Here is a 43,534-nt window from a genome sequence, read left to right as displayed (position 1 = left end):
CGGTCCGCTGGGACGGCACCGCGCTGCGGCTGGAGCAGCGGCACTGCGCGGTGAACCGGCTGAACGCCGCAGCCGGGCTGCTGCTGGTGCCCTCGTCGAAGCAGCAGCCCCCGGCGACGTTGCGCACCCGGGCGTGCCCGGCGTGTGCCTCGACGATGCCGCGCACGATGGCCAGCCCGAGCCCGGCGCCGCTGCCCCCGAGCCCGGCGCCCCCGGCCTCGGTGCGCTCCCCTGGCACTCCCGGGCTCCCCCGGTCCGCCGAGCGCGGCGTGCGGGCGGTGCTTCCGCGCCACCCGGTCTCGAACACCCGGGGCAGGTCCGGCTCCGGGATGCCGCCGCAGCCGTCGGTGACGGCGAGCACCACCTCGTCCGCCTCCCGACGGGCGGAGACCGCCACCACGCCGTCCTCGGGGGTCGAGCGGATCGCGTTGACCAGCAGGTTGCCGAGGACCCGGGTGATCTCCCCGGAGTCCACCTCGACGGGTTCGGCGGCCACCGGCCCGCCCTCCAGCCGGACCCCGCGCTGGCGGGCCAGCGGGTGGGCCCCGGCGAGCGCCTCGTCGACCAGGTCGTACACCGACACCCGGGACACCGACAGGGCGAGCGCGCCCGCCTGGATCCGGGACAGCTCGAAGAGGTCGTCGACCATCCCGGTGAGCCGTTCGACCTCGGTGCGCATCCGCCGCAGGTAGTCCTGGGGGTGCTCGGCGACGCCGTCCTCCAAGGCCTCCGCCATGGCGCGCAGGCCGGCCAGCGGGGTGCGCAGGTCGTGCGAGATCCAGGCGATCAGCTCCCGGCGGGAGGTGTCCAGGGCCTGCGAACGGGCCCTGGCCTCGGCGAGCCGGGCGCTGGTGGCGGCCAACTCGGCGCCGAGCTGGGCCAGTTCCAGGCCCAGCGGGCGCTCGGGCGCGGCGAACCCGGCGTCGCTGCCGACCGTCCGGGCGGCCGCGGTCAGCGCCCTGCTCCCGGCCACCACCTGGCGGCCGAGCAGCGCGGCGGTGGCCAGCGAGACCACGGCGGCCATCGCCAGCACGGTGATCACCACGCCGAGGTCGTGCCGGGACAGGAACATCGCCTGGGCGACCGCGAAGGTCCCGGAGGTGACCGCCAGCACGGTGACGGCGGCGACGCAGAACAGCGACAGCGCGAGCGAGCGGCGGCGCAGCAGCCGGACGGCCGCCCAGCCGAGCAGGCCCGCCCCGCCCGCGCCGAGCGCGGCGAACAGGGCGATCAGCAGCAGGTCCTTCACGCCGGGCCGCCCTTCCCGCCCGCGGCCGGCCCACTGCCCGCAGCCGTCGGACCCCCGGCCGTCGGGCCCTCGCCCGCGGCCGGGTCGTACCGGTAGCCGACGCCCCAGACCGTGGAGATCAGCCTCGGTGCCGCCGGATCGTCCTCGATCTTCTCGCGCAGCCGGCGCACGTGGACGGTGACCGTGGAGAGGTCGCCGAAGTCCCAGCCCCACACCCGCTCCATCAGCTCCTGCCGGGGGAACACCGTGTGCGGATGCCGGAGCAGGAACGCCAGCAGGTCGAACTCCCTTAGTGTCAGGGCCAGTTCGCGCCCGTCGCGGTGGGCCCGGCGGGCCTGCGGGTCGAGCGCGATGTCCCCCGAGACGAGCCGCCCGCCGGCCGGGCCGGACGGCGCGCCCGCGCGGGAGCGGCGCAGCACCGACTGGACCCGCAGGACCAGCTCGCGCGGGCTGAACGGCTTGGTGACGTAGTCGTCCGCGCCCAGTTCGAGCCCGAGGATGCGGTCGGTCTCGTCGCCCTTGGCGGTGAGCAGCACGACCGGCAGCTCGGCGCCGTCCGCGTCGGCGCGCAGCCGGCGGAGGATCTCCAGGCCGTCCATGCCCGGGAGCATGAGGTCCAGGACCAGCAGGTCCGGTCGGACGCTGCGGGCCAGGGCGAGCCCCTGGGGGCCGTCGGCGGCGCGGTCGACGTGGTGACCGGCACGGGTGAGGTAGCCGGCCACGACCTCGGCCACGGTCGGGTCGTCGTCGACCACCAGGATCCGGCCGGGCTGTGCCGGTCCGGCGGTGGTGGGGCTCTCGTTCACCCCGCCGAGGATACGAGCCGGCGGCGGCCGGGGGCGGCCACCCGGGTGCCCCGTCCGAGTTCCGTAAGATCCAGCGCCAGGATCCCGCGCCCGTGCGCGCGGCGGCTCCCCCGGCCCCGCCGGGACCCGGCATCCCCCGAACGGGGCGCGCCGCCCCGGACGTCGTACTTCCGTAAGGGCGCGGCTCGGCTCCGGCGGTGCCGGCCGCGGTTAGCGTGACCGGCGTGACTCCTCCCCTTCCCCCTTCCCCGGCCGTCGACGTCATCCTGCCCTGTCTGGACGAGGCCGCCGCCCTGCCGTGGGTGCTCGCCCGCATCCCGGCCGGCTGGCGGGCCGTCGTGGTGGACAACGGTTCGCGCGACGGCTCCGCCGAGCTGGCCCGCTCGCTCGGCGCGACCGTGGTCGAGGAACCCCGGCGCGGCTTCGGCGCCGCCTGCCACGCCGGGCTGCGCGCCGCCACCGCCGAGCTGGTCTGCTTCATGGACTGCGACGGCTCGCTCGACCCCGCCCAGCTCCCCCGGGTCACCGGCCCGGTGCTGGCCGGCGCCGCCGACCTGGTGCTCGGCCGCCGCCGGCCGGCCTCTGTCGGCGCCTGGCCGGTGCACGCCCGGCTCGCCAACGCCGTCCTGGCCCGGCGGCTGCGGGCCCGCACCGGCGCCCCGCTGCACGACCTCGGTCCGATGCGGGCCGCCCGCCGCGAGCGGCTGCTGGCCCTGGGGCTCGGCGACCGGCGCTCGGGCTATCCGCTGGAGATGGTGCTCGCGGCCTCGGCCGCCGGGCTGCGGATCGCCGAGACCTCCGTCGACTACCTCCCCCGCGCGGGCCGGTCCAAGGTGACCGGCACCCTGCGCGGCACCCGGCAGGCCGTCCGCGACATGCGGGCGGTGCTGGCCGCACCGCCGCCGACCCTGCTGGTGATCGCCAAGGCGCCGGTGCCCGGCCGGGTGAAGACCCGGCTCACCCCGCCGTACACCCCCGCGCAGGCGGCGGGCCTGGCCGAGGCGGCGCTGACCGACACCCTGCACGCCCTGGCCGCGATGCCCGCCGGGCGGCGGCTGCTGGTCCTGGACGGCGAGCCGGGCGGCTGGCTGCCGCCGGGCTGGGAGGTCGTCCCACAGTGCGCCGGCGGCTTGGACCGCCGACTCGCCGCCGCCTTCGCGCACGCCGCCAGGCTGGCCCCGGAGGCCCCGGCCCTGCTGGTCGGCATGGACACCCCGCAGCTGGACCCCGCCGCGCTGGCCGAGCCGCTGGCCGCGGCCCGGCGGCCGGGCCTGGACGCCTGGTACGGCCCGGCGGCCGACGGCGGGTTCTGGGCGCTCGGCCTGGCCCGGCCGGGCGGGCCGGCGGCGGCGCGACTGCTGCACGGGGTGCCGATGTCCACCCCAGACACCGGCGCGGCCCTGCTGCGCCGGCTGGCGGAGGCGGGCCTGACCGTCCACCGGCTGCCCCGGCTGACCGACGTGGACACCGCCGAGGACGCCCGGCTGGTCGCCGAGCAGGCCCCGGACAGCCGCTTCGCCGCCCGGCTGCGCGCCCTCGACTCCGTTCCGGAGGTGGCGAGTTGACGGTCGCCGCACCCTGGGTGGACGACCCCTTCGCGGAGGCCGTCCGCACCGGCTACGGCCCGCTCTGGCTGCGCCGCGAGGACGGCCGGCGGCTGCACCTGGACATCGAGCGCTGGTGCGCCCCGGCGGCCGGGGCCGACCACAGCCTGCTGCGGCGCTGCGCCCGGACGGCCGCGCCCGTCCTGGACCTCGGCTGCGGCCCCGGCCGGTTGGTCGCCGAGCTGCTCGCCCTCGGGGTGCCCGCGCTCGGCGTGGACGTGACCAGGGCGGCGGTCGCCCGTACGGTCGGCCTCGGCGGCGCGGCGCTCTGCCGCTCGGTGTTCGACCGGCTGCCGGCCGAGGGCCGCTGGGGCGCCGCGCTGCTCGCGGACGGCAACCTGGGCATCGGCGGCGACCCGGACGCCCTGCTCCGCCGGAGCACCGAGCTCCTCGCCCCGGACGGGCTGTTGCTGGTGGAGGTGGAGCCCGAGGAGGTGGACGAGCGGACCGTCGTCCGGGTGGAGGGGCCGGACGGCCGACTCGGGCCGGCCTTCCCCTGGGCCCGTCTCGGCACGGCCGCCACCCTGCGGCGCTCCCGCGCCGTGGGCCTGGTCGAGGCGGAGCGCTGGACCTCGCACGGCCGCCGCTTCCTCGCCCTGCGCAAGGGCTGAGCCGCCCGGCCCGGACCATGCGTCACACTGGTGCGCGCCGTCCGACAGACCGGACGGCCGGGCACCGGAGGGGGCAGCAGTGGGCAGCGACATCGTCGGGGAGTTGGCGGCGGCGCTCGGGTGCGGTGAAACGGCGGCGGAGCGGGTCGACCGCGACCACCACCGGCTCACCGTCCCGGTCGAGCACGGGGACCGGATCACCGTCGACGTCCTCGGCGACCCGCGCACCGCGCACCGGGTGGTCCACCTGCTGCCCGGCGGCGGGCTCAACGTCGCCGCCAACTACTGCACCGCACAGGGCCGCAGCCTCGCCCGCTTCCTCGCCGACCACGGCTGCCTGGTGCTCGGCACCACCCCGCGCGAGGACGCGCTCACCCCCGACCGGATCGGCCCCCGGTGCGCCGACTGGGGCCTGGCCGGGCAACTGGCCGACCTCGAACGGGTCGTCACCGCCGCCCGCTCCGCCACCGGCCTGCCGTACGAGCTGCTCGGCCACTCGGCCGGGGCCGCACTCGCCCTGACCGCCGCCGCCCGGCTCGGCGGCGAGGGCCCGCAACGGGTGCTGGTGCTCGACACCACCGGCCCCTACGACCCGCAGCGGGAGCCGGAACTGGCGGCCCGCGCCGAGGAGTTGCACGGCCTGCTCGAAGAGCGGCTGGCGACGGGCGACTGGACCGTCGACCCCGGGCTCAAGAGCCTGTTCGCCCGCGCGGCCACCGACCCGGACGCCCCGAGCGGGCTGCCCCGGCCGGTGGACGGCGCGGCACCGTTCAGCAACCTCGGGCTGCTGCACTACGCCCTGACCCGCACCCGCGACCTGCCCGGCCCGACCAACTGGATCCACCACCGCGGCCACAGCACCGGCGGCTACACCTTCGGCGCGGCCCCCGCCGACGACCGCTTCACCCTGGCCCACTCCCCGCTCCCGGTCTGGCAGCAGGCGGTCGCCAGGCTCGGCAGCGGGCTCCAGCCCACCGCACTGCTGCGCGACCTGGCGGCGGTCTGGGCCGGCCGGGCCGGCCCCGACCTGATCGACTGGGAGGCGGTCCGGGCCGAAGTGGTCTGGCTGAACGCCGAGTTCGGCCGCGGCGACCACGACCTCGGCGCCCGCCTGATCGACCGGGGCGGCGCCAAGGTCGACTACCTGGTGATCCCGGACTACGGCCACGGCGACGTCGTCTGGTCCGCCACGGCCGAGCGCGATGTGTGGGGCCTGCTGCTGCCCCTGCCGCGACCGGGACTGCGAGCGGGACGGCGACCGGGACGGCACTGAGGACAGCACTGAGGACAGCACTGAGGGCGGCTACTCCACCGCCTCGTCGGCACCGGTCCGCACCGGTTCCCGCCGCCCGGTGCGCCAGTGCGGGTGCTCGCGCTCGGCCCAGGTGCGGTCGACCAGGCCGGTGCGCATCCCGAGGCGTGACTCGCGGTCCCGCAGGGCCATCCGGACGTGGCCGGCGATCACCACGGCGATGGCGGCGGCCAGCCAGTCGTGGACGAAGGTCGCGCCGGTGCGCCAGGTCGGCGGGGCGAGGTGGGTGAGCCACATCAGCAGGCCGGTGCCGATGATCACCAGCATCGAGCCGAGCGTCCACTGGGCGTACAGCTTCTGCCCGGCGTTGAACTTGCCGGCCGGGCGGTGCCCGGCGCGGGCGCGGAGGGCCCGCAGCCACTGCCGGTCGGCGGGGGTGAAGCGGCTGAGCCGGGAGAAGTCGGCGCGCAGCGCCCGGGAGGCGAGCCCGAGCAGCAGCGGGACCGGCAGTGCCAGGCCGCACCAGACGTGCACGGTGACCACCAGCGGCCGGTTGCCGACCAGGACGGCCAGCGGCCCGAGGTAGAGGCAGGCGGCCGTGGCCAGGCAGACGCCCATCAGCGCGGCGGTGGTGCGGTGCACCCAGCGCTCGGCCCGGGTGAAGCGCAGGACCAGTTCAGCTCGTCGGTGCATCGTCCCGCCCGTTCGACCGGCCGACCCAGGCGTCGACGTCGTATCCGTTGCCCTCCCAGTACCCCGGCTGGACGGAGTCCGTGACGGTGATCCCGGAGAGCCATTTCGCTGACTTGTAGAAGTACATCGGCGCGACGTACAGCCGCACCGGTCCGCCGTGGTCGTGGGTGATCGGCTTGTCCTGGAGGCGCAACGCGACCAGTACGTCGTCGCGCCGGGCCTGTTCGAGGGTGAGGCTCTCGCTGTACGCGCCGTCGAAGCAGTCGAAGCGCACGGCCTTGGCGCCCGGCCGCACCCCGGCGGCGTCCAGCAGGTGGGCCAGTGGCACCCCCTCGAACGGGGTGTCCGGCACCCGCCAGCCGGTGACGCACTGGACGTCCTTGACCAGCCGGCGCTGCGGCATGGCCTGGAGGTCGGCGAGCCGGTGGGCGGCGGGGCGCTCGACCAGTCCGCCGACCGTGAGGGTGTAGTCCGCCGCGGTCCGCTCGGGGACGGAGGTGACCACCGAGTAGTAGCGGAACCCGGCATTCCCGGGCAGCAGCCCGGACAGGCCGCTCGGGTCGCGCTCCGCCAGCCCGGATTCCACCCGCTGGAGGAACGGCCCGGCGGCGACGCCGAGCGCGCCGAGGCCGAGCAGCCCGAGCACCACCCGGCGCCCGACCGGGGTGCCCCGGCCCTCTTCGTCTGTACTGTCCACGCGACTGTCCACGCGAGGATTCGACCAGGTCGGACCGGTCCGGGGCCAGTGGCGGGGGCGTTCCGTCAGACTTTCGTCATCTCCGGCCCGCCCCCGCGCACCGGGCGCGGCACCAGCGCCCCGGCCAGGGCGCGCAGCGCCGGCACCACCAGCACGCAGGCCAACGCGGCGCCGTACGCGGTGCGTTGGGCGTCCTCGCCGCCCACCAGGTAGAGCACCTGCCCGGCCGCCGGGACGGCCAGCCACTCCCACCGCCCGTCCAGCCCCACCAGGGCCACCACCAGCAGCCCGTACCAGGGGTAGCTGGGCGCGACCAGCAGCAGGGCCGTCCCGGTCACCAGCAGCGCGCCCTGCCAGGGGCGGGCGGGGTCGCCGCGGCGCAGCACCCACAGCACCACGCCCGCCAGCACCAGCGCGGCCGCCCACGGCGCCCACCGGTCCGGCAGCACCGCCCGCACCAGACCGAAGCGCTCCAGGTGGCCCTGCTCGTATCCCTCCTCCCGCAGGTACCCGGGCAGGTATCCGAGGACGCCGAGGCCGGAGGCCGCGACGTACGGGAGGTAGACGGCCGCGAAGGTGCCGAGGGCCGAGGCGAGCAGCACCAGGTCACGCTTGGCGGGCCGCCGGGCCAGCAAGCCCGAGAACGCCCCAGGCAGGGCGAGGGCGGGCAGCAGCTTGGTCGCGACCGCCGCTCCGAGCAGGGCGCCGCCGGCGCCGGCCCGGTGGCGGGCCGCGCAGCCGAGCCCGGCCACCATGAGCAGCGCGCCGAGGGTGTCGACGTGGGCGTCGTTGACGGCCCACACCGTCACGCCCGGGCACCAGCCCCACAGCGCGGCCCGCCGACCGCGCCGTACCAGCAGGGCGGTGGTGGCGACCGCCAGCAGGGCGCCGCCGACCTGCACCCCGCGCACCCCGCCGCCGAAGGGGTGCTCGGCGAGGAACCACGCCTCGGCGACGGGCGGATAGATGGTGTGCACGGCGGGCCGGTTGATCCGGGTGCAGTCCCCGGCCGCCGTCCGGTGTTCGTCCCAGGACGTGCAGCCGTCCCCGGTGGGGAACAGACCGGGGTCGCGCAGCCGGAGCAGGGCGGGGTCGTCCGGGGTGTGGGCGTACGGGGAGATCCCGGCCGTCTGGACCCGCCCGTCCCACACGTAGCGGTAGGCGTCGTCGCTGGTGCGCGGCGGTGCCAGCAGTCCGACCGCGGCGACCAGGACGCTCCCGGCCAGCACGACCGGCACCACCCTGCGCTCCTCCACCCGCCGCAGCAGGAGCAGGGCGAGGGCGAACAGGGCGGCGTCCAGGGCGTACCAGTCGTGCAGCGGCGCCCGGTCGGCGAGCGAGCCGCCGCCGGTCACGGTCAGCGCGAGGGCCACCACCAGGGCGGCGAGGGCAGCGGCGCAGGGCAGGGTCCGGGTGAGCACCGGCCGGTCAGTCACCGGGGACACCGGGGACACCGGGGACACCGGGCAGTCCGGTGGCCAGGCCGTCCAGGGCGTGCGAGCAGACGCAGTCCCGCTCGACGGGCAGGGCCTCCAGGGCCTTGAACAGGACGCTGCGCAGCCGATCGACGTTGGCGGCGAAGGCCCGGAGGACTTCGGCGTGGGTGACGCCGTCGCCGTGCTCGACTCCGGCGTCGTGGTCGGTGACCAGCGCCAAGGAGGCGTAGCAGAGGCCGAGTTCGCGGGCGAGGACGGCTTCGGGGTGGCCGGTCATACCGACCGCGGACCAGCCGTTGGCCGCGAACCAGCGGGACTCGGCACGGGTGGAGAAGCGCGGGCCCTCGATCACCACCAGCGTGCCGCCGTCCACCGGCTCCCAGCCCGCCGAGCGGGCCGCCGCCAGCACCGCCGAGCGCCCGGCCGGGCAGTACGGGTCCGCCATCGACACGTGCACCACCCCCGGCACCGTTCCGTCGGGCAGCGCCCGCCCGTCGTAGAAGGTCTGCACCCGCCCCGAGGTCCGGTCCACGAACTGGTCCGGCACCAGCAGCGTGCCCGGCCCGAACTCCGCCCGCAGCCCGCCCACCGCGCACGGCCCCAGCACCTGCCGCACCCCCAGCGAACGCAGCGCCCACAGGTTCGCCCGGTAGTTGATCCCGTGCGGCGGCAGCCCGTGCCCCCGCCCGTGCCGCGGCAGGAACGCCACCCGACGCCCCGCCACCTCCCCCACGAACAGCGCATCGCTCGGCGGCCCGTACGGGGTCTCCACCCGCACCTCCACCACCTCGTCCAGCAGCGCGTACAGCCCCGAACCGCCGATCACCCCCAGCTCGGCCCGGGGCCCGTCCGCATGTTCCTGACGTACCGTCATCTGTTGTACCTCTCCTCGGAAGTCCGGCCCGACCACTGTAGGAGCGGACCGGGACGGACCGGGCGGAACGCCTCCTTACGAATCCCGAACACCGCGGGCGGCGCCCCGACGGCGGCCGCCGGTCGCCCGGCCGCCGCTCCGCCGGGCGCGGCGCAGCTTGACCGCCAGGGCGAGGGCGGCGGCGCCGAACAGCACGGCGGTGATCGCGAGCCAGCGGCCGAGGTAGACCCCCTCCGACAGTCCGGTGGCCCCCGGGTAGGGCTCGGACAGGTCGAGGATCAGCGGGAACCAGACGAGCAGCAGCAACCCGGACAGGAACACCGGGACCCGCAGGTAGTTGATCCAGCCCACGGCCGGGGTCCGCTCCGCGCGGTGGCGCAGCACGGACCGGGTCGAGAGGTCCGCCAGCGAGTACAGCGGGAGCAGGACCAGGTCGTGGGCGACGGCCGCGCCGACGAACCAGACCGCCACCGCGAGCGGCCGTTCCGTCACCAGGCGCTCGACCGCGTAGCCGGTCAGGGCGAGGGAGGCGAGGAGCACCAGCAGGTGCAGCGGTCCGGCGCCGTACCAGCCGTACCAGCGGGCGAGGGAGGCGCGTCGTCGCATCGTGTCGGTCACGTCGGTGAAGTCCTGAAGGTGAGGCGCCCGACCCATTTGGTGTTGTTCACACCGGGGTTGGCCGGGACGATGATCCGCGCGGGGTAGCCGTGGTCGAGCGAGAGGTCGGCCCCGTTGACGCGCAGGGCGAGCAGCGAGTGGGGGTCGCGGATCTGGTTGCCGCGCAGCACCACGGAGGTGTACGGGCCGGGTGGCTGGACCGAGTCCACCAGGACGTTCGCGGCGTCCGGCAGCCCGGCCAGGGCGGCGAGGTCGGCGAGCGGAAGGCCGCTCCAGTGCTGGTCGGCGGTGGACCAGCCCTCCACGCAGGCGATCGGCAGCCGGGCCGAGCGCTGCGGCAGGGCGAGCAGCTGCTCCCGGGTGAACACCCGGACGGGCCCGGCGCCGTGCAGTTCCAGCCGCCAGTCCGGTCCGACCATCGCGGCCGAGACGCCGACGGCGGCTGCGGTCTTGTTGACCTGGAAGCCGTTCGGCCCGGATTCCGGGTCCCGGTTGTGGGGTGCGAGCAGGGCGGTGCCGCGCAGCCGGCCGCCGACGCTCTGCCCGGCGGTGACCACCAGCAGGGCCAGCGATCCCGCGCCGACCAGGGCGAGCGCCCCGCGGCGGGCGATCGTCGGCGGGGCGGGCTCGGGCGCCACCAGGCCGTCGGCGTCCGGGGGTTCGGGCCGGGTGCCGGTCGGGCCGGTGCGCAGCTCCACCAGCAGCGAGCGCGACCGCAGGGCGCGGACCATCCGGCCCAGCCGGAGGGCGACGTGGACGGTGAACGCGGCGATGAACACCCACGCGCCGTAGAAGTGCAGGGTGTAGAAGGAGCCCGGGAAGACGTAGTGGAGCTGGATGTTGAGGATGCCGGTGGCGAACTCGAAGACGGCGCCGCCGACCAGCATCAGCAGCGACAGCCGCTCCAGCGCGTGGGCGGCGCTGCGCACCGGCGGCCACTCGAACAGCTTGGGGATCACCGACCACAGCTTGGCCAGCAGGACCGGCACCAGGACGACGCCGAGGGTCACGTGCACGCCCTGGGTGAGCCGGTACAGCCAGGAAGGGCTGGTGGGCCAGTCGAAGAGGTAGAAGCCCAGCACGCCCTTGTCCGGCGTCTGGTCGTTGAGCGGGCCGAGGTCGGGGTTGTAGGCGGCGTACGACAGGGCGCCGGTCACGAAGAGCACCGGGATCCCGAGCAGCAGCACCAGCCCGAACACCGAGGTCAGCCACGGCCCGCGGATCGGGCTGCGCCAGAACCGGGGCCGGAACGGTCCGGGCGGCGCGGGCAGTTGCCCGAGCCGCCCGGCGAGCGCCGCCGCCGTCCCCGCGAGCGCCGACAGCCGGGCGGTGACCACGGCGCGCGCTCGCCCGACCGCCTGCCCGAGGCCGCCCGGCGCGCCGGCGCGCCGCCGGGTTCGCCGGGGCCGCTTTCCCGGCGAGCCGTCGTCGTTCTGCGCCGTGTCCACCGACCACCTCCGAAGTCCGCCGGACAGCCAACCATCCGGGGGAAGTGCTCCCGGCGAAACCGCCCGGAACCACCCGGAACCGGCGGAGCTATCACCCGGACGGCCCCGCCGGCGCGGCGGCGGTCAGGCCCTGCGGCGGTCCGGCCCGGCGGGCCCCTGGAGCGCCCGGAACCCCTGCGGAGGTCAGCGCCGCCCCGCTTCCGCCGCCCTCGCCGGTCATGTCATCATATGAAGACATCAGGCGATGACATCGGCTGACGACATCCCGAGGCCATGCGTGCCCCGGAATGCCCGGGGACCGGCATCCCGCTCCCCGGTCCGGACTCTCGATCTGTGACAAGGGAGGGCGCGTCCATGGAGACCCCGACGGGCCTGTCGACGCGACGTGAGCGGGCCCTGGTGCCCGTCCTGGTGTTCCTCAGCGCCGTGGTGGCGGTGATCAGCAGCCTCGGCGCCCCGATGATCCCGACCATCGCCACCGTCGACCACGTCTCGCTCGCCGAGGCCCAGTGGTCGCTGACCATCACCATGCTGGTCGGCGCGATCGCCACCCCGGTGCTCGGCCGGCTCGGCGACGGCCCGGACCGGCGCAAGGTCACCCTGGCGGCCGCCGCCGTGGTCGTGCTCGGCAGCGTGCTGGCCGCGCTGCCGCTCGGCTTCTGGTGGCTGATCGCCGGCCGGGCGCTCCAGGGCGTCGGCGTCGGCCTCACCTCGCTGGCCATCGCCACCGCCCGGGACGCCCTGCCCGCCGCGGCCTCCCGTTCGGCGGTCGCACTGCTGTCCGTCACCACTGTCGCCGGCGTCGGCCTGGGCTACCCCGTCACCGGCCTGATCGCCCAGTCCTTCGGCATCCACGCGGCCTTCTGGTTCGGCGCCGTGATCAGCGCCCTCGCGCTGCTGCTCGCCGTCCTGGTGCTGCCCGAGGCGGAGCACCGTGAACGGCGGCCCCTCGACGTGCTCGGCACCGTCCTGCTCAGCCTCGCCCTGGTCGGGCTGCTGCTGGCGCTCAGCGAGGGCGAGAACTGGGGCTGGGCCTCCGGCCGGCTGTGGACGGTGGCCGCGCTGTCGGTGCTGCTGCTCGCCGCCTGGATCCGGCACGAGCTGCGCAGCGCCCACCCGCTGGTCGACCTGCGCAGCCTCCGCAACCCCGTGGTGCTGACCGCCGACGTGGCCGGCCTGGTCGCCGGCGTCGGGATGTACCTGCTGACCTCGCTGGTGATCCGCTTCGTCCAGACCCCCACCAGCACCGGCTACGGCCTGGGCGCCTCCGTCGTGGTCGCCGGACTGGTGCTGCTGCCCTTCTCCGCGACCAGCCTGATGTCCAGCAAGATGGTGCCCGTCCTCACCCGGCGCACCTCCTCCGCCCTCGTCCTGCCGATCGGCTGCGCCGTCTCGCTCGCCTCGGTGCTGGCCTTCCTCTTCGCCCGCGACCAGCTGTGGGAGCTGCTGGTGGTGATGGGGATCGCCGGGCTCGGGGTCGGCTGCACCTTCGCCGTGATGCCGGGGCTGATCGTCGCCGCCGTGCCCGCCGACGAGGTCGGCAGCGCGGTCAGCTTCAACCAGCTGCTGCGCACCATCGGCTACTCCACCGGCAGCGCCCTGTGCGGCGCCGTGCTCCAGGCCCACACCGCGCCGGGCCGGCTGCTGCCCGCCGACAGCGGCTACCGGGACGCCGCGCTGATCGGCTGCGCGGTGTGGGTGGTGATCGGTCTGGCTACGATCGTCCTGCCGCGGCTCAGTGCGGCGGCGGCCGCCCGGAACGGCGTGCGAGTGGACGAGGAGCTGATGGTGGAAGAGAGCATCGCCGACGCGGTGGCCGGCGAGAGCGAGGTACCCGTGCTGCGGGCGGGGGCCGACCGGTGACCGCGCCGCCCGGCGGCTCCGACGGAACGGACAGGCGCACCGAACCCGCACCGCCCGCACCGTCGCCAGCTCCCGCACCGCCCGCACCGCCCCGGCGCCGGGACGCCGCCCGCAGCCGCGAACTGCTGGTGCGGGCGGCCCTGGAGCTCTTCGCCGAACGCGGCTACGACCGCACCACCACCCGGGAGATCGGCGAACGGGCCGGTGTCGACCCGGCGTTGATCGCCCGGTACTTCGGCGGCAAGACCCAGCTCTACCTGGCCACCGTCCGGCTCGAACTCGGCGACGAGGCCCCGGCCGACCTGCTGGCGGAGGAGCGGCTGCGCACCCTGCTGGTACGGCTCACCCAGCGCGGCCCCGGGCCGTCCTTCCAGGCCGCGGTGATGCCCGGGGACAACACCGAGGTGCAGCAGGCCTCCCGCAGCTACCTCTACGAGCGGATGGTGCACCCGCTGCACGAGCGCTTCACCGCCGAGCGGGTGGACCGCCCGCAGCTGCGGGCCGAGCTGGCCGCGGCCGCCTTCGCCGGGGTGGTCCTGGCCCGCTCCAGCGGGGCGTTCAGCGAGCTCGCGGCGGCCGACCCCGAGGAACTGCTGCCGCTGCTGCACGAGCTGCTGGCGGCGAGCCGGCCGCACTGAGACCGGTTCCGCACGGACACCGTCCGCGTCCACCCGCGACGGATCATCACCTGGAACCTGGAGAAGCCCGGCAGCACCGCCCGCGACGTCCGATGGCCCTGGGGCCTGTCGTCGGGGGCGGGGCTCGCCGAGGTCAGAGCCTGAACATCGCCGTGTACGGCTGGGGGATGCGCTCCTGCCGCGATCCGAAGTCGACGAGCACCGCGATGTCTCCGTCACCCTCGACGCCGATGACCCGGCCGAGGCCGAACCCGTCATGAGTGACCCGGTCCCCGACGGCGAAGTGCTTGCGCGGCGACTCCGTCCGGGGCTTGAAAGGGCTGGTGGGCAGGGGGCGGCGACCTGCTGAGAAATTTGTCATTTCATTCAGTATGCGCTGGGCAGCACGGGTACGGCACATTTCGACGCAACGATTTCGACACCGATCCGAAAAATCTCGGCCACGGGCCGGGCGCGCCGCCGCCGAGGCGGCCCGCTCCCGCACCCAAGTCCCCGGCGTTCCAGGCGCGTTCACGGCCCTCCCGGACCGGGACGACCGCGCGTGCGCCCGCCCCGCGCAAACCCACGGGCGGAACTACCCTCCATGACGGGCGGCGGCCTGCTACAGTCGACCTAGTTGCAGTAGTGGTTCCCATGAACTTTGTGTGCGCCTGCTGATCTTGCAGGCGCATTTTTTGTTCCCCGGCTCTTCCCCGGTGGGCACTTCATGCGGTGACTCGAGGCCCGCACCGTGCGCGCTTCGGACAGTCCCTTGAAGGAGATTTTTTAATGGCTAATGGCACTGTGAAGTGGTTCAACTCGGAGAAGGGCTTCGGCTTCATCGAGCAGGAGGGTGGCGGCCCCGACGTCTTCGCCCACTACTCGAACATCAACGCCAATGGCTTCCGTGAGCTGCTTGAGGGCCAGAAGGTCGAGTTCGACGTGACGCAGGGCCAGAAGGGCCCGCAGGCCGAGAACATTCGCCCGCTGTAGTTCACCCGCCACGGCACCCGCCTGGTGGTGAGGGGCCCGCACCGCGCACACGCCCGGTGCGGGCCCCTCGGCGTCGCGCCACGGCGCACCGCGCCCCTGCGCGTTCCCGGGCAGTTCGTGCCCCCTGGTTCCGCCACCGGTTTCCGCCACCGACCGCCGTTCCCACGCGAGACGCCCAGCGCCGCGTCCGAGCCGGTGCCCCGAACCGGCGCCCGAACCGGTGCCCCGCCGTGACCGCCCACGGTTTCGAGGTTCCTCGCGCCCAGCCTCCACGGTGGGCGCCGACTGCGGCGACGTACCGCACGGTCCGACCGTCCACGCTCCGCCCGTCACACTTCCGGCCCGTTCCCTGCGGTCTCCCCCGGCGCCCCGCGTCATCGGAGCCTTCCTCGTGACGTGCCGCCCTGAGGAAGGTTCCCGCATGACCCATTCCGGTCGCTCCTCGTACCGAGACGCAGACTTCCGCTCCACCTCCGGCTCCCGTTCCACCTCCGGCGGCGGCTCCCGTTCCGGTGACCGGCCCTACCGGGGCCGTCGCCCGGCCGACCGGAGCACGCCTCAAGGCTCCAGCGCTCAGGGCGAGTTCGCAGCTCCGGCGAACACCACCCCGGCGCTGCCGGCCGTCGAGTCCTTCGCCGAGCTGGACATGCCGGAGGCGCTGCTGTCGGTGCTGACCCGGGAGGGCGTCACGGCGCCGTTCCCGATCCAGGGTGCGACGCTGCCGAACTCGCTGGTCGGCCGCGACGTCCTCGGCCGGGGCCGTACCGGCTCCGGCAAGACCCTCGCCTACGGCCTCGCCACGCTCGCCCGCACCGCCGGACGCAGGGCCGAGCCGCGCTGCCCGCTGGCCCTGGTGCTGGTCCCCACCCGCGAGCTCGCGCAGCAGGTGACCGAGGCCCTCACCCCCTACGCCCGGGCCGTACGGCTGCGGACCGCGACCGTGGTCGGCGGGACGTCGCTCAGCCGCCAGGCGTGGATGCTGAACCGGGGGGCGGAGATCGTGGTGGCCACCCCGGGCCGGCTCAAGGACCTGCTCCTGCGCGGCGACTGCCGGCTGGACCAGGTCGCCGTCACCGTGCTCGACGAGGCCGACCAGATGGCCGACATGGGCTTCCTGCCGCAGGTCACCGAGATCCTGGCGCAGGTCGACCGGGCCGGCCAGACGATGCTGTTCTCCGCCACCCTGGACCGCGGCGTCGAGGGCCTGGTGCGGCGCTTCCTGAAGGACCCGGTCACCCACTCGGTGGACCCGTCCGCGGGAGCGGTCAGCACCATGGAGCACCACGTGCTGCACGTGCAGAACTTCGACAAGAGCGCCACGATCGCCCACATCGCCTCCCGCGAGGGACGGGTGATCATGTTCACCGAGACCAAGCACGGCGCGGACCGCCTGGTGGAGGAGCTGCTGGCGAACGGGGTACGGGCCGCGGCCCTGCACGGCGGCAAGCTCCAGCCGCAGCGCACCCGCACCCTGGAGCAGTTCCGGGCCGGCCAGGTGACCGCGCTGATCGCGACCAACGTCGCCGCCCGGGGCATCCACATCGACGGCCTCGACCTCGTCGTCAACCTGGACCCGCCGGGCGACCACAAGGACTACCTGCACCGGGGCGGGCGCACGGCCCGGGCCGGGGAGTCCGGCACCGTCGTCACGCTGGTGCTGCCCAACCAGCGCCGCGGGATGGCCCGGATGATGAACACCGCCGGGATCACGCCCGTCACCACCAGGGTCACCTCCGGCGACGAGGAGCTGGTCCGGATCACCGGGGCCCGGGTGCCCACCGGCGTGCCCGTCACCGTCCCCGACCCCGTCGTCGAACGCCCCCGCCGCAGCGCGGCCACGAGCCGCGGCCATCGCGGCCGCCCCTCCCGGACCGCAGGCGACTCCCGGGCCGGCACCGAGCGTGACGGCCAGGGCTCGTCCGGCCGCCACCGGGCGGCCCGGCGGCCGGTACGCGCCGAGTAGTACTGCCGGGTAGTACTACTGGCGGGCCGCGCCGCTCACGGTGCGGCCCCCCGGCTGCTCACCCCGCCTCCGGGAGCGCGGTCAGGACGCGCTGACGGTGTTCGCGGGGCGAGAGCCCGTACGCGGCACGGAAGGCGCGGCTGAAGTCGTCCGCACGGGGGATGCCCCAGCGGGTGGCGACGGCGTGCACCGGGGTGGCGCGCTGGGCGGGGTCGGCGAGATCGCGCCGGGCCCGCTCCAGGCGTTGGGCGCGGATCCAGGCGGCGAGGGTGGTGCCGTCCTCGGAGTGCCGGGTGAAGACCCGGTGGAGGTGGCTGACGGAGACGTGGTGGGCGGCGGCGATCACCGCCGGGGTCAGGTCCGGGTCGTGGAGGTTGCGCCGGACGAAGGCGCGGACGGCCTCGACGAGGGCGCGTTGGCGGGTGTCGTCGGGGACGGCGGCCTCGGCGTCCAGCTCCCGGGCGACCCAGGAGGCGACCAGGTCGACCGCGATCGTCCCCAGCCGGGCCGCCTCGGCCGGTCCCAGGGTCACGGCCTGCCGGTCCAGCCCCACCAGGAACTGCGACAGCAGGGCCGCCGAGCCCTCCCGGGCCGAGAACGCGCGGCCGAGCAGGGCGCGCAGCCGGTGCGGCGGCAGCGGCAGCAGGGCGGCCGGGAAGTCCATGCCCACCCCGGAGAGCCGGGGTTGCGTCCCTCCGGCGGTCGGGGTGCCGAAGGCCCGCAGGTCGTACGGGTGCGAGCTGTCGACCAGGTGCAGGTCGCCCGGCCTGAGCGTCTCCGTCCGGCCGGACCCGCGGGTCAGCGCCATGGCGCCCTCCTGGAGGAACGACAGGTGGTAGATCCCCTCGTCGGCCCGCCGCACCATCCGCTCCGTCCGCCGGAACCGGACCGACGGGAACGACGTCCCGAACAGGACCACCTCCCCCAGCTCGGCTCGGCGCAGCTCCGCCCGGAAGTCGTCCGCGTGGGCGCTCGTCGCCTCGCAGGCCCTGGTCCGTTCCAGCAACTCCCGCCAGCAGTCGAAGCGTTCTCGCGCGGGCAGGTCCTCACCACGGAACACGGTTCCGGTCACTGCGGTCACGTCCGCCCTCTCAGGCTGCTCCCCCACCGTCGTCCGAACGCCGTCCGTCGGCCGGATCATCCCGCCGGGCCGGGCTCGGGGGCAGGTCCGCCCGGGGCTGCGGTGGGCGGGGGCTCGGCGGGCGGGGCCTTGCTGAGGGACACCTCCGCCGGGTGCCCCTGCCCCTCCGGCTGCTCGGGGAGCCCCGGGCGCTCCGGGTGCTCCGGGTGCCCCTGCCCCTCCGGCTGCTCGGGGAGCCCCGGGTGCTCCGGGTGCTCCGGGTGCTCCGGGTGCTCCGGGTCGCTCTGCTCGATCCGGCTCAGCAGTCGGGCGACGGCGTCGGTGCGCTCGCGGAGCACCGCGATGTGCTCCGTCCGATCGGCCTCCACCGCGGCCTCGGCGGGCCGTACCGGGATGCCCCGCTGCCGGGCGGTCGCGATCAGGCTCTCTCCGGCCTGCCCGACGATGACCAGCGTGGCGGCGGCGAAGCAGCCCGCGTCCAGGGTGTGCGTCCGGCCGAACAGACCGCGGTGGACGATCTGGGCCGGCACGGTCAGCTCGTCCAGCCGCTGGTCGACCGAGCCGCGTTCGAGGGCCGCGAGGACGACGGTGGCCAGTGCCTCGCCCGCCTTGGTGACGGCCCACTTGCGACCCGGCACCGGCGGGAGGAACTCGCGGATCCGGTCCACGTCCTGCTCCAGGGCGCTGGTGGTGAGCACCTCGAAGGCGTTGCGGGTGCGGATCTCGACGACCTTGTCCCACTCGACCTCGGCACCGTCGAAGCCGACCTTCACCGGCCCCAGGTGCACGGCGCCGTAGCCGTCGAGCAGGCCGAGCAGCTTGTGCGCGACGGCCGGGGTGCGGGGGTGACGGCCGATCAGAGTGCCCAGCGACAGCTTCCACGGCTCGACCGCCGGAACCGGCGGCGGGGCCACGGAGCCCAGGGCCGCCAGCGCCCAGCGCCCGCCCGCCGCGGACCGCCCGCCGCGCAGCACCGCCTGCCGACCGGCCTCCCCCCACTCGGCCGCCGCCCCCACCAGCCGCCCCAGCCCGCCCGCCCACTCGACCCTGGCCACCCGCCCGCCCTCTCCGCTCCCCGACGAAACCCACAGGTCGGACATGGTACGGCGGCTCCCCGGCCCGCTTCCGGGCACCTCCCCCCCCCGCCGATTCACCGCCGTTTCCGGGGCCACCGATGCGGGACGGTTGCGGCCGTCCGGGTGGCCGGCCGGCGTGGCTGCCACCGCGCCTGCGGCCGCCTGCGGCCCCTGCCCGGGCTCACCGAACCGCCAGCCCGTCGAACGGGCCGTGCCGTCGAGCCGGGGACACCGTTGCCGTCGCGGCTCCCTGACGTTCCCTGACGGCGGGGCACCGATCGCCCACCCGACGGGATCCCTCGCACACCGCCTGTACGATGTAATGCATGACAAGCATGAATGACCCTTACGAGCTGCGCCCGGGCGTCCCCACCGTCGAGGTCTTCCGCCGGCTGCGCACCGACGCGGGCCTGTCCGACCGGGCCCCCGAGGACGTCGCGCTCGGCCTGCCCAACACCTGGTACGGCGTGGTCCTGCACCACGAGGGCGCGCCCATCGGCATGGGCCGGATCATCGGCGACGGCGGCACCGCGTTCCAGATCGTCGACATCTGCGTGCACCCCGCACACCAGGGCCGGGGCCTCGGCAAGCGCATCATGGCGGCCCTCACCGAGGAGTTGGACCGCCGGGCCCCCGCCACGGCCTACGTCTCGCTGATCGCCGACGGGCCCGCGCGCCTCCTCTACGAGCGGTTCGGCTTCAAGGACACCGCCACCCACGACTCGATCGGCATGTACCGTCCGACGGGCACCGGCTGACCGCACCGGCCCACTGCCGTCGGGCACCATGGACCCCTGACCACGGGGCGGGAGCCCGCGCCCCCGGTTCTCCGAGGAAGGGCGACCGCCGCCATGGACCACCCACCGCACGCCCGCCCGCTCCGGTGGGCAGCCGCAGCCGCCGTCGCGGTGCTGCTGTTCGCGGCCCTGGCCGCCCTGCTCGCCGGCCACGACTGGGCCCCGTACGGCTTCGAGCAGGACGCCGGCACCTGGAGCGCCGCCCACCGGCCGTCCGCCGCCCGGGCGGCCGCCGTGGTGATCACCTCCCTCGGCTCCGGCCCGGTGCCCTACCTCCTCGCCCTGGCCGCCGGGGCCGTCGCCGTCCGCTCCCTGCCCGCCCCGCGCCCGGCCCGCCGGGCCGCGCCACTGCTCCTCGCCCCGGTGGTGTGGCTGATCGCCGGTCAACTGGTCCGCTCCGGCCTGATGCAGGTCTTCGCCCGGCCCCGCCCGCCGCAGGCCGACTGGGCGACCGGCGCGACCGGCTTCTCCTTCCCCTCCGGCCACTCCTTCACCTCCGCGGTCTGCGCCGGGCTGCTCGCCCTGGCCGTCGCCCGTGCCCGCCCGGCCGCCGCCAAGGGCGCCGCCGCGGGTGCCGTCCTGGTCGCGGCGGCCGTCGGCCTCAGCCGGGTCTACCTCGGGGTGCACTGGCCGCTGGACGTCCTCGGCGGCTGGCTGCTCGCCGCCGGGTGGCTCGCCCTCGCCACGGTCGCGCTGCCCCGGGTGAGCCCGGACCGGCCGTCCTGACGGCTCCCTGACGTCCCCCTCAAGTCCCCCGCCGAACGGACTGTCACACGATGCCGGGCCCACCGCGTTACCAAGGTATGGATCAAGAATCGAGTGCGGACGCGTCGCCCGAACCACCCTGGCCGGAGTTCCCGGACTTCGTCGCCGCCCGCGCCCGGCACCTGCTGCGAACCGCCTTCCTGCTCACCGGCGGTGACGCCCACCTCGCCGAGGACCTGGTGCAGGAGGCGCTCGGCCGGGTCTTCGTCAAGTGGCGGAAGATATCCCGGCTGGACAACCCCAGCGGCTACGCCCAGACCGTCCTGGTCAACACCTTCCTCTCCTACCGGCGCAAGCGCAGCGCCTCCGAGCGCGTCACCGCCGAGTTCCCCGAGGTCGGCGTGGACGACCCGGACCCGGCCCTTCGGCTGACGCTGCTGCGCGCCCTCGCCGAACTCCCCGCGCCGGACCGCGCCGTGCTGGTGCTGCGCTTCTGGGAGGACCGCAGCGTCGAGGAGACGGCCGCCGCGCTGCGGCTGAGCGGCACCGCCGTCCGCACCCGCTCCCGCCGGGCGCTCGTCCGGCTGCGCGCCGTGCTGGGCGCGGACATCGACGCGGTCCTCGGCGGCTCGCCGGAGACGGACGGACTCGACGCAACGACCGGACCCGATGTCCCCTCCCGGAAGGCGGTGCTGCGCCATGCCCAGTGACGACGACGAGTTCGCGGACGCGTTCGCCGACGGCTTCGCCCGCGCCCTGCGCGGCGCCGCCGAGCTGGCCCCCGAACCGGTGCGGCACACCCTGACCGCCCAGGCCGAGCAGCGCGGCCGCCGTCGGCGGCGCAACCGCCGGGCCGTCCTGGCGAGCGGCCTCGCGGTGCTGGTGCTGGCCGGGGCCGGCGGCTTCGCGGCCGTCCGCGGCGGCACCTTCGGGGCCGTCGGCCCGGTCGGCCCGGTCGGCCCGCCGACCCCCGCCCGGCCCACGATGTCCGCGCAGGAGCTGACCGCGCTGTACACCAGCCTGCTGCCGAAGGGCACGGTGACGGACTTCGTCGCCGGTTCGATCAGGAAGATCGACCCGCACCGGACGGGCACCACCCTGCTGTTCGACGACGGCGCGGGGGCGAGCACCGTCGAGTTCGGCGCGGAACGGACGAACCTGGCGCCCGACGCGGGCGCGGTCTGCATGGACCCCTTCCAGATGCCCCAGGACTCCTGCGCGCGGACGGTCCGGCCGGACGGTTCCGCACTGGTGATCGACAAGCTGCGGAGCCAGCACCCCGAGAACGGCCGCGAATGGCGGGTCACCTGGGCCGCCCCGGACGGACGGCGGGTCACGTTCACCGAGTTCAACGGGCAGCCGGCCACCGCGAACCGGCCGAACCCGCCGCTCACCGACGACGCCCAGCTCACCGCACTGGTGACCTCGCCCGCCTGGGAGCAGGTCTTCGCCACCCTCGCCCCGGCCGACGGCGCCCCGAAGCCGGCCCGCACCCCGAAACCCGCGCCGTCCGCCACCGGCCCGTCCGACGCGGACCTGCTCGCGACGCTCATCCCGCTGCTGCCCGCCGGGGCCGTGGTCGGGAGCCAGGACCCGGGGCACGCCGCGCTCGGCGTCACCTTCGAGGGCCGCACCAGCCTGCTGATCGTCACCGCGGACCCGCCGTCCCAGCGCGGCCGCGAGGAACTGGCGAGCATGGACCGCAGCCCCACCACCCCGCTGGAGGTGCGGGAGAAGCGCCCGGACGGGACGGTGGTCGTCACCAACCGCTTCGGCAACGGGAAGGGCGCGACCAACCCGGTCCTGCACTGGCTGGCCGCCGTCCACTACCCGGACGGCAGCCGGGTGCAGATCTCGGAGGGCAACGGCGAGAACGCCTACACCTACCGCCCGGGCGATCCGGCGCTCGACGTGGACCGGCTGAAGGCCATCGCCACCGACCCGGCCTGGCGCCGCTGACCGCTGGAACGGCGGTCCGGTACGGGGGTTGGCACCCTCCCGGCACCGGGCCGCCGGCAACGGCACCTCCTGGACACCGCCGCGGACCCGGCCACCGACGATGCGGTCCTGTTCGTCTACGGCGGCACCCGCAAGGGCGACGGCTTCCCGTGGACTTCCACCGGCAAGGTGATCACCGACCTGACGCCGACCGCCTGATCAGCCCGCCGACGGCCTGGTCGCCGACCGCCTGATCAGCCCGCCGACGGCCTGGTCGCCGGCGACTGCCCGGCCTCGGCGGCCCAGGCGCCGACGCCGAGGCGCCCGGTGGTGCCCAGGTCCAGCTCCGGGACGACCATCACGGGCGCCGCGCCCGGCAGCGCCCGGACCCGTACGTACGGGGCGTCCACCGGGTCGCCGGCGCCCGCCTCGGTGGTGTTGCGCCACACCAGCGTGGAGCGGGCGCCCTCACCCGGCTTCAGCACGAGCCGCCGCGGCGGGTCGTCCGCGCCGGTGCCGCTCGCGATCTCGGCGCCGCCGCGCAGGAACCTCACCCCGTCGACCGGCTTGTGCTCCAGGTCGAGCAGCTGCAGGTCCGGATAGCCGTTGACGGTCACCGGGGCCGTCCCGCAGTTGCTCAGGTGCAGCCCGACCACCCGCAGCCCCATCGCCGCGTCGCCGTCGTCCGCGCTCACCCGCACCCCGGACGCCGGGCACGGCCCGTCCACCCGTGAGGCCTCGGCGCTCGGCACGCTCCGCACCTTGACCACCTTCACCCCCGAGGCGTTCCCGCCGAGCTCGACCCGGCCCTTCTCCGTCGCCCCCGGCGCGAGCCCCGCCACCGTCCTGGTCACGTTGTCCAGCGCACCCCCGGCCGCCCCCGTCCGGTTGAACACCACCGTCACATCGGCCGCCTCCCCGCCCCCGTTGGTCACCTCGTACTCCGCACACACCGGACCCACCGCCGTGATCCGCGCCCCGACCTTCACCGCCCCCGTCGGCGCAGCCGACACCACCCCGCACGGCCCGCCGCTGCCGGAAGCCGACGGCACCCCGACCGCACCGACCGACTGCCTCCCGCACCCCGCGAGCAGCACCACCGCTGCCACCGCGCCCACCCCATGCCTCGTCAGCACCGCGCCGACCTTCCCGAAGTCACCCACCCGACCATCCGATCACGAACCACCCCGCCCCACCATGAGCCGCATCACTCCCGCGCACCATCCCGGCAACACCCCGCCGTAGGCCCGTCACAGCCTGCGGGAACGGCGCCGCCGCGCCGCCCCGGGCTGCGGCCGCCGCTTCATCGACACCGGCCGCCGCACCCCGCAGCGCCACTGCACCCCCGCGGGGCCACCCGGGTCCGGGTCGCCACCCAGCGCGCCGCCCAACGGGCCGGCGGCTGACCAGGCCCGCGCCTCGGGCCCTCAGCGCGACGCAGCCCCGGCGAACGGCAGGGAGGCCAGCTCGGCACCCACCGCGGCGTGCTGGCGGGCCGTGATCCGCCGGATCACCAGGATCGCCAGCACGGCGGCCACCACCCCGACCGTCGCGTCGACCGGCGAGTACGCGTACGGGCGGCCCACCCCCAGCCCGATGAGGATCGCCGCGCCGACAGTCTTGCCGAGCCACGCCACCCACCAGGCGTCGACCAGCCACGCCCCGTCGGCCGGCGCGTTCGCACGCCAGACGTCCAGCGCGACCCGACGCGGGATCCACCACATCGGCCCCGGAACGAACCACGCCCAGACCGCAGCCCCCGCCGAGTACTTGTGCGCCCCCGGCGCGAAGTACTCCGCGTTCAGCCGGCACCGGCGGAACCAGCACAGGAACACCACGACGGTCGCGATGAGCAGCGGCCCGGCGATCGGCGCGTACCGCGCGAACAGCTCCGACCTCGTACCGCCCGCCACCGCCACCGCCGGCTGCGCCGCGGCCTGAACGCCGATCAACACCTGCGCGGCCACCGCCAGCCCCCGGGGGTCGGCCACCGACCCGCTGTAGGCCAGGGCGCGCGGGCGCGGCGCAGTACGGTCGGCTCGGATGGTCATTGCGGTCCCCCACCGGACTTGCCTGCGGTGCTGGTCACGCGCAGAGATCGCGAGAAGGATAGGGACACGTATTCGAACTGTCCACACGACCACCACCCCGAGCACACCGGGAGCGCCCGACCGGACCGTGGCCCGCCCTCCGCTCCGCCGCGCGACACCCGGCCCCGCCGAGCGGCGACCCGCGCCGACACCCGCTAACAGGGGGTGAAGACGTCCACCCCGGTCCCCCGCCCCGATCCGCTCGCGGCGGGCGTCGCCGCGGTGTCCGGCCGGTAGCGCTCCGCGCGGGCGTGGTACTCGAAGTCGCCGCGCAGCAGCGAGCGGTGGTGCTCGGCGTAGCGCCGCACGGCCCCCCGGATCGGCTGGGTGGCGCCGGCGGCGGCGAGTTGGGCGGTCAGGTGCCGTTCGGCGCTGACGGCGCGTTCGACACAGGCGGCCCGGAGGGCGTCGACCCGGGCGACGGCGTCCTGGACGCTTCCGCCGTGGTGGTGGCGAAGGACGAAGACGGCGTTGTGGTAGTAGCCGGCCGCGCCTTCCTTCCGGGCCGAGCAGAGGTCGTTGTAGAGGGCGATGTGGTCGACCACGGCGTTGCGCAGGGCGACGAGTGCGGGCAGGCGGCGCATGTGGTCGGGCAGGTCGATGGCCGGCGGGGTTTCGAAGAGGTCCAGGAACATCCCCATGCCGATGGAGTTCCGGCGGTGGGTGAGGTAGTCCTCGGGGAGCGGCGTGTGGCCGGCCGCGCGTTCCACGGCCTCGCGCCAGTACGTCCACAGCCAGGCGGTGACGTCCTCCCGGAAGGTCCGGTGCCAGACGGCCGACCGGCCGGTCAGGGTGCGTCGCCACAGGTCGGCCAGGGCGAGGGCGGCCGGGCTGGTCGGACGGCGGGCGCCGTGCAGGATGCCCGTCAGTTCGTCGATCGCCGCCCGGCTGCGGGCGAGGTCCTGGCCGCAGCCGTCGTCATCGAAGGCGTCGTCGACGACGAACGCCCAGAACGTCCACTGGCAGCGCAACGCGAGCGGCCCCACCTCGGCGGTGGGGTCGGTGAGGGCGCACCACAGTTCCGCCTGGGTGCGCCGCATCCGGCGGCGCACCTCGGGCGCGGCACAGAGGCCGAACTCCTCGGCCCAGGCCCACATCCGTGAGCCCGCCTCCTCCTGGAGGGGGTTGCCGCCGGTCGGCGGGAAGGGCATCCGGAAGGCGGGGAGGGTGATCCGGTCCATGGCGCGCCTGCTCCTGTCTGGTGGGGAAAGGCACTGCGGCCGTGGCACCTTCCGACAGTTCGTTCCCGCTGTCCAGTGCGCACCGGTCCGTGCGCCGCCCTCCGGCCCCTCGGCCGGGCCGCCGCTTCGACGGCGCTGTCCGTTCCGCGCGGTTCCCGCCAACTCACGTGGAATGAAGGATCATTGACGGACCAGCAGTTCCGGCCCCACCCGAACGGCGGCCGCCGCAGCGGGAGCCGCCCCCCGACCGCCCCAACCGGCCGGGCGCCGACGTCGAGCCTTCCCCGAGGGGCCCTCCACCGGGCCGCTGCCGCACCGGCGGAGGCTGTACCCGCAAGAACGGTGGCGGGACGAGCGGTTCAGCCTCGGCCCTCGGCATGCCCGGCTACGGGAGGCGATCGGCATGGAACCGGACCGACTGGCGCACGAGAGCACGCACGCCGTGGACCGACGGCCGGGGCCGGCCGAGTCGGCAGGGGTCGGCGCCGTCACCCTGCGTCGGCCGGGCGCCGCGGCCGGTGGCGACGGCCGTCACGTCCTCCGCGTGGCGCGGTCGGGCAGCGGTACGGCGTGCAGGCAGGGGTGCGGCCCGGTCCCGGCCGGGGCCGCCAGGACGGTGGCCACCTCCCCGGTGATCTCCACCCGGAGGTCGCCTTCGAGGTTCGTCCAGACCGGCCCGCCGCCGGGCCCCAGCACCTCGGTGGCGTGCACCACGACGACGGTCGGCGGGGCGTGTCCGCCGATCGGCCCGGGCAGGGTCACCGCGTATCGGCGTTCAAGGCTCTTCATGGCCGGCCTCCTCGTCGGACTCCCTCCCGATGGCGTCGATTCTCCTCCGAGGCCGGGCCGCCGTACACGAACGGTGACCGTCTTCCCGGCACGCTTCGGCCCGGCGCGGTGCCAGGGCCCCGGAATCGGTGGTCCTCCGGGCGCCTACCCGGCGGGCTCCCCGCGCCCGGCCCCTGGTGCGGGCGCCCCGGAGCGGGCAGGCTGCTCCTGCCCACCCGGGCGAAGCCCAACCGCCCTACCACCCGGCCGCCCCGCCACCGCGCCGTCCGAAAGCGAGACCGTGAGCATGATCGACGCCCCACGAGCCGCCACCGACGACCCCCGAGCGGGCACCGTCGACGCGCTGCTGCGCCGGAGCGCCCGCCGGACCCCCGACCGCGTCGCACTCACCTTCGCCGACCGCGGCTGGACCTACCGGGAGCTCGACGAGGCGGTCAGCCGAGCCGCCGGGCACCTCCTCGGGCTCGGCCTGCGCCCCGGCGACCGGGTCGCCGCGTACGGGCGCAACTCCGACGCGTACGCGATCGCCTTCCTCGCCTGCGCCCGGGCCGGACTGGTGCACGTCCCCGTCAACCACGCCCTCACCGGCGAGGAGTTGCGCTACCTGCTCGGCCAGTCCGGGAGCCGCGCGGTGCTCAGCGACCCGGCGCTGGCCGCGGAGGTCGAACGGGTGCGGGACGGCCTGGCCGTCGAACACCTGGTGCCGCTGCGGGACGACGATGCCGGGCTCCTGGCGGCCGCATCGGCCGGCCCCGTACCCGAACCCGGCACCGGAGTGGCCGACACCGAGCTCGCCCAGCTGCTCTACACCTCCGGCACCACCTCCCGGCCGAAGGGCGCGATGATGACCCACCGCGCCCTGGTGCACACCTACCTGTCCGCCATCCACGCCCTCGACCTGCGTGCGGACGACCGGCCGTTGATCTGCATGCCGCTCTACCACTCGGCCGCCCTGCACGTCTTCCTGCTCCCCTACCTCGCCGTGGGCGCCCGCGTCCTGCTGCTGGAGTCGCCCGACATCCCCGAACTGCTCCGGCGGATCGAGGGCGACCGGATCGGCTCGCTGTTCCTGGCGCCGACGGTGTGGGTGCCGCTGGCCAACCGCCCGGACCTCGACCGGCACGACCTGTCCTCGCTGCGCAAGGCCCAGTACGGCGCCTCGATCATGCCGGTGACGGTGCTCGACCGGCTGCGCGCCCGCTACCCGCAGGTCGGCTTCTACAACTGCTTCGGCCAGTCCGAGATCGGCCCGCTCTCCACGGTGCTGCGGCCCGAGGAGCACCTCGACCGACCGGCCTCCTGCGGCCGCCCGGTGCTGTTCGTGGAGGCCCGGATCGTCGACCGGGACGGTGCCGAGGCGCCGCCCGGCACCCCGGGTGAGATCGTCTACCGCTCACCGCAGTTGTGCCTCGGCTACTGGGAGTCGCCCGAGCAGACCGCCGAGGCCTTCAAGGACGGCTGGTTCCACTCCGGGGACCTGGTCGTCGCCGACGAGGAGGGCTACCTGACGGTGGTCGACCGGATCAAGGACGTCATCAACACCGGCGGCGTGCTGGTGGCCTCCCGGGAGGTCGAGGAGGCCGTCTACAGCCACGCCGCCGTGGCGGAGGTCGCGGTGGTCGGCACTCCCGACGAGAAGTGGATCGAGGCGGTCACCGCCTTCGTCGTCCTCCGCCCCGACGCCGCCGCCCCCACCGAGGCGGAGCTGATCGCCCACGTCCGCAGCCGGCTGGCCCCGTTCAAGGTGCCGAAGAAGGTCCTCTTCGTCCCCGAACTGCCGCGCAACCAGAGCGGCAAGCTGCTCAAGCGCGACCTCCGGTCGGGGTCCGGCGGGAGCCGGTAGCCCTCCCGGTGCGGGTCACGGAGTGGTCTGGACCGGGAAGCCGGTGGCGCGGCCCTGGGCCTTCAGCCAGCCGAGCACCTGGCCGAGGGCCTCGACGGTCTGCTGGCGGTCGCCGCCGCCGTCGTGGAAGAGGATGGTCGGGCCGTTGCCGATCTCCTTCTTGACCGTGTCGACGATGGCGGCCGTGCCGGGCTTGTCGAAGTCCTTCGAGTCGATGTTCCAGCCGAGCGGGCGCATGCCGTTGGCGGCGGCGATGCGCCGGCTGTCAGGGGTGAACGAGCCGCCGGGGGCCCGGTAGTACATCACTTCGGCCCCGGTGCCCGCGGCCTGCTCGATCATCTTCTTCGCGTCCAGGATCTCCCTCTCCTGGTACGCGACGGGCTTCTTGTCCATGGTGGTGTCGTGGTCCACGGTGTGGTCGCAGAGCCGGTGGCCGGCCGCGACGACCTGCTTGACCAGGTCCGGGTGCGCCTTGGCCTGCGGGCCGATCATGCAGAAGGTCGCCTTCACCCCGTACCGCTTGAGCACGTCGAGGACCTTCGGGGTCCACACCGGATCGGGGCCGTCGTCGATGGTGATGTTGACGGCGTTCCCGCCGGCCTCGGAGGCATGGGCTATGCCCTCCGGTATGCGGCCCTGCTGGGTGCCGCCGCCCTGCGCATCGTCCTGGCCGCCGTGGTCGCCGGCGCTCGCGTCCCGCTCGTGTGCGGCGTTCCGGTGCTGGGCGGGGATCGACTCGGTGACCGTGGGAACCACCCAGGCGCTCGCCGCCACGACGACGACCGCCGCGGCGACCGCAGCCCGCGAACGGTTGCCCATGTTCCCCATGCGCGCCTTGAAATCCATCAACGATCACTCCCCCACTGCACCCGCACCCGCACGTTCACTGAGGTCGATGACGTCAGCCGGATCGAACGGGGTTCCGCGGTCCGACGGCCGTAGCAGTCCGGTGACAATTCGCCGGCGGCCAGGTCCGGCGCTTCCTCGCGCCCCGTACCCGCTCTGCGTCCGGAGGTTCCGTGGCCTGTCCTCCCACCCCGACGTCCCACATCCCGCCTGTCTCCCGGATCTCGGTGTCACGCGCGTCACACACATCGCACACGTCACACGCGGAGGCGAGCGCATGAGCACCGACACCGCGTCGGCCGCGCGCGCCGACGTACCCGCCGACGAGGAACTGCAGTGGCTCGCCGACGGCCGCCGCACCGAGACGATCGAGGCGATCAGCGTCAGCGCGATGGCCCGCCGCCTGCCCGCGCTGGTCGTCCGCGCCTTCCGCCTCGGCTGGCGGATCGACCGCGCCTCCGTCGCGCTGCTGCTGACCTGCCAGGCCGTGTCCGCCGTGCTCGGTGCTGCGGGCCTGTTCGCGACCACCGGCACGATCTCCGCGCTGTTCGGCCCGGGCCGGCTCGACGACAAGCTCGCCCACGCGGCCCCGTCGATCCTGGTGATCGCGGCGGCGGCCGGCGCCCGCTCCCTGCTGGGCATCACCATCCGGACCGTCACCATCCACCTGCCACCGCGCATCTCCCGCGAGGCCGAGGCCGCCGTCCTGCGCGCCACCGTGGCGGCCGAGCCGACCGCCTACGACCACGCCGGCTACAACGACGAACTGGAAGCCGTCGACCGCGGCGCCGAGGTCTGCGTGGACATCGTCGGCGAGGCGCAGAACCTGCTCGCCGCCCTCGCCTCGCTCCTCGGCGCGGCCGGCGTGCTGACCGTGCTGCACCCCGCCCTCCTGCCGCTGCTGGTGCTCGCGGCGCTGCCCCAGGGCATCGCGTCGGTGCACGCCGCCCGGGTGCAGTTCCTGGCGAACCGGGCCGCGATCGGCGACCGCCGGGTCATATCGCAGTGAATGCGCAAATCCATTGATCCGTGCGCAATGGCTCCGGACCGTGACTGCAGGGTGTCGAGACCCTCGGTCGGTCGGTGTGGGGGCGTGAGGCCCGGTGACCGGAGCTGAGTGTCAGGGCGCATGACTAGTCTTCGGGCCATGTTCGAGGCTTACGAGGGCTTGCCCTGTGACGTGGATGAGTTGCTCTCCGATCCGCGGCGTCTGGTGTCGGTGGAACCCGAACGAGTGCTGGAGTTGTTGGATCAGGCGCCCGGTTCGCGAGCACGGTTCTTGGCGTCGGTGTACCGGGTTTCGGCAGGCGTGCACCGGGACCTCGACCCGGCACAGCGTCGGCAGGTGTTGGCCCTGGATGCGGCCCGGCTGGGTGACCGAGTACTGGCCGCGTGGCTCGCCGACGCCGACGTGCCCGGAGAACCCGGCGAGCAGTGGCAGGTGGACTGGGCAAGCGGCTCTCTGGTGGACCGCCGGCTCGTGCGTTCCCTCACCGGTCACGGCGGCCCGGTGATGGCGGTGGCGACGGCGATGGTCGACGGCAGGCCGGTTGCCGTCACGGGTAGCCGGGACAAGACACTGCGCTTCTGGGACCTGGCGACGGGTCGTCAGCTCCACGAGCCGGTGGCCGGCCGCACCGACCCGGTGTCGTCAGTGACGGCGGAGGTCTTGTCCGTCGCGACGGCGATGGTGGACCGACAAGCGGTTGCGTTCACGCTGAACACCGACGGGACGGTGCTCGTCTTCGATCTGGGCACCGGCCGTGGGGTCGGCGAGTTCATCCGGGTGGTGGAGAGTGTGACGCTGGCCGGCCGCCGCGTCGTCCTCACTGTCGGGGCGGATCGCACGATGCATTTGTGGGACCTGGTCACCGGCCGCCGGCTCGGCGAGTTCGCATCTGTGACGGACATGGCGATCTTGGACGGGCGCCGTGTCGTTCTCACCTCCGAGGCGGACGGGGCACTTCGGGTTTGGGATCTGGTCACCCGCCGTCAGGTCGGTGAGTCCCTGCGCGTGGTGAGAGCCGTATCGCTCCATGGTCGCCCCCTCGCCCTCACCATGGGGGAGGAGCAGGTGCCGCGCCTGTGGGACCTGGTCACCGGCCGACCTGCCGGCTCTTCCCTGACCGATTCGGTCGACCTGCCGCCGGAGGGCGACGAGGACCTGGCTCACGTGTTCGCGGTGACAGTGGTGAACGGGCGAGTCATTGCCGTCACCGTCGACACCGGGGAGGAGAGGCTCCTTGAGGAGTTGACGACCGGTCGCAGGATCGGCAGGCCCGTACGGGGGCGGGAGGCCGCGGTGATGGACGGGCGTCCTGTCGCTCTCACGGTCGGAGCCGACCGCGAGCTGCGGATCTGGGACCTGGCGAGCAGCCGCCAGGAGGCCGACGGCATGCGCGTGGTGGAGACCGTCGTTCCGGGCCGGCAACCTGTCACCTTCGAGGTCGGCAGGGAAGCGGAAGCGCGCGTCTGGGAGTTGATCACCGGCTGTCGGGACAACCGATCGCATCTTGGCGGCGCTGGGCGAGCCGATTCGAACGCTGCCACGGAGACTGCGGCGGTGGACGGGCAATCGGTCACCCTCACCGCCGAGGACGACGGGACGGTACGCGTCCGGGCCACGGCTACCGGGCTGCCAATGGGCATACCGCTCACCGGTCACACCGACCGCGTCTGGGCGATCGCCACCACGCGTGCTGACCGGCACACGCTCGCGGTCACCGCAGGCCTCGACCGGACGGTCCGCGTGTGGGACGTGGCTACCGGGCAGCAGATCGGCGAACCTCTGACCGGCCACACCGGCCAGGTGTGGGACGTGGCCACCACCGTTTTGAACGGACGCCCGATCGCCGTCACCGCAGGTGCGGACCATACCGTCAGGACCTGGGAGCTCACGAGCACCCATCAGATCGACCCGCCCGATTCCGGGTGCAGCGGTCCGGTGCTGGCGGTGGCCACAGCGGTGCTCGAAGGCCGGCCCGTCGCCGTGACGGCAGACGCCGACCACACCGTGCGGGTCTGGGACCTCGCCGACGGGCGGCAGACCGTCGAGGCCCTCACCGGCTTCGGGGGCGAGGTGTCCGCCATGACCACCGCGGTGGTGGACGGGCGGCTCGTCGTCGTCACCGCAGATCCGGACGCCAGCATCCAGGTCCGGTCAATGGCAGACGGCCGACAGGTCTGTGATCCCTGGCTCACCCACCATGGCAGGGTGCTGACCATGGCCGCCGCGGAACTGGACGGTCGGCCCGTCGCCGTCACGGCCGGCTCCGACCGGACCGCATGCGTGTGGGACCTCGCCACCGGCCGGCAGATCGGCGAGCCGCTTTCCGGTCACTCCAGCAGGATCCTGGCCGTGGCCACCACAGTTCTGGCGCAGCGGCCCGTCGCGGTCACCGGAAGCTGGGACAAGTCGGTGCGCGTGTGGGACCTCGCCACCGGGCAGCAGATCGGCGAACCTCTGACCGGCCATACCGACTGGGTGACCTCAGTGGCGACCACCGTGGTGGACGGGGAGCCCGCCGCGGTCACAAGAAGCCGCGACAACACCGTGCGTCTGTGGGACCTCGGCACCGGGAGGCAGGTCGGCAGCGCCCCGGCCGGCCACACCGGAGCGGGCCGCGCCCTGACTGTCGTCACCGCCTCGGGACGGCCACTGTCGGCCATCGGCCAGGACAGGACGGTGCAGCTCTGGGACCTCGCCACCGGCCGCGAGGCGGCGGCCGAATATGTGCTACCGCTCCCGGTAACAGCGCTCGCGAGTACGCCGAGTGGAGCGCTGGTGGTTGCGTTCGGACCGGAGGTCGCGGTGCTCAGCCGACGTTGAGGCGAAAGCCGACGGCGTCAGTGTGACGGGCGCCGAGGCCCAGACGCGGAATCGTCGTGACCGTTGCGTCGAACCCGACCACTCACCGTGACCAGAGGCCAGGCCCTGCCGGCCCCCTGCTGCGCACCTCCAGCCGACACAACCAGTGCGCACCGATTGTTGATTCGGGCGTTTCGGCACGAATCGGTGCGCATCGAGTCGCGGAACCTACATCTGCCCAACTCAGCCGGACAACACCTGACCCACCTGCTCGAATCCCCCGTCCGATCAACCGCCTCGGAGACAGCGTCATGGAAACCCTCCGCCAGGCCGGCCTGCCGTCCTCGTCGCTGTCCGCGCCGTCCGTCGTGGCCGACATGCTGGACGGCCTCCGCCTGGAGCCCGGCCACCGGGTGCGGGACATCGGCACCGGCCAGGGGTGGACCGCGGCACTGGCCGCCTTGAGGCCGACCCGGAGACCTCGATGGCGGCTCAGCCCCGGCGGAGGGCGCCCTCGCAGTCCCGGCAGCGGCGGTCGGCGTAGGCGGGCGGGTACCACGGCTCACCCGGGCGGGTGGGGGCGTAGTGGGCGTGCTCCATCGGGGTGGTGTCCCGGCCGCACAGCGTCCACGCCTGGGGGTCCTCCGGTGCCTCCGGGTCGGCCCCGGCGGCATGGACCAGGAAGACGACCGGGCCCGCGCCCTCGGCACTGCGGTCCTGGTCGGGCTCCAACTCGAAGAGGACGACGATCGTGGCCATGGTCCCGACGCTGCGCGCCGCGGCGCCCGCCCGCACCCGCTGTACGACCGTCCTGATGGAGTTCCACCGGACCGGGAGGCACGGAGTTGCGGGCGTCGACGGCCCGTCGCAGCCTTGTGGTCGCCCGCTGCGCTCGGACCGCCCGGGCCGAGGAGCAGCCGAGGAGCAGCCGAGGAGCAGCCGAGGAGCAGCCGAGGACGAACGCCCGGCAGGGCCGGCCGGTGAGCTCTGGTCAGCCGGCCACGTGGACCAGGAACGCGCCGACCGCGGTCATGACCACGACGGCGGCCGCGAGGGCCAGCGCCCAGCGCCTGCGGCGCGCGGCGGCGGGGTAGTGGGGGCGGGGTAGTGGGGGCGGGGTAGTGGGGGCGGGGTAGTGGGGGCGGGCTGCTCCGGTGGCTCGGCTTCCAGGACGGACGCGTCCGGTTCGGCCGGTAGGGGGTCCGGGAGCTGAAGTCCCTCCCCGCGCTCGATGCGCCCGTACAGCTCCTCGGCCTGCGCCGGCAGGAGCGCAACCTGCGCCACGACCCGGGCATCTGCCTCTCCGACTCCGACCTGGCCGATCCGTACCACCGCCTCCGGATCCACGGCCGCACCGTCGAGTGAACGCCGGAACAGGCTCCGACCGGTGGAACCACCAGGGGCCTGGAACGCTGGAACGGGGCGCGGCGCCCCGCACCGCCGGAGTGACCGGAGTGGCCGCAGGGCACGGAGTTGACGGGATCGTTCGTGCTCGGGAGCATGTGTCACTTGTCACCGCGCGTGTGCGTGGGGTGCGCGGGTGCAGACAGACCGGTTTCCTGAAGTGTGGAGTCATGACGTTGGTGGTGTCCGAGCAGGGCATGAGGAGGGCCGGTCTCGTCGTCGGGGCGGCGCTGGTGCTGGCGGCCTGTGCGGTCGGCGGGGGCGACCGGGCGGCGGCCGCGGAGCGCGGGTCCGGCCCGGTGGCCATGGCCGGGCAGACCGGGCAGACCGGGCAGACCGGTCCGCGGGGCCTGGTGCAGCAGGCGGTGGCCGCGAGCCGCGTCGTGGTCACCGAGGGCGAGGTCGGCCAGGTGGGTCCGAAGGGGGTCATCACCTACCCGTCGGTGACCAGCTGCCTGGTCGTCACCGTCTATCTGCGGGACGGCGGCAAGGTCGGCGGCCATGCGAGCCTGTTCCAGGTCCCGGGGAAGCTCCGCTCGGACGAGATCCTCCCCGCCGTCAAGCGCGCCGTCGGCCACCGGCCGGTGCAGGCCGTCGATGTCAGCGGGGCCGTCGGGGCCTGGAACCCCTCGTACTTCGAGAAGGCCGTCGAGCAGTACACCGAGGGGTCGCCGCCCGAACCGACGGGCGACGCGAAGGGGATCGGTGACGTGGTGGCCAAGCTCCTGGGGCAGCAGCGCGCGAAGGTCACCGTCCGGGACGTACCGGACGGCGACATCACCAGGTGAACCGCGGCGCCATGCGGACGCAACTCCTCCGGTAACCGGTCCGGTTGTCGCTCCGACTGTCCGGGTGATCCTTCACCGAGGGTGTTGGTTCGACGATGACTTCGAGTTCGGGCCCTACCTCTCGCGAGGTGCTCGGCACGGTGGCAGCAGGCGCCCTGGCCGGCTGAATCCGTCCGGGGTCACCCGGCGACCGTCGAGCGGATGTGCGCGAGGACCGCAGCCGCGCCGTCCTCCGCGGCGATCCCGCGGGCGAGTTCGGTGGCGCGGCGGCGGTGGGACGGTTCGGTCAGGCAGGCGGTGATCGCGTCGCCGAGGGCTTCGGCGGTGAGGTCCTGGAACGGCACGGGCCGGGGGGCGACTCCCAGCTCGTGCAGCCGGGCCGCCCAGAACGGCTGGTCGGCCATGACGGGTACGGCGACGGCGGGCACCCCGGCCCGCAGTCCGGCTGCCGTGGTGCCCGCTCCGGCATGGTGGACGACGGCGGTGGTGCGGGGGAAGAGCCAGTCGTGGGGGACGTCGCCGACGGTCAGGACGTCGTCCCCGTACCCGCTCAGATCGGCCCAGCCCGCCTGCAGCACCGCGCGTACGCCGGCCCGCTCGACCGCCGCGGCCACCAGCGCACTGAGCCGGCCCCCCTCCCCCACCGCCATGCTGCCGAACCCGAGGAACACCGGGGGCGGGCCGGCCCGGAGGAAGTCGACCAGTTCGGCCGGGGGCTGCCAGCCGTCCGGCCGCGCGGGCCACCAGTAGCCCGGCACCTCGACCCAGGACGGCCAGTCGGCGGGGCGCGGCACCACCGAGGGGCTGAAACCATGGATGACCGGCCGGATGTCCGCCACTGTCGTGGGCGGGTCGGCGGGCAGCCCGAGGCGGGTGCGCAGCCGGGTCACGGCGCCGACGAAGAGCCGGTCCGCGCGCCCCAGTACGTCCCGGCCCGCCGCGAGGTTGCCCTCCGGTCCCAGGTCACCGGCGTTCCGCGCGTTGGGCAGCGGGAATTCCCGGGTGGTGAAGGACGGTGCGAGGTAGGTGCCGATGACGGGGACGCCGAGCGCCTCACCGGCCGTCCGACTGAGCGGCGCCGGGCCGAAGGCGGTGAGCAGCAGGTCGGCTCCGCCCGCCGCCGCCTCCTCGACCCCGTCGGCCAGTCCGTCCGTGTAGGCCCGCAGCGCCGCCTGGGCCTCCTCGCGCGACGCCGCCCGGGAGAGCTCGCGGACCAGCCCCCGCGGGTCCCCCGGCACGGGCCGGTGCTCCAGACCGCAGCCGCCGACGAGTGCGGCGAAGGGCGGATGGGCGGCCACGGCGACCTGGTGGCCCGCGTCCAGCAGTCGCCGCCCCAGCCCGGTGTAGGGCGCGACGTCTCCTCGTGAACCGGCGGTGACGATCAGAATGCGCATGGCACGATTCTCCCGCCTTCACCGCAACTCCGTGCGCAGGTGCCCTTGTTGTTCCGGACGCCGAGCACCGCCACGTCGACGTGCTCCGTGGCTGTGATGGGATGTGAGGGCAGGACGGGGCCGGTGGCACGAGGGGAAGGGCGGGGGCCGGTGCAGGACGGGGCGGTGAGCGAGGCGCGGGTGCGGGGGCTGGTGCTCGGGGCGGCGTTGGGGGACGCGGCGGGGGCGGTCCGGGGCCGGTGGCCGGCCGAGGGGCCGCTGCGGGTCGGTGTCAGCACCCAGCTGGCGGCGTTCACCATCGAAGGCGCGATCCGGGCCTCGGTGCGGCTGGACCACAAGGGCATCTGCCACGCGCCGACCGTGATCTGGCACGCGTACTGCCGCTGGGCCTACCTCCAGGGCATCGAGCCGGAACGGATCTCGGAGCGCTGGACGCACGGCAGCGACAGCGACTGGCCCCACGGCTGGCTCGCGCGGGTGCCCGCGCTGCGCGAGCGCCGGGGCTCGGCACCGGCCACCGTCGCGGCGCTCACCGGACTGCGGCAGGGCACCCCGACGAAGCCGGTCAACGGTAGTCGCGGGGCGCACGCACTGACCCGGGGCCTGGCCTTCGGGCTGCTGCACCTCCTCTCCGGTCCGGCCACCTGCGGCACGGTGATCCGGGAGACGGCTGCGCTCACCCACGGCGCCCCGGAGGCGCAGGACACAGCGCTCGGCGGGGCCGGACTCGTGTCCCACTGCCTCGCCACGGACGATCCCTTCCGGGCGTGGACGGCCTCCGGCCCGGGCGAGGACCACCCGATCGATGTGCTGATCCGTTCCCTGCCCATGCCGCACTCGGCGGGCCCGGACCCGGTCCTCGGCCTGCTGAAGACCGTCGGCGCCGCCCCGGACCACGGGCAGCTCGCCTGGATCGCTCCGGACGGGACCGCTTCCTCGGCCCTGCTCGGCGCCCTCCTCGTGGTCTCCCGCTTCCCCGGCCGCGACACCGTGGACGCGGCCCTGCGGTTCGCGGCCGGCGCGCCGGACGGCAACTCGGTGGCCTCCACCGCCGGGGCACTGCTCGGCGCCGCGCACGGCGTCGACGCACTGCCGGTCGAGCTGCTGAGTCGCCTCGAACTCGCCTGGGTGCTCGACACCTTGGCCCGCGACCTGCTCCAGCAGTACACCGACTCCCCCGGCGGCGGCCAGCACGTCCCGGCCCGCGATCCGCACTGGTGGGACCGCTACCCCGGCGGGTGACGGCCGGGGTGGCGGCTCGGCCCGACGTGCTGGGCCCCCGCGAGCAGGGCGGTCTGGAAGACGAAGCGGTTCCACGGGGTACGCGGGTCTCGGCCGGTGAGGGCGGCGAGGCGGCGGAGGCGGTAGCGGACGGTCTGGGGGTGGAGGTGCAGGCGGGCCGCCGCGCCGGCGGCGCCGTCGGCGTAGATCACCGCGTCGAGGGTCCGCCGGGTGTCGTCGTCCTGGGCGAGGTGGCCGAGCACGGCCTCGGCGACCCGGGCGGGGGCGGCGTCCGGGTGTCCGGTCACCAGGGCGACCACCTCCAGGTCCCCGCGGTCGAGCACCCGGCGTTCGGTCCACACCAGGGGCGAGGCGTGCCGGACGCCGTGGACGGCCAGGCGGTAGTCGCGCGGGGCGGTGGTGGCGGTGACGCCGGTGAGCCGGGCGCCGGTGAGGGCGTGCCCGGCGGCCAGGCGGGCGAGCGCGGCCGGGTCGACCGCCTTGACCAGGGCGACGCCGACACCGTCCATGACGGTGTGCAGGGCGGTGAGTTCGAGGTCGGCGGCCTCGCCCGCGGCCCGGGCGTCCAGGGCGGCGGTCACCAGCGCGGCGGCCTGCTCGACCGTGGCGGGCGCGCCGGCCGCCGGGGAGACCACCAACAGCTCGAAGGCGGCGGGCAGTTCGGCGTCGAGTTCGCGCAGCCGCGCGCGTAGGGTGCCCGCGTGGCTCTGCCGGCCGAGCAGCAGGTCGGTGAGGAGACCGCGCAGCGAGCGTTCGCGGTCCTCGCTGAGGATGCGCCCGGTGGACTCGTAACCGTCGAAGATCGCCTCCGAGGACTGGTCGAGCACCGTCAGCCAGACTCGGGCCAGCGCGCTGAGGTCGCGCACCGAGACGGCGTCGGCGAAGCGTTCGCCGATCCGGTCGAAGAAGGCCAGCGCGGCCACCCGGTAGGCGCGCAGCACGGCCGCCAGCGGGCGGGCGTCGCGGGCCCGGACCGCGCCGACGCCGCGGAACATCCGGATGTCCTCGGCGCTCAACGCGCCGTCCACGGCCCAGAGTTCGAGCACTCGGCGGAGGCTCCAGACGATGAGGGAGCGGACCTCTTCGAGCTGGCGGGCGTCGAGGTTCGCGTAGGCGGGGATCTCCCGGGCGATGGCGGTCATGAAGGCGTCGACCATGGCGGGCTCGTCCGCCAGGATCCGCGCCGCGGCAGCGGGGCGGCCGGGCGGCGGGCGCTCGGACCCGCCTCCCGTCGACGCGCCCGCTACCGGTTCGCCTTGTGCCGATGGCACAGTCTTCTTCATCACCACCTGACAAGCCTAGTGCCGGCCCCCACGGCCCGCCCGTGACCATGGGACCGCGCAGCCGTCGCGCCGGGGCGACGGCGGATTCCCCGAGGGAGAGCTGCATGCCGTTCCAGCCTGAGGTGATCGTGGTCGGGGCCGGCCTGGCCGGACTGGTGGCGACGCACGAGCTGGCGAAGGCCGGCCGGCGGGTGCTGGTCGTCGAGCAGGAGAACCGGCGGAACATCGGCGGGCAGGCGTTCTGGTCGCTCGGCGGCCTGTTCTTCGTCGACAGTCCGGAGCAGCGGCGGGTCGGGATCAAGGACTCCCTGGAGCTGGCCCGGCAGGACTGGTTCGGTTCGGCGGGCTTCGACCGGCCGGACGACGAGGACGTCTGGGGGCGGCGCTGGGCCGAGGCGTACCTGTCGTGGGCGGCCGGCGGCAAGCGCGCCTACCTGCGCGAGCTGGGGCACCGGGTGGTGCCGCTGGTCGGCTGGGCGGAGCGGGGCGCCGGTTCGGCCACCGGCCACGGCAACTCGGTGCCGCGCTTCCACATCACCTGGGGTACCGGGCCCGGCGTGGTGGAGGCCTTCCTGCGCCCGGTGCTGCGGGCGGAGCGCGCCGGGCTGGTGCGGTTCGCCTTCCGGCGCCGGGTGGACGAGCTGCTGACCGAGGACGGTGCGGTGGTCGGCGTCCGGGGCTCGGTGCTGGCGCCGGACGACTCCGCGCGCGGGATCACGTCCTCGCGTGAGGTGGTCGGCCCGTTCGAGGATCGGGCGGCGGCGGTCGTGGTGACCTCCGGCGGCATCGGGCACAACCACGCGCTGATGCGCGCCAACTGGCCCACCGAGCGGGTCGGCCCGGCCCCCGAGCACCTGATCTCCGGTGTCCCCGCCCACGTCGACGGCCGGATGCTGGCCATCACCGAGCGGGCCGGCGGCCGGGTGGTCAACCGGGACCGGATGTGGGCCTACACCGAGGGCGTGCACAATTGGGACCCGGTCTGGCCGGACCACGCCATCCGGATCCTGCCCGGCCCCTCCTCGATGTGGTTCGACGCCGAGGGGCGCCGGCTGACCGGCATGTCGGGGGTGCCGGGGGCCGATTCGATCGGTGCGATGAAGCAGATCCTCGCCACCGGCCACGACTACTCGTGGTTCGTCCTGACCCAGTCCATCATCGAGAAGGAGTTCGCCCTCTCCGGCTCGGAGCAGAACCCCGATCTGACCGGCCGCGACCTCGGGTTCGCACTCAGGAGCCGGCTGGCGAAGGGCGCGCCCGGCCCGGTGGAGCGGTTCAAGCAGCACGGCGAGGACTTCGTCGTCGCCCGGACCCTCCCCGAGCTGGTCGCGGGCATGAACGGGATCGCCCGTGGCCCGAAGCTGGACCTCGCCCGGATCGAGCGGCAGATCGTCGCCCGGGACCGGGAGTTGGGCAACGAGTTCAGCAAGGACGTGCAGGTGATGGCGATCCACAACGCCCGCCGGTCGCTGACCGACCGGATCGCCCGGGTCGCCCGGCCGCACCGGATCCTCGACCCGGCGCACGGCCCGCTGATCGGGGTGCGCCTCAACATCCTGTCCCGCAAGACCCTCGGCGGCCTGCAGACCGATCTGGGCTCCCGGGTGGTCGGCGCCGACGGGGCGCCCGTCCCCGGCCTGTACGCCGCCGGGGAGGTGGCCGGCTTCGGCGGCGGGGGCGTGCACGGGTACAACGCCCTGGAGGGCACCTTCCTGGGCGGCTGCATCTTCTCGGGGCGAGCGGCCGGAATGGCCATCGCCCGTCATCGATGAGGTGTCAGACGGATCGTCAGCCGGTCAGCCGGTCAGCCAGGGTGCCTCGGGGAGCTTGGCGTCGGCGTTGCGGCCGGAGAAGTCCACGGTGGTCGGCGTGCCCAGGCCGGCCATCCGCATGGTGACCCGGCGCAGCGAGCCGTCGCCGTCGACCCAGTAGGTGAGCGGCGAGCGGTTGCCGTCCGGTGCGGCGCCCTGGGCGCGCGGGCCGGAGAAGCGGTCGTAGCCGCGGCCGTCGATCCGGTCCTGGCCGAGCCAGCGGGCGCCGGACTGGGCGAGCAGCACCGGGTTGTCGGGGCGGTCGGCGCCGACCTGGGTGAGCAGTTGGAGCCCGGCGTCCAGCGGGTCGGCGGTGTAGGAGCGCGGCGACCAGCCGGAGCGGGGGACGTGCTCGGCCTGCTGCCAGGGCGGGCTCTGGTCGCCCTCCGGTTCGGGGGCGAGGCCGAGGCCGCCGGTGTCCCAGATCACCAGCCCGTGGTCGAGCGGCCCGCTCGCGCCGGTGGACCGGTAGCGGCCGACGCCCCGGTGGGTGCGGTAGTCCACCACCCCCTCGACCCGGATCCGCACTCCCCCGCCCTCGTCCGCGGTGAGCACCACCCCCACCGGGCTGGCCTGGTAGAGGTTCAGCCGGGACAGCGCCAGCCGGGCGGCCTCGTCGCCGGTGACCGGCCGCTCCGAGGGCTGGTCGGAGACGGTCTCGTACGCGACGACACCGCCCGCGACGGCGGCGCACACGGCGGTCGCGACCAGCGCCGTCAGCCAGCGGGGCCGGCGGCGCCGGGGCGGTGGGGCGGCGGCCTTCGTCTTCCGGGCCATGCGGGGGTCTTCTCCGATCCGTCGTTCACGTGGGGGGCAGGTCGGGCAGGTCGTTCGGGTAGGGCGGGTCGTTCAGGTCGCGCGCAGGGGTCGGGCACGGGAACCGGGCGGGCTCGCGGTCCTCACGGTCCGCGAACCCGCCCGGTCGGGGCGTCACCCCGTCAGGACGGGATGACCGACGGGACGGCTATCGGTGCTGGCCCCGGCGTCGGCGCACCACCAGGAACAGTCCCGCACCGAGGGCGACCAGCACCGCGGCGCCGGTCGCGATCAGCGGCAGCCCGCTGCTGGCACCGGTGTGCGGGAGTTCGCCGCCGGGAGCGGGCGCCGGTGGGGCCGGCGTGCTCGGCGGGGTCGTCGGCGTCGGGGTCGGCGTCGACGACGCGGTGGGCGTCGGGGTGGGGATCAGCTTGTTGACGGCGGTGACGCTGACCCCGTCCTCCAGGTTGTCGGCGGTGAGCACCAGCGGTCCGAAGACCGTGTTGTCGGGCGCCGAGTAGCCGTCGGGCGGGCTCAACTCCTGCCAGTAGTACGTCCCGGGCACGCCGGTGCCCTGGCAGATGCCGTCCTTGCCGGTGGTGCAGGGGTCACCGACGGGCGTGTCCGGCTTGGTCCCGGTGGGCTGCAGCCCGTCGGTGCCGTTGGTCTCGTGCCAGAGCTGGAACTTGGCACCGGCCAGCGGTTTGCCGTCCTGGTCGTTCTTGACCAGCTTCAGCGCGCCTTCCTGCTGGCGGTAGCCGAAGTCGAAGGTGTGGTCGTTCTCGCCCGGTCCGCCGGTGGTCAGCGCCCGTTCGGGGAACTTGGCGCCGGCGGGGACGATGCCCTTCGAGTCGATGAAGTGGTTGTCGCCGACGTCGTGGTCGGTGGGCACCCAGTGGTACAGCGGGCCGCCCTTGGCGTAATCGGCGGGGTTGTCGATCCGGATGGTGTACTTGGTGTGCGGCTTGAGGCCTCCGGGGACGTCGCTGTTGTCGAAGTAGTACTCACCGCGCGCCGTCGTCTTCGTGGTGCCGACGACCTTGCCCGACTCGTCGTAGAGGTTGACGGTGGCGCCCTTGACCGGGGTCTGGCCCGGGTTCTGGATGCCCTTGCGCTCGGGGTCGTACCAGACCCGGTTGCCGATCTGCAGCGGTGCCTGGTCGCAGAGCACTTCCAGGTCACCCATGGCCGCGCCCTTGCCGAACGGCGAGCCGGTCCCCGCGGGGGTCAGCCGCAGGCCGAACTTCGGGTCGTGGCTGCCGTCGGCGCGCTCCATGAAGGAGGTGCCGTAGCCGACCGCGGTGTGGTCCGGGTCGAAGGCGGAGCCGGCGACGGTGCTCTCGACCTTGGAGAGCGCGATGCCGGCGAACACCGTGTTGTGGTGGCCCACCTCGTCCCAGCCGGTGGAGAAGAACCGGGCGCCGCGGACGGTCTTGCCGCAGCCGAGGTTGACGTCCATCACGTACGTGCCGTTCGACGGGCAGGCCTTGTTGAGGTCGCCGCCGGACATGACGGTCGCCGAGTTGGGCGCCGGGGCGCCCGGTCCGCGGTCGGCGAAGCGGTCCTTGAAGGCCAGCAGCATCGAGCCGTCGGTCTCGAACAGGATCTCGCCGAGCTCGGGCTCGGGGAACGCGATGGTGGAGTTGCCGCAGACCTTGCCGTTCTGCGAGGCCGGGAAGGTGCTGGTCCACGCGAACCAGCCCGCGCCGTCGCACGGGCCCGAGCCGACGGTGGACTGGCGCGGGTAGTCCAGCGGCTGGTCCAGCACCGCCTTGCCGAACGCCCCGGTACCGAGGTCGAACGGCAGGACCAGGGCGCGCACGTCCGTGAGCTTGCCGGTGGACTCGCCGGAGCAGACCCCGCCGAGGAAGCCGGTGCCGTCCTGCAGACCGAGACCGTACGGCCGCCAGTCCGCAGCCGACGGGCAGCCCGGGTCAGGGATCGGGTAGACGGCCTTGGGGGCCGAGGCCGTCGGCGC

At 74.7% G+C, this 43,534-nt stretch carries 39 protein-coding genes and 2 pseudogenes (1 of these 41 running past the window's edge); 20 read left to right on the top strand and 21 right to left on the bottom strand.

The features are described 5' to 3' along the window. Both ABTY61_RS23750 and ABTY61_RS23745 read right to left on the bottom strand, forming a co-directional pair. On the bottom strand, positions 1 to 1,249 hold a 1,249-nt coding region (locus ABTY61_RS23750; protein WP_350507051.1), incomplete at its 3' end, for a sensor histidine kinase. Then, a complete protein-coding gene (locus ABTY61_RS23745) occupies positions 1,246 to 2,055 on the bottom strand; it encodes a response regulator transcription factor (RefSeq protein ID WP_350507050.1) in 810 nt (269 codons plus the stop codon). The genes ABTY61_RS23750 and ABTY61_RS23745, both read right to left, overlap by 4 nt. Before the next feature lie 224 nt (positions 2,056 to 2,279). On the opposite strand from ABTY61_RS23745, the pseudogene ABTY61_RS23740 reads away from it, so the two are divergent. The 4 genes and pseudogenes from ABTY61_RS23740 to ABTY61_RS23725 form a co-directional block, all read left to right on the top strand. Next, a pseudogene (locus ABTY61_RS23740) lies at positions 2,280 to 2,990 on the top strand (glycosyltransferase family 2 protein); the annotation flags it as partial. 102 nt (positions 2,991 to 3,092) lie between these two features. Next, the gene (locus ABTY61_RS23735) at positions 3,093 to 3,620 is read left to right on the top strand and encodes a TIGR04282 family arsenosugar biosynthesis glycosyltransferase (protein ID WP_502895417.1); all 528 of its coding nucleotides are present in this window, start codon (positions 3,093 to 3,095) and stop codon (positions 3,618 to 3,620) included. Beyond that, positions 3,617 to 4,270: a methyltransferase domain-containing protein gene (locus tag ABTY61_RS23730; RefSeq protein WP_350507049.1), complete on the top strand. Its 654-nt coding sequence runs from the start codon at positions 3,617 to 3,619 to the stop codon at positions 4,268 to 4,270. The genes ABTY61_RS23735 and ABTY61_RS23730 overlap by 4 nt, the downstream gene beginning before the upstream one ends. 79 nt (positions 4,271 to 4,349) lie before the next feature. Continuing rightward, a complete protein-coding gene (locus tag ABTY61_RS23725; RefSeq protein ID WP_350507048.1) occupies positions 4,350 to 5,543 on the top strand; it encodes a thioesterase domain-containing protein in 1,194 nt (397 codons plus the stop codon). Between the two features lie 30 nt (positions 5,544 to 5,573). Here ABTY61_RS23725 and ABTY61_RS23720 read toward each other — a convergent pair whose 3' ends face one another. From ABTY61_RS23720 to ABTY61_RS23695, 6 genes are all read right to left on the bottom strand, one after another. After that, the gene (locus tag ABTY61_RS23720; protein WP_350507047.1) at positions 5,574 to 6,215 is read right to left on the bottom strand and encodes a cytochrome b/b6 domain-containing protein; all 642 of its coding nucleotides are present in this window, start codon (positions 6,213 to 6,215) and stop codon (positions 5,574 to 5,576) included. Then, entirely contained in the window at positions 6,199 to 6,912 is a 714-nt protein-coding gene (locus ABTY61_RS23715) for a molybdopterin-dependent oxidoreductase (RefSeq protein ID WP_350507046.1), read from the bottom strand. Before ABTY61_RS23715 ends, ABTY61_RS23720 begins: the two co-directional genes overlap by 17 nt. Before the next feature lie 65 nt (positions 6,913 to 6,977). Then, entirely contained in the window at positions 6,978 to 8,348 is a 1,371-nt protein-coding gene (locus tag ABTY61_RS23710; protein WP_350507045.1) for a glycosyltransferase 87 family protein, read from the bottom strand. Further along, the gene (locus ABTY61_RS23705; protein ID WP_350507044.1) at positions 8,341 to 9,222 is read right to left on the bottom strand and encodes an S-methyl-5'-thioadenosine phosphorylase; all 882 of its coding nucleotides are present in this window, start codon (positions 9,220 to 9,222) and stop codon (positions 8,341 to 8,343) included. Before ABTY61_RS23705 ends, ABTY61_RS23710 begins: the two co-directional genes overlap by 8 nt. 75 nt (positions 9,223 to 9,297) lie before the next feature. Then, complete coding sequence (locus ABTY61_RS23700; RefSeq protein ID WP_502895412.1) at positions 9,298 to 9,840, bottom strand: hypothetical protein; 543 nt, start codon at positions 9,838 to 9,840, stop codon at positions 9,298 to 9,300. Further along, on the bottom strand, positions 9,837 to 11,111 hold the full coding sequence (locus ABTY61_RS23695; protein ID WP_350507055.1) for a molybdopterin-dependent oxidoreductase: 1,275 nt from the start codon (positions 11,109 to 11,111) through the stop codon (positions 9,837 to 9,839). Before ABTY61_RS23695 ends, ABTY61_RS23700 begins: the two co-directional genes overlap by 4 nt. A gap of 531 nt (positions 11,112 to 11,642) precedes the next feature. On the opposite strand from ABTY61_RS23695, the gene ABTY61_RS23690 reads away from it, so the two are divergent. Then, positions 11,643 to 13,151 (top strand): MFS transporter, encoded by a 1,509-nt coding sequence (locus tag ABTY61_RS23690; protein ID WP_350507043.1) that lies wholly within the window; start codon positions 11,643 to 11,645, stop codon positions 13,149 to 13,151. Then, positions 13,148 to 13,789: a TetR/AcrR family transcriptional regulator gene (locus ABTY61_RS23685; RefSeq protein ID WP_350507042.1), complete on the top strand. Its 642-nt coding sequence runs from the start codon at positions 13,148 to 13,150 to the stop codon at positions 13,787 to 13,789. The genes ABTY61_RS23690 and ABTY61_RS23685 overlap by 4 nt, the downstream gene beginning before the upstream one ends. A gap of 133 nt (positions 13,790 to 13,922) precedes the next feature. Here ABTY61_RS23685 and ABTY61_RS23680 read toward each other — a convergent pair whose 3' ends face one another. Beyond that, positions 13,923 to 14,150 (bottom strand): hypothetical protein, encoded by a 228-nt coding sequence (locus ABTY61_RS23680; RefSeq protein WP_350507041.1) that lies wholly within the window; start codon positions 14,148 to 14,150, stop codon positions 13,923 to 13,925. 407 nt (positions 14,151 to 14,557) lie between these two features. Here ABTY61_RS23680 and ABTY61_RS23675 point away from each other — a divergent pair, with 407 nt between their 5' ends. Further along, entirely contained in the window at positions 14,558 to 14,761 is a 204-nt protein-coding gene (locus ABTY61_RS23675) for a cold-shock protein (RefSeq protein ID WP_045694210.1), read from the top strand. A gap of 421 nt (positions 14,762 to 15,182) precedes the next feature. Further along, on the top strand, positions 15,183 to 16,724 hold the full coding sequence (locus tag ABTY61_RS23670; RefSeq protein WP_350507040.1) for a DEAD/DEAH box helicase: 1,542 nt from the start codon (positions 15,183 to 15,185) through the stop codon (positions 16,722 to 16,724). Positions 16,725 to 16,782: 58 nt separating this feature from the next. Here ABTY61_RS23670 and ABTY61_RS23665 read toward each other — a convergent pair whose 3' ends face one another. Both ABTY61_RS23665 and ABTY61_RS23660 read right to left on the bottom strand, forming a co-directional pair. Next, positions 16,783 to 17,796, bottom strand: a complete 1,014-nt coding sequence (locus tag ABTY61_RS23665) for a helix-turn-helix domain-containing protein (protein WP_502895415.1) — start codon at positions 17,794 to 17,796, stop codon at positions 16,783 to 16,785. A gap of 65 nt (positions 17,797 to 17,861) precedes the next feature. Beyond that, positions 17,862 to 18,905: a hypothetical protein gene (locus tag ABTY61_RS23660; protein WP_350507038.1), complete on the bottom strand. Its 1,044-nt coding sequence runs from the start codon at positions 18,903 to 18,905 to the stop codon at positions 17,862 to 17,864. 302 nt (positions 18,906 to 19,207) lie between these two features. On the opposite strand from ABTY61_RS23660, the gene ABTY61_RS23655 reads away from it, so the two are divergent. The 4 genes from ABTY61_RS23655 (at position 19,208) to ABTY61_RS23640 (ending at position 22,342) form a co-directional block, all read left to right on the top strand. Further along, entirely contained in the window at positions 19,208 to 19,639 is a 432-nt protein-coding gene (locus tag ABTY61_RS23655) for a GNAT family N-acetyltransferase (protein WP_350507037.1), read from the top strand. 93 nt (positions 19,640 to 19,732) lie between these two features. Next, the gene (locus ABTY61_RS23650) at positions 19,733 to 20,404 is read left to right on the top strand and encodes a phosphatase PAP2 family protein (RefSeq protein ID WP_350507036.1); all 672 of its coding nucleotides are present in this window, start codon (positions 19,733 to 19,735) and stop codon (positions 20,402 to 20,404) included. Between the two features lie 77 nt (positions 20,405 to 20,481). Then, complete coding sequence (locus ABTY61_RS23645) at positions 20,482 to 21,093, top strand: SigE family RNA polymerase sigma factor (protein ID WP_350507035.1); 612 nt, start codon at positions 20,482 to 20,484, stop codon at positions 21,091 to 21,093. Further along, complete coding sequence (locus ABTY61_RS23640) at positions 21,083 to 22,342, top strand: hypothetical protein (protein WP_350507034.1); 1,260 nt, start codon at positions 21,083 to 21,085, stop codon at positions 22,340 to 22,342. Before ABTY61_RS23645 ends, ABTY61_RS23640 begins: the two co-directional genes overlap by 11 nt. A gap of 233 nt (positions 22,343 to 22,575) precedes the next feature. Here the strand turns inward: ABTY61_RS23640 and ABTY61_RS23635 are convergent, their stop codons facing one another. Next, on the bottom strand, positions 22,576 to 23,073 hold the full coding sequence (locus ABTY61_RS23635; RefSeq protein WP_350507033.1) for a DUF4232 domain-containing protein: 498 nt from the start codon (positions 23,071 to 23,073) through the stop codon (positions 22,576 to 22,578). 10 nt (positions 23,074 to 23,083) lie between these two features. Between ABTY61_RS23635 and ABTY61_RS23630 the strand changes: the two genes are divergently transcribed. Then, the gene (locus ABTY61_RS23630) at positions 23,084 to 23,566 is read left to right on the top strand and encodes a hypothetical protein (RefSeq protein ID WP_350507032.1); all 483 of its coding nucleotides are present in this window, start codon (positions 23,084 to 23,086) and stop codon (positions 23,564 to 23,566) included. A 182-nt stretch (positions 23,567 to 23,748) separates the two neighbouring features. Here ABTY61_RS23630 and ABTY61_RS23625 read toward each other — a convergent pair whose 3' ends face one another. The 3 genes from ABTY61_RS23625 to ABTY61_RS23615 form a co-directional block, all read right to left on the bottom strand. Continuing rightward, on the bottom strand, positions 23,749 to 24,372 hold the full coding sequence (locus ABTY61_RS23625) for a DUF4328 domain-containing protein (protein ID WP_350507031.1): 624 nt from the start codon (positions 24,370 to 24,372) through the stop codon (positions 23,749 to 23,751). A 194-nt stretch (positions 24,373 to 24,566) separates the two neighbouring features. Next, positions 24,567 to 25,592: a terpene synthase family protein gene (locus ABTY61_RS23620; protein ID WP_350507030.1), complete on the bottom strand. Its 1,026-nt coding sequence runs from the start codon at positions 25,590 to 25,592 to the stop codon at positions 24,567 to 24,569. A 531-nt stretch (positions 25,593 to 26,123) separates the two neighbouring features. Then, the gene (locus ABTY61_RS23615) at positions 26,124 to 26,381 is read right to left on the bottom strand and encodes a DUF6296 family protein (protein WP_350507029.1); all 258 of its coding nucleotides are present in this window, start codon (positions 26,379 to 26,381) and stop codon (positions 26,124 to 26,126) included. Between the two features lie 286 nt (positions 26,382 to 26,667). On the opposite strand from ABTY61_RS23615, the gene ABTY61_RS23610 reads away from it, so the two are divergent. Further along, positions 26,668 to 28,224, top strand: coding sequence for a fatty acyl-CoA synthetase (locus tag ABTY61_RS23610; protein WP_350507054.1), 1,557 nt, complete (start codon positions 26,668 to 26,670; stop codon positions 28,222 to 28,224). Between the two features lie 15 nt (positions 28,225 to 28,239). Here ABTY61_RS23610 and ABTY61_RS23605 read toward each other — a convergent pair whose 3' ends face one another. Next, complete coding sequence (locus ABTY61_RS23605; RefSeq protein WP_350507028.1) at positions 28,240 to 29,043, bottom strand: polysaccharide deacetylase family protein; 804 nt, start codon at positions 29,041 to 29,043, stop codon at positions 28,240 to 28,242. Positions 29,044 to 29,347: 304 nt separating this feature from the next. Here ABTY61_RS23605 and ABTY61_RS23600 point away from each other — a divergent pair, with 304 nt between their 5' ends. The 3 genes and pseudogenes from ABTY61_RS23600 to ABTY61_RS23590 all read left to right on the top strand — a co-directional run. Further along, positions 29,348 to 30,079 (top strand): hypothetical protein, encoded by a 732-nt coding sequence (locus ABTY61_RS23600; protein ID WP_350507027.1) that lies wholly within the window; start codon positions 29,348 to 29,350, stop codon positions 30,077 to 30,079. Positions 30,080 to 30,217: 138 nt separating this feature from the next. Next, positions 30,218 to 32,899, top strand: a complete 2,682-nt coding sequence (locus ABTY61_RS23595) for a WD40 repeat domain-containing protein (protein ID WP_350507026.1) — start codon at positions 30,218 to 30,220, stop codon at positions 32,897 to 32,899. Positions 32,900 to 33,189: 290 nt separating this feature from the next. Next, positions 33,190 to 33,324, top strand: a pseudogene (locus ABTY61_RS23590) (hypothetical protein); the annotation flags it as partial. A 46-nt stretch (positions 33,325 to 33,370) separates the two neighbouring features. On the opposite strand, the gene ABTY61_RS23585 reads toward ABTY61_RS23590, so the two are convergent. Beyond that, a complete protein-coding gene (locus ABTY61_RS23585; RefSeq protein WP_350507058.1) occupies positions 33,371 to 33,637 on the bottom strand; it encodes a hypothetical protein in 267 nt (88 codons plus the stop codon). Positions 33,638 to 34,452: 815 nt separating this feature from the next. Between ABTY61_RS23585 and ABTY61_RS23580 the strand changes: the two genes are divergently transcribed. After that, positions 34,453 to 35,070, top strand: a complete 618-nt coding sequence (locus tag ABTY61_RS23580; protein ID WP_350507025.1) for a hypothetical protein — start codon at positions 34,453 to 34,455, stop codon at positions 35,068 to 35,070. A 179-nt stretch (positions 35,071 to 35,249) separates the two neighbouring features. Here ABTY61_RS23580 and ABTY61_RS23575 read toward each other — a convergent pair whose 3' ends face one another. Then, on the bottom strand, positions 35,250 to 36,464 hold the full coding sequence (locus ABTY61_RS23575) for a glycosyltransferase (RefSeq protein ID WP_350507024.1): 1,215 nt from the start codon (positions 36,462 to 36,464) through the stop codon (positions 35,250 to 35,252). A 165-nt stretch (positions 36,465 to 36,629) separates the two neighbouring features. Between ABTY61_RS23575 and ABTY61_RS23570 the strand changes: the two genes are divergently transcribed. Then, positions 36,630 to 37,706 (top strand): ADP-ribosylglycohydrolase family protein, encoded by a 1,077-nt coding sequence (locus tag ABTY61_RS23570; protein ID WP_350507023.1) that lies wholly within the window; start codon positions 36,630 to 36,632, stop codon positions 37,704 to 37,706. Here ABTY61_RS23570 and ABTY61_RS23565 read toward each other — a convergent pair. After that, positions 37,691 to 38,863: an RsbRD N-terminal domain-containing protein gene (locus ABTY61_RS23565; RefSeq protein WP_350507022.1), complete on the bottom strand. Its 1,173-nt coding sequence runs from the start codon at positions 38,861 to 38,863 to the stop codon at positions 37,691 to 37,693. The two genes, ABTY61_RS23570 and ABTY61_RS23565, sit on opposite strands and share 16 nt — an antisense overlap. Positions 38,864 to 39,093: 230 nt before the next feature. On the opposite strand from ABTY61_RS23565, the gene ABTY61_RS23560 reads away from it, so the two are divergent. Next, positions 39,094 to 40,761: an FAD-binding dehydrogenase gene (locus ABTY61_RS23560; RefSeq protein WP_350507021.1), complete on the top strand. Its 1,668-nt coding sequence runs from the start codon at positions 39,094 to 39,096 to the stop codon at positions 40,759 to 40,761. Positions 40,762 to 40,785: 24 nt separating this feature from the next. On the opposite strand, the gene ABTY61_RS23555 is transcribed toward ABTY61_RS23560, so the two are convergent. Next, positions 40,786 to 41,577 carry a hypothetical protein gene (locus tag ABTY61_RS23555; RefSeq protein WP_350507020.1) on the bottom strand — a complete coding sequence of 264 codons (792 nt, stop codon included), beginning with the start codon at positions 41,575 to 41,577 and terminating at the stop codon, positions 40,786 to 40,788. 187 nt (positions 41,578 to 41,764) lie between these two features. Next, positions 41,765 to 43,534: the 3' portion of an SdrD B-like domain-containing protein gene (locus tag ABTY61_RS23550; RefSeq protein ID WP_350507019.1), read on the bottom strand. 1,005 nt of this gene lie beyond the right edge of the window; 1,770 of the gene's 2,775 nt are visible here — the last part of the coding sequence; its start codon lies beyond the right edge, outside the window; it ends in the stop codon at positions 41,765 to 41,767.

Source organism: Kitasatospora sp. NPDC096128 (genome assembly GCF_040303105.1).
GTDB lineage: Bacteria > Actinomycetota > Actinomycetes > Streptomycetales > Streptomycetaceae > Kitasatospora.
This window is presented reverse-complemented; position numbering and strand designations above follow the sequence as displayed.

Bases quoted from the DNA above. Each gene is read 5' to 3' on its own strand.
- ABTY61_RS23735 (WP_502895417.1), top strand. From the start codon at position 3,093: ATGCCCGCCGGGCGGCGGCTGCTGGTCCTGGACGGCGAGCCGGGCGGC.
- ABTY61_RS23720 (WP_350507047.1), bottom strand. From the start codon at position 6,215: ATGCACCGACGAGCTGAACTGGTCCTGCGCTTCACCCGGGCCGAGCGC.
- ABTY61_RS23705 (WP_350507044.1), bottom strand. From the start codon at position 9,222: ATGACGGTACGTCAGGAACATGCGGACGGGCCCCGGGCCGAGCTGGGG.
- ABTY61_RS23690 (WP_350507043.1), top strand. From the start codon at position 11,643: ATGGAGACCCCGACGGGCCTGTCGACGCGACGTGAGCGGGCCCTGGTG.
- ABTY61_RS23680 (WP_350507041.1), bottom strand. From the start codon at position 14,150: ATGACAAATTTCTCAGCAGGTCGCCGCCCCCTGCCCACCAGCCCTTTC.
- ABTY61_RS23675 (WP_045694210.1), top strand. From the start codon at position 14,558: ATGGCTAATGGCACTGTGAAGTGGTTCAACTCGGAGAAGGGCTTCGGC.
- ABTY61_RS23670 (WP_350507040.1), top strand. From the start codon at position 15,183: ATGACCCATTCCGGTCGCTCCTCGTACCGAGACGCAGACTTCCGCTCC.
- ABTY61_RS23660 (WP_350507038.1), bottom strand. From the start codon at position 18,905: ATGTCCGACCTGTGGGTTTCGTCGGGGAGCGGAGAGGGCGGGCGGGTG.
- ABTY61_RS23655 (WP_350507037.1), top strand. From the start codon at position 19,208: ATGACAAGCATGAATGACCCTTACGAGCTGCGCCCGGGCGTCCCCACC.
- ABTY61_RS23650 (WP_350507036.1), top strand. From the start codon at position 19,733: ATGGACCACCCACCGCACGCCCGCCCGCTCCGGTGGGCAGCCGCAGCC.
- ABTY61_RS23645 (WP_350507035.1), top strand. From the start codon at position 20,482: ATGGATCAAGAATCGAGTGCGGACGCGTCGCCCGAACCACCCTGGCCG.
- ABTY61_RS23640 (WP_350507034.1), top strand. From the start codon at position 21,083: ATGCCCAGTGACGACGACGAGTTCGCGGACGCGTTCGCCGACGGCTTC.
- ABTY61_RS23625 (WP_350507031.1), bottom strand. From the start codon at position 24,372: ATGACCATCCGAGCCGACCGTACTGCGCCGCGCCCGCGCGCCCTGGCC.
- ABTY61_RS23620 (WP_350507030.1), bottom strand. From the start codon at position 25,592: ATGGACCGGATCACCCTCCCCGCCTTCCGGATGCCCTTCCCGCCGACC.
- ABTY61_RS23615 (WP_350507029.1), bottom strand. From the start codon at position 26,381: ATGAAGAGCCTTGAACGCCGATACGCGGTGACCCTGCCCGGGCCGATC.
- ABTY61_RS23610 (WP_350507054.1), top strand. From the start codon at position 26,668: ATGATCGACGCCCCACGAGCCGCCACCGACGACCCCCGAGCGGGCACC.
- ABTY61_RS23605 (WP_350507028.1), bottom strand. From the start codon at position 29,043: ATGGGCAACCGTTCGCGGGCTGCGGTCGCCGCGGCGGTCGTCGTCGTG.
- ABTY61_RS23600 (WP_350507027.1), top strand. From the start codon at position 29,348: ATGAGCACCGACACCGCGTCGGCCGCGCGCGCCGACGTACCCGCCGAC.
- ABTY61_RS23595 (WP_350507026.1), top strand. From the start codon at position 30,218: ATGTTCGAGGCTTACGAGGGCTTGCCCTGTGACGTGGATGAGTTGCTC.
- ABTY61_RS23585 (WP_350507058.1), bottom strand. From the start codon at position 33,637: ATGGCCACGATCGTCGTCCTCTTCGAGTTGGAGCCCGACCAGGACCGC.
- ABTY61_RS23580 (WP_350507025.1), top strand. From the start codon at position 34,453: ATGACGTTGGTGGTGTCCGAGCAGGGCATGAGGAGGGCCGGTCTCGTC.
- ABTY61_RS23575 (WP_350507024.1), bottom strand. From the start codon at position 36,464: ATGCGCATTCTGATCGTCACCGCCGGTTCACGAGGAGACGTCGCGCCC.
- ABTY61_RS23565 (WP_350507022.1), bottom strand. From the start codon at position 38,863: ATGGTCGACGCCTTCATGACCGCCATCGCCCGGGAGATCCCCGCCTAC.
- ABTY61_RS23560 (WP_350507021.1), top strand. From the start codon at position 39,094: ATGCCGTTCCAGCCTGAGGTGATCGTGGTCGGGGCCGGCCTGGCCGGA.
- ABTY61_RS23555 (WP_350507020.1), bottom strand. From the start codon at position 41,577: ATGGCCCGGAAGACGAAGGCCGCCGCCCCACCGCCCCGGCGCCGCCGG.